Source organism: Variovorax sp. RCC_210, from assembly GCF_041355175.1.
Lineage (GTDB): Bacteria > Pseudomonadota > Gammaproteobacteria > Burkholderiales > Burkholderiaceae_C > Variovorax.
The window spans coordinates 507,819-562,922 of sequence record NZ_JBFUPJ010000003.1; the positions used below are offsets into that span (position 1 = coordinate 507,819).

Consider the following 55,104-nt stretch of genomic DNA (forward strand, 5'->3'; position numbering starts at 1 on the left):
ACACGAAGTGGCGCAGCGCCGACCAGTCGCGCGTGCGTGCCGTCTCGTCCTCGAGCAGGCTGTAGATCAGCGTGGGCGGCATGAACACGGCGCTCACGCGCTCGCGCTCCAGCTGCTCGAGCACGTCGCGCGGCTGCGTGGAGGTGGGCAGCAGCACGGTGCCGCCCCAGCCGAGCACCGGCAGCAGGAAGGTCGAGGTGCCGTGCGTGATGGAGGCCACCGCCAGGTAGCGTTCGTCGGCGTCGAGCCGCATGGCATGCGCGATCGACACGATGGTGGTGTTCCACGCGCGGTAGCTCTGCATCACGCCCTTGGGCGCGCCGGTGGTGCCGCCGGTGAACTTGATGGCCTGCGTTTCGCCCAGGTCGTGACGCACGTCGGCGGGCCGGCGGCCGCGGTAGACGGCGACCAGCGCGCTCAGCTCGCATTCGGCGTGCCGACCGGTGTGGGCGGCGTCTTGCGGCACGTAGCCGATGCGGCGTGCGCGCGTGCCTGCCACCTTGTCTTCGAGGCCTGCTTCGGTCACGACCAGCGCGGCCTCGGTGAACTCGACGATGCGACTCAATTCGGCCTGGCCGGCGCGCGGGTTCAGCGGCACCCAGATGCGGCCCGCCAGCAGCGTGGCGAACAACGCCACGACATGGGAAATGTGGTTGCCCGCGCAGATCGCGATGCGCCCGCGCGCGTCGGGCACCAGCGCCTGGAAGGCGGTGGCCAGTGCCTCGGTGCGGGCCAGCAGCTCGGCGTAGCTGATCTCGCCCTCCGGGCCGGAAATGGCGATCTTGTCGGGATGGCGCCGCGCGCTGCGCAGCAGGAAGTCGATGGGGCGCATGGGTATGTCTTGTCTTTGCCTTCTTGCTCGGCGTGCTTACTCGGCGTGCTTACTCGGCGTGCTTACTCGGCCTTCGCGCCGGACACACGAACGATCTCGGCCCACTTGTCGTATTCCTTGCGCACGAAGGCGTCGAAGGCGCTTTGGCTCATCTCGGGCGCGTCGGCGCCCAGGTCGCGGTAGCGCGCCTTCACCTTGTCGGTGCGCAGCGCTTTTTCCACCTCGGCATGCAGCCGCTGCGTGACCGCAGGGGGCACGCCGGCCGGCACGAACAGGCCCGACCAGGCCGTCGACTCGTAGCCGCGCACGCCGGCTTCGGCCATGGTGGGCACGTCGGGCAGCGAGGCCGAGCGGCGCGCGCCCGTGACTGCCAGCGCACGCAGCGAGCCCTTGGCGATGTGCGGCAGCGAGGTCGGCAGGTTGTCGAACATCAGGTCGATCTGCCCGCCGATCAGGTCGGTGAGCGCAGCGGCGCCGCCGCGGTAGGGCACATGCAGGATGCTGACCTGCGCCAGGTGCTTGTAGAGCTCGCCCGACAGGTGGATGCTGCTGCCGTTGCCCGACGAGCCCATGCTCAGCTTGCCGGGCTTGCTCTTGGCGAGGGCCGTGAGCTCTGCCACCGACTTCGCCTGCAGCTGCGGGTTCACCACCAGCACGTTGGGCACCGAGCCCACCATGACCACGGGCGTGAACGCCTTGCGCGTGTCGTAGGGCAGGTTGCCGTACAGCGTGGGGTTGATGGCGTGCGTGCCCACCGTGCCCAGCAGCATCGTGTAGCCGTCGGGCGCGGCCGAGGCCACTTCGCGCGCGCCGATGTTGCCGCCCGCGCCGGGCCGGTTGTCGACGATCACCGGCTGGCCCAGCGACTGCGCAAGCTCCGCGCCGATCAGCCGCGCGAACAGGTCGGCGGCACCGCCGGGCGGAAAGGGCACGACCAGGCGAAGGGGCTTGGCGGGCCATGCCGCGGGCGCGGGTTGCGACCAGGCAGCGGGTGCGCACAGCGCGGCCAGGGCCGCGGCTGCGGTGAATGCGAGGGTTCTTCTTTTCAAGGGGATGTCTCCGGGAATGCTGAAAGAGATCGGATGGGGCTGGGCGTGGCTGGGCGTGAATGGACGTGCCAGGCGTGCCTGCGGACGTGTCAGGAAGAGGCCGGCGGCGCCGCGCGCGCAATGCCGTGGCGCAGCCCGCCGTCCACCGCCAGCTCGGCGGCGTTGATGTAGGCGGCCTCGTCCGAGAGCAGGAAGCACACCGCGTGGGCGATGTCCCATGCCGTGCCCTGGCGGCCGAAGGGCAGCGGCCCCGCCGCACGGCCCGGGCGCGCGGCGCTGGCCGCGCGGCCCATGGGCGTGTCGATGAGGCCGGCGCGCACGAGGTTGGCGCGAATGTCTTTCTCATGCGCCTCCAGCGCCGTCGCGCGGCACAGCGCCGAGAGCCCGGCCTTCGAGCTTTCGTAGGCGGGGTTGCGGCCCGCGGGCATCTCGGCCGCGAGCGAAGACACAAAGACGATCGCGCCGCCGTGGTTCATGGCCGGCAGCGCGGCCTGCGCGCACAGCGCGTGGCCGCGCAGGTTGACGCCGAAGATCGTGTCCCAGCTCTCGGGCGTGATGTCGCGCAGCGACTTGCGGTCGCTGATGCCCGCGTTCAGCACCAGGCCGTCGATGGCGATACCGCGTTGCGCCAGCCCGTCGAACAGCGCGCGGATGTCTTCGGGGAGCGAGATGTCGGCGGTGAGGGCAAGGGCGCTGGCGAGGTCGTTCTCGCCTTGCTCGGCGAGGCCGCTCGCGGCGATGTCGGCGACCGTGCGCGCTGCCGCATCGGCCGAGCGGTCGGCGCACAGTACGCGGGCGCCACCCGCGGCCAGTTGCAGGCAGATGGCGCGGCCATTGCCAACGGGCTCGATGGTCTCGATGGGCGCGCCGGCTTCTTTCGCTTCACCGGCTGCGCTGCTGGCCTGCCCGCCGCCGATCACCAGCACCGTGCGACCCGCGAAACGCTTGTTGCCGCCCCGCGCCGATTCATTAAGATGTGGAAACGTTTTCATAACGCTGCCGAGGCTAAGAGATGCCCTGGCCGCTCGCAAGCCATGGAACGTTTTCATAAGGGAAAACAATGAGCACGGAGACTGCAAAGTCGGTGTCGCTGCGCGACGTGGCCGCCGCATCGGGCGCGTCCATCGCGAGCGTGTCGCGGGTGTTGAACAACAGCGGCTACGTCAGCGCCGACGTGCGGCGCCGGGTGGAGCGCGCCGTGGAGGCCACGGGCTACGTGCCCAACTTCAACGCCCGGCACCTGAAGACCGGGCGCAGCAAGGCGGTGGGGTTCATGGTGTCGAACATGGCCAACCCGTTTCTCTCGGCCTTCTTCGCCGCGGTGGAAATCCGCATGCAGGCGGCCGGCTTCTCGCTGCTGGTGGCGAGCACCTACGACCAGCCCGCGCGCGAGAAAGAGCTGCTCACGCTGTTCGAGAACCGGCGGCTCGAAGGCATCATCGCCTCGCCGAGCGTGGAGGGCCTGTCGCGCGAGGTCGATCCGTTCGCGCGCTGCAAGCTGCCGCTGGTCATCGTCGACCGCGAAGTCGATTGCGACGGCGACGCCGTCTACCAGGACCATCGCCAGGGCGTGGCGCAGGCGGTCGACTACCTGGTGTCGCTGGGCCACCGGCGCATCGCGCTGTTCGGCCCCAGCGTGGCCATTCGCCCCGGCCGCGAGAAGCTGCTGGGCTACCAGGACGGCCTGGCGCGCGGCGGCGTGGCCTTCGACGAGGCGCTGGTGTGCATGCTCAGCTCGGCCGTGCAGTCGTCCGAGGCGCAGATGGCGCGCATGCTCGAGCTGGCCTCGCCGCCCACGGCCGTCATCGCGCTGGGCACGCGCCTGTTGTCGGGCGCGCTGCGCAGCGTGCGCGCCGGGGGGCTGCGTATTCCGCAAGATCTGTCGGTGGTGGGCATCGGCACCGACGACGCCTTCGCGCTGATGCACCCGGCGCTGACCACGCTGCGCTTCAACATCGAAGAGGCCGCGCAGGCCGCGGCGCACTTGATGCTCGAGCGGCTGGGGGGCAAGACGGCCGGCGCGCCGCGCAAGGTGACCATCGGGCTCGACCTGGTGCTGGGCGCTTCGTGCATGCCGCCGAAGACCGCGGCGCGCGTTGAAGAAGTGCCCGCTACACCATCGCGAAGCCGCCCGAGGCCCCGATCGTCTGCCCTGTGATGAACAGCGCGCGGTCGGAGGCCAGGAACGCGATCAGGCCCGAGATGTCTTCGGGCCGCGACAGGCGCCCCACGCCCTTGGAGATGGGGTAGACGTTCAGCATCTTGCCCAGGCGCTCGTCGTTCTCTGGCGTCGCATGGATGTTGAGCGGCCCGTCCTTGATGCCCGCGTGCGACACCGCGCCCAGCGCCACCGAGTTCACCGTGATGGCGTGGCGCCCGTGCTCGCGCGCCAGCGCTTTCCCGAAGCCCGCGATGGCGGCCTTGGCACCCGAGTACACCGCCATGTTGGCCTCGCCGATGCGCCCGGCCTCCGAGATGATGTTCACGATGCGCCCGCCCTTGCGCTCGACCATGCCCGGCAGCACGCTGCGGCAGCAGTTCATGGTGCCGTACACGTTCAGGTTCACGATCTTGGCCCAGTCCACGGTGGGCATGTCGAGAAAGGGGGGCGTGCGCCCGCCTTTCTCGCGCCGCTCGGGAATGATGCCGGCGTTGTTCACCAGCACCGTCACCGGTGCGTCGAAGTGCGCCGCGCCCTTGGCGACCATGGCCTCGACTTCTTCGGCGCGCGTGATGTCCGCGGGCGCCGCGAGCGCCTGGCCGCCGGCCGCGGTGATTTCAGCGGCCACGGCCTGCGCGCGTTCGGCGAACAGGTCGTTGACGATCACGCGCGCGCCTTCGGCCGCGAGCTCGATGCAGATCTGGCGGCCCACGCCCTGGCCGCCGCCGGTCACCAGCGCAACCTTGCCTTCCAATCCGAGTTTCATGTGTGTGCTTTCTTTGTTCGTTGAGGTCGTCGTGCAGAAAGAAGAGGGCGCTCAGCGCCCGGTGAACACCGGCTTGCGCTTCTCGACGAACGCCCGCATGCCTTCCTTGCGGTCCTCGCTGTCGATGATCATGGCGGCGGCGTAGCGCTCGTATTCCAGCCCGGAGTCGAGGTCGACCTGCATGCCGCGGTTGATGGCGCGCTTGGCAAAGCGCACCGCCAGCGGCGGGTGCTCGGCAATGCGCTGCGCCAGCGCCAATGCCGCGGGCAGCAGCTCGGCCTGCGGCAGCACGCGGCTCACGATGCCGTAGCGCAGCGCGGTGTCGGCATCGACCAGGTCGGCCGTGAGGATCAGCTCCTTGGCGCGCGCCTCGCCGATCAGGCGCGGCAGCCGCTGCGTGCCGCCGGCCGCCGGAATCACGCCGAGCTTGATCTCGGGCAGCCCGAAGCGCGCGCTGTCGGCCGCGATGCGGATGTCGCAGCACAACGCAATCTCCAGCCCGCCGCCCAGCGCGACGCCGTTGATGGCCGCGACGACGGGCTTCTCGAACTCCTCGATGTTGCGAAACAGGTCGTGCGTGGCCTTCTGCGCGACGAAGTAGTCGGTGCCCGAGGCCTGGCTGCCGGCGCGCTCCTTGATGTCGGCGCCCGCGCAGAAGGCGCGCTCGCCGCTGCCGGTGACGAGCACCGCGCGCACGCGCTCGTCGGTGCGGGCGTACTCGAAGAAGGCGCGCGCCAGGTCGGGCTTCATCGAGCCGCCGAGCGTGTTCATGCGCTCGGGGCGGTTCAGCGTGACGATGGCGACGTTGCCGCGCACCTCGTACAGCAGCGTGTCGAGCGCGGGGGTGGATGCGGTCATGGGAGTGAGTTCCTTCCTGTGTGTGGTTCGCTCAGGCCTGCGCGGCGCTGAGCACATGGGCGACGGCCACCGAACCGAGGCCGATCATGTGGGCCATGCCCCAGCGCGCGTTCGGTTGCTGGCGGCCTTCGGCCTCGCCGCGGATCTGCCGCGTGATTTCCGCGATCTGCCCGATGCCGGTCGGCCCGAGCGGGTGGCCCATGCCGATCAGCCCGCCCGAGGCGTTGATGGCGCAGCGCCCGCCGATGCGCGAGTCCCCGCGCTCCAGGTAGGCCGCGCCTTCGCCGGGCGCGCACACGCCGATGGCCTCGCTGTAGAGCAGCTCTTCCACCGAGAACGCGTCATGCAGTTCGAGCAGGTCGAGCTGCGTGGGCGCGATGCCGGCCTGGTCGAGCGCGGCCTGCGCGCTGCTGCGCACCAGGTCGATGGGGCCCTGGCCGTACACCGTTTCGTCGCGCTCGCTGTTGGCGACCGACGCGCGCACGCGCACGCAACGCCGGGCGTCCAGGCCCAGGCGCTTCAGCGCGCGGCCCGACACCAGGAGCACGGCCGCCGCGCCTTCGCCGCGCGGGCAGCATTGCTGCACCGTGAGGTCGCCCGCCACCTTGGGCGAGGCGAGCACCTGCTCGAGCGTGCGCGGCTTGCGGAACTGGGCGTAGGGGTTCAGCGAGGCATTGCCGTGGTTCTTCACCGCCACCTTGGCCATGGCCTCCATGCCGGCGCCGCGCTCGCGCAGGTAGCTGCGCGCCATCAGCGCGAACTTCACGGCCGGAATGGTGGCGGTGTCGCTCAGGCGTTCGAGCCCGTCCTTGTTGGCGGCGCGGCGGCCGTCGCCGTGCTTGTCCACGCCCATGGCCAGCACCACGTCGCTGATGCCGTGCGCCACTTCCATGCAGGCCTGGCGGAACGCGAAGGAGCCGGAGGCCGAAGCGTTTTCCACCTGCGTGACGGCCAGCCCGGTGGAGCCCAGGTGGCGGAACATCACACGGCCCGCGGCCATGCCGATGGAGGTGGTGCCGACGTAGGCGCTTTGCACCTGCTTCCAGTCGATGCCCGCATCGGCCAGCGCGGCACGCACCGCGGTAAGGCCGAGGTGGGTGTAGGGCGTGTCGCTCGGAAACTGGTACGGGTGCATGCCGATGCCCACGACGTAGACGCCGTCATTGGCGTCGATCCAATTGCCGCTCATCGCACGACCTCCTCGGTCGGTACGAACGCACAGCCATAGCTGTCGCCCGAGGCCAGCGGCACCGCCACGGCCCGCAGCGCCATGCCGGGGCGCAGGGCGCTCTCGTCGGCCACGGCGACCACGCCTTCTTCCACCACCTGTTCGGCGATGCGGATGTCGCCCGCGATGCTGGGCGCGGGCATGCCCGGCACCAGCGGCACGTGCAGCGTCACGTATTCCAGCAGCGTGCCGCCGCCGGGCCGCGCCACCTGCGTGGCCGTGTCCGTGGCGTCGATCGCGTGGCCGCAGTGCATGCAGCCGGGCGCATTGGCCGGAAAGCTCAGCGCGTGGCATGCGGGGCATTGCGCGAAGAGAAAGTCGAGCGAGCGGCCGTCGGCCGCGAGCCGGTAGAGCGATGGGCGCTGCGGCATCATCGATGTGAGGTCTTGGGTCATGTGCTGGAGGGACTGAACGGGGGGAGAGGAAAGAGACAAGGCGCACTCACTCCAGCTTGGCGCCGGATTCCTGGACGACCTCGCGCCAGCGGGTCATCTCGCTCTTCACGAATTCGCCCAGCTTCGCGTCGCGCAGGTCTTTCAGCGGCACGCTGCCGAACTTCTCGGTCACCTGCTGCATCTCGGGGTCGGCGATGGCCTGCGCGATGGCGTCGCCCAGCTTCTTGACGATGTCGGGCGGCGTCTTCGCGGGCACGAACACCGCGCTCCAGGCGGTGGACTCGGCCTTGGGAAAGCCCAGTTCGCTCACGCTCGGAATCTCGGGCGCGATGGCCAGGCGGGTCTTGCCGGTGACGGCCAGGGGCTTGAGCTTGCCGGCCTTCACGAAGGGCATGACCACCACCGGGTAGTCGAACATCAGGTCGAGGTTGCCGGCCATCAGGTCGGTGAGCGCGGGGCTGCTGCCCTTGTAGGGCACGTGCGTCATCTTGGTGCCGGTGGCCACCTGGAACAGCTCGGCCGTCAGGTGCGTGCCGGTGCCCGGGCCGGCGGAGCCGAAGTTCAGCTTGCCGGGGTTGGCCTTGGCGTACGCGATGAGCTCGGGCACGGTCTTGAACGGGCGCGCGGGGTTGATCACCAGGATCAGCGGCGTCTCCGACATGGCGTGCACCGGCACGAAGTCTTTCACCGGGTCGTAGCGGATGTTCTTGTACAGCGCCAGGTTGGCCGCCTGCGTGCCCTGGGTGCCGTAGATCATGGTGTAGCCGTCGGGCGGCTGGCGCGAGGCCGCCTCCACGCCGATGGAGCCGCCCGCGCCGGGCCGGTTGTCCACCACGACCGGCTGGCCCAGCTTGTCGCCCACCAGCTTGGCGAGCACCCGCGAGGTGTTGTCGGTGATGCCGCCGGGCGTGAACGGCACGACGAAGGTGATCGGCCGGGTCGGCCATGCCACGTCCGCGGCCTGCGCAACCTGCGCGGCGCCCAGCGACGCCGCGCCCGCGACCACCGCACACAGGCCAGCCAGCGCCTTCTTCCAGAACTTGTCCATGCATGTCTCCAGTTGGTTTTTTGGTCTCGTTTGTCTACGAGTAATCGCAATATACTTCGATCAATCGTAGAAAAACAAGAGGAGATGTGCCGATGAATTTCGACACATCAAAATGGAAACTGCGACTTCAAGAATGAACTTGCCTGCAAGCTGCTCCGCTAATATTCGTGCCTGTCTACGAAATATCGGAGGAAATATGCCAACACTCGTCCCCGCCGCCGCCCGCACCATGTCGCTGCTGGAGCTGTTCGCCCGCGAAAAGCGCGAACTCTCCAACTCCGACCTCGCGCGGCTCATGGACCTGCCCGAGAGCAGCTGCTCCGACCTGCTGCACACGCTGCACGAGCTCGGCTACCTGCTGCGCACGGCGCGCAGCCGCCGCTTCTATCCGACGGCCCGGCTGCTGTCGGTGGCGAAGGAGATTTCGGCGAGCGACCCGCTGTACGCAGTGGCCTCGGAAGCGGCCGAACTGCTGCGCGACAAGACCGGCGAGACCGGCCTGTGCGGCCGGCTCGAAGGCGGCGTGGTGAAGGTGCTGGCCTTCAATGAAGGGCGGCACCCGCTGCGCTACATGCAGAACGTGGGCGACAAGCTCAGCCTGCACGTGTCGGCGCTGGGCAAGGCGGTGCTTGCGCTGGGCACGCCCGAAGAGGCCGCGCGCCAACTGCGGCTGAAGCCGCTGCGCAAGATTGCCGAGGGCACCATCGTCGACCTGGCCGTGCTCGAGGCGCAAGTCGAGCAGGCCCGCACGCAGGGCTGGATCTGGGTCGAGAACGAGGGCGGCGACGGCCTCGCGGCGCTCGCCGTGGCGGGCTACGTGGGCGGCGAGCCCATGGCCCTGTCCGTGGCCGGCCCCACCGACCGCCTGCGCCAGCAGCGCGAAGCTTTTCTCGCAGCCCTGCAGGAAGTGCAGGCGCTGGTCTTTCGTCCACGCAACGCCAGGGAGCCCGGCGCTTCGTAGCGCACGGGCGCGGCGCGCGCCCCCTTTCATCCAACCTCAGGAGACAACCCGATGAGTTTCACCCTTGACGCCGACCAGGCGCTGTTGCGCGACAGCATTCGCCGCTTCATGAAGAGCGAGGTGACGCCGCTCATCGCGAAGCACGACGTCGAGCGGAGCTTTCCCTTCGAGATCATGAAAGAGCTGGCGCAGTTCGGCTACATCGGCGGGCGGCTGCCCGAGGCCGAGGGCGGCATGGGCATGGACCAGCTCACCTGGGCCATGCTGATGGAAGAAGCGGGCTACGCGTGGCTGTCGATGCGCACCATGCTCAACATCACCAACGGGCCGATCCACAAGATCGCCGCCGAAGGCACGCCCGAGCAGAAAGAGCGTTTCCTGAAGCCGCTGCTGGCCTCCGAGCGGCGCTGCTTCACGGCCATCAGCGAGCCGGGCACGGGCTCGAACATCGCGCAGATACAGACCCGGGCCGACCTGGTGGACGACCACTACGTGCTGAACGGCCGCAAGCTGTGGATCACCAACGGCGCCTTCGCCGACTTTGGCATCGTGGTGGCGCGCACCTTCAGCGCCGACTGTCAGGGCCAGCTGTCGACCTTCCTGGTCGAGCGCGAGGTGTCGCCCTACGAGGTGCGCCGCGTCGATACCATGGTGCTGCGCAGCACCGGCACGGCCGAGCTGAACTTCGACAACGTGAAGGTGCCGCGCGCCAACCTCATCGGCGAGGAGGGCAGCGCGCTCAAGCGCATGCTGGTGGGGCTGGACAGCGCGCGCGTGAACATCGCCATGGGCGCGGTGGGCGCGGCGCAGTCGGCGCTGGACCTGTCGATCGACTACGCGCGCACGCGCACCCAGTTCGGCAAGCCCATCGGCAGCTTCCAGCTGGTGCAGAAGCTCATCGTCGACATGACGGTGCGCGTGGAAGCCGCGCGGGCGCTGGGCCTGCGCGCCGCCGCCGCGCTCGACTCCCAGGCCGATGCGCGCATGGCCTGCTCCATCGCCAAGCTGTACGCCACCGAGGCGGCGCACGAGGTGGCGAGCATGGCGCTGCAGGTGCATGGCGGCCTGGGCTACTCGACCGACTACCCGATAGAGCGCATCTTCCGCGACACCCGCGGCGGCACCATTCCCGAAGGCACGACCGAGGTGCAGACGCTGATCGTCGGGCGCGAGATCCTCGGCATGTCGGCCATTGCCTGAACCCACAAGAACAACAAAAGGAACACGCACCATGGAGACAACCAAGAACACCGCGCACGGCCCGGCCGACCTGTCGCGCCTGATCAACCCGCGTTCGATCGCGCTGGTCGGCGCGTCCGACCGCGAAGGCGGCATCGGCGAACGCACGCTCACCAACCTGCTCACGCATTCGGAGTTCGGCGGCGACGTCTACCTCGTGAACCCGACGAAGCCCGAGATTCGCGGCCACCGCTGCTGGCCCAGTGTGGCGTCGCTGCCGGCCACGCCGGACGTGGCCGTGGTGGCCGTGCCCGCGAGCGGCGTGCTCACGGTCATCGAGGAATGTGCCGCGCGCGGCGTGGCCTTCGCGGTCATCCTGAGCTCGGGCTTCGGCGAGGCGGGTGCCGAGGGCGAGCGCGAGCAGCTGCGCATGAAGGAGATCGCCGCGCGCAGCGGCCTGCGCCTGTACGGCCCCAACTGCCCGGGCCTGACCAACGTCAACGGCCGGCTCGGCCTGACCTTCTCGCCCTCGTTCCCGCACGACCTGGTGAAGGGCCCCATCGGCCTGGCCACGCAGGGCGGCGGCCTCGGGCGCAACGTGATGCAGGCGATGGAGCGCGGCATCGGCATCGGGCTGTGGGCCTCCACCGGCAACGAGGTCGACCTGCAGGTGGCCGACTTCATCCACTACATGGCGGACGCGCCCGACATCAAGGTCATCGTCACGCTGCTGGAAGGCATCAAGGACGGGCCGAAGTTCGTGGCGGCCGTGCAGCGCGCGGCGGCCAACGGCAAGCCGGTGATCGGGCTGAAGGTGGGCAAGTCGGAGTACGGGCGGCGCGCGGCGCAGTCGCACACCGCCTCGCTCACGGGCTCGGCCGAGGTGAACAGCGCCGTGTTCCGGCAGTTCGGCGTGATCGAGGTGGACGACATCGACGAACTGGTCGACACCGCCTGGCTCTTCGCGCGCGCCATGCCGGGCGCGCAGGAGGCGCTGGGCATCTATTGCTCCTCGGGCGGCACGGCGGCGCTGGCGGCCGACGCGGTCGGCTCGGCCGGCCTCACGCTCGCGGCCTTCACGCCCGAGACCACGGCGGTGCTGCGCGCCAAGCTGCCCGACTACGCGGCCATCGGCAACCCGGTGGACACCACCGCCATGGTGCTCAGCGACAAGACCGTGGTGGAAACCACGCTGGGCTGCGTGGCCAACGACGCCAACCTGGGCCTGACCATCGTGCCCATTGCGCTGGACTACGGCGAGACCACCACGCGCATGGCCGACAACATCATCAACGCGCAGAAGGGCTGCGCCGCGCCCATCGTGCCCATCTGGATGAGCGACCGCCTCGGCGAGGGCTACCAGCGGCTGGTGGCAGCGGGTTTTGCGCCGCCGCGCTCGGTGGGCAAGGCCATTTCCGCCATCGGGCGCTGGGTGGAATACGGGCGTTGGCGCCGCGCGAACGCCGACATGCGGCCCGTCGCGCTGCCACCCCTGGCCGCGCCGCTGCAGGAAGGCGCCACGCGCAGCCTCTCGGAGGCGCAGGCCAAGCAACAGCTGCGCGAAGCGGGCGTGGCGCTGCTGCCGAACGTGCTCGCCACGTCGGCCGAGGAAGCGCGCGCGCTGGCCGACCGCATGGGCTACCCGGTGGTCGCCAAGATCGCCAGCGAGCAGATCGTGCACAAGTCGGACATCGGCGGCGTGCAGGTCGGCCTGCAGGACGGGGCGCAGGTGGGCGCGGCCTGGCGCGACATCATGGCCTCGGTGGCGCGGCACAAGCCCGAGGCGAAGGTCGACGGCCTGCTCATCGAGAAGATGGCGCCGCGCGGCGGCGTCGAGCTGATGATCGGCGTGACGCGCGACCCGGTGTTCGGCCACGTCATGACCTTCGGGCTGGGCGGCATCTACGTCGAGATCTTCCGCGACGTGACGCGCCGGCTGCTGCCCATCGGCCCGCGCGACGCGGCGGCGATGGTGCGCGAGATGCGCTGCTTTCCGCTGCTCGACGGCGCGCGCGGGCGGCCCGCGGCCGACGTGGCGGCGCTGGAGGAGCTGCTGGTGCGCATCTCGGACTTCGTGGTGCGCCATGGGGAGCGCATCGAGGAGATGGACCTGAACCCGGTGTGGGTCGGCGCGAAGGGCGAGGGCGCGATGCCGCTCGACGCGGTGATCATCGAACGCACCGGGGGCGCCGCATGACCACGGCCTCGGCTGCTATTACGGCCACGGCTGCTAGCAAGAGCGCGGCACCGGTGGCGCCGCCGCTGGCCGGCATTACCGTCGTCGACTTCAGCGAGCTGCTGCCGGGCCCGTTCTTCACGCAGAGCCTGGCCGAGATGGGCGCGCGCGTCATCAAGATCGAGCGCCCGCCCGGTGGCGACAACGTGCGCCGCATGGGACCGGGCGTGTTCGATGCAGTGAACCGCGGCAAGCAGAGCCTGCTGGCCGACCTGAAGGACGAGGCGCAGCGCGCGGAGGTGCGCGCGCTGATCGCCACGGCCGACGTGGTGGTCGAGTCGTACCGCCCCGGCGTGATGGCGCGGCTGGGGCTGGACGCGGCCAGCCTGCGCGCGGCGTTTCCGCGCTTGGTGTACGTGTCGTTGAGCGGTTACGGGCAAGACGGCCCGTGGGCCGACCTGCCGGGCCACGACATCAACTACCTGGCCGCCGCGGGCGTGCTCGCGGTGTCGGGCGTGCAAGGCGGCGGACCTGCGCAAAGCTTCGGCCTGCCGGTGGCGGACCTGTGCGGCGCGATGTATGCGCTGTCGTCCACGCTCGCGGCGCTGTACCAGCGCGAGCACACGGGGCAGGGCCAGCATCTGGACGTGGCGCTCGCCGACTGCGCGCTGCACTGGATGAACCCGCGCGTCGGCGCCTGGCGCGAGGCCGGTGCCCACACGCTGGAGGCGCAGCGCGAAGCGACGCTGGTCAAGCCCGCGTACGGCGCCTTCGCCTGCCGCGACGGGCGGCACGTGTCCATCGCCGCGCTGGAAGACCACTTCTGGGTGCGCCTGTGCGAGGCGCTCGACCTGGCGCCCTACGGTGGCGAAGACTTCCGCGCGATGAAGGCACGCAAGGCCGCGGCGGGCCCCATCAACGCGCGCATTGCAGAAGCGCTGGCGCACAGCGACGCCGACGAGGTCTTCGCGCTGCTGCAGCGGCACGACGTGCCCGCGGCGCCGGTGGTGGAGCCGTCGAAGGTGGCGGCGTTGCCGCAGTTCGCCCGGCGAGGCAAGTTCGAAGACGGCGCCGTGCTGCCGGTGGCGCGTTACCCCGTGCCCCTGGCCGGTGTGCGGGCCGGCGCGCTCGGCGGCGCGCCGGCGCTCGACAGCGCGCGGAACTGACGCCGTGGCACCCGTATTTCGCACGCGCATCACCGAGCTGTTCGGCATTGCGCACCCCATCCTGGGCGGCGGGCTGATGTGGCTGTCGGACGCCCGCTATGTGGCGGCGCTGGTCAACGCCGGCTGCATGGGCTTCATCACCCCGCGCTCCTTCGACAGCGACGAAGACTTTGCCGCTGCGCTGGTGCAATGCACCGAGCTCGCCGGCGGCAGGCCCTTCGGCGTGAACCTCACGCTGTCGAGCCGGCCCGAGGCCAACGCGGCCGTGCGGCGCTGGCTCGACATGGCGCTGGCGCACGGCGTGCGCCACTTCGAAACTGCGGGCTACGCGCCCAACGAGCTGATCGGCACCCTGCACGAGGCCGGCGCCATCGTGCTGCACAAGGCGCCGAGCATCCGCCACGCGCTGTCGGCCGAGCGCGCGGGCGCCGATGCCGTGGCGCTCATCGGCATGGAAGAGGGCGGCCACCCCGGCACCAACGAACTGCCCACCATGCTGATGGGCGCGCTGGCCGCAGAGCAGTTCCGCGTGCCCGTGGTGCTGGGCGGCGGCATCGGCCACGGCCGGCAGATTGCAGCGGCGCTCGCGCAAGGGCACGAGGGCGTGATGATGGGCAGCCGCTTCCTGGTGTGCGAGGAGATCGGCGCGCACCGGGCGTACAAGGAGCACCTGCTGGGCTGCGACGAACATTCCACCGTGCGGCTGCTGCACACGCTGGGCAACACCTGGCGGGTGCTGCGCAACGACACCGCGCAGCGCATCGACGAGATCGAGCGTGCCGGCGCGGCCGACCATGCGGCATTCGGCGACCTCATCAGCGGGCGCACCGCGCGCGACCATTGCTATGCCCAGGGCGACTGGCAGCGCGGCATGCTGTCGCTGGGGCCGGCCATTGCCTTCGCGACGCGCATCGAGCCGCTCGCGGCCATCGTGGCCCGGCTGCTGGACGAGGCGCGTGCATCGCTAGGCCGGCTTTCTTCACTCGAACGGACCGCGGCATGAGCAGGCATCGACTGCCCTTTCTAGACCGCCTTGCGCTGCCGCTCATCGCGGCGCCCATGCTGCGGGTGTCCGGCATCGAGCTGGTCTCGGCGGCATGCCGCGCCGGCGTGGTCGGCGCGTTTACCACCGCCAATTGCGCATCGCTCGAAGAGTTCGACGCGTGGCTGCGGCGGCTGCGCACGGAGGCTGAACAGGCCGAAGCCGAAGCCGAGGGCGCACGCCACGCGCCGTACTGCCCCAACCTGATCATGCGGCGCGACCCCGCGAAGGTGAAGGCCGAGGTCGACCTCATCGTGCGGCATCGCGCGGAGGTGGTGATCACCAGCGTGGGCTCGCCTGCCTCGGTGGTACCCGCGTTGCACGCGGGCGGCTGCATGGTGCTGGCGGACGTGGCCTCGGTGCACCATGCGCAACGCGCCATCGAGGCGGGTGTCGACGGCCTCGTGCTGCTGACGGCGGGTGCGGGCGGGCACACCGGCTGGGCCAACCCGTTCGCCTTCGTGCGAGCGGTGCGAGCGCTGTTCGACGGGCCGCTGGTGCTGGCGGGTGGCCTGTCGGACGGGGTGGCACTGAAGGCCGCCGTGGCGCTGGGCTGCGACCTGGGCTCCATGGGCACGCGCTTCATCGCCACGCGCGAGAGCCTGGGTAGCGCGCCCTACAAGCAGATGCTCACGCAAAGCTCGCTGGACGACGTGATGACCACGCGCGCGTTCACGGGCTTGCCCGCGAACTTTCTGCGGCCTTCGGTCGTGCAGGCCGGGCTGGACCCCGAAGCGCTCGACGAGACGGTGTCGGTGCAGGAAGCACGCAGCCGTTTCGGCGGCGGTTCGGAGGGCGCCGTGGTCCAGCGGTGGGCCGACCTGTGGAGCGCCGGGCATTCGGTGTCGGGCGTGGGGTCGGTTCCTTCGGTCGCGGAACTGGTGCGGGCGCTTCGCGGCGAGTTCGACGGGCTGCGATCAGCGCGGTGACGCCGCACGCGCCGCGCGTGCGAACGTGCGCAGGATGTCCGCGACCTCCTGCGGTGCCTCCACGGGCAGCAGGTGCCCGCGGTTTGGAATCAGGTGAACCGCGGCCTGCGGGTAGCGGGCGGCGATGTGGTCGCGCACCACCGCCACCGGGTCGACGCGGTCGAGTTCGCCCGCGACGATGACCACGGGCACGTCGATGGCCGCCACCCTGTGGCTGAAGTCTTCGCGTGTGCCGGTGTCGATCCAGCCCAGGCTGGCCTGCGGGCTGAGCCGCAGGGCATCTTCGATGGCCTGTTCCCGTGCTTCGCGCGACAGCGGGCTGCCGGTGAGCACGTTGTCGAGCGTCCATTCGACCGCTTCACGGTTCGCATACGCCTTTCTCATCTGGGCGCGCTGCACGTCGTCGATCTGCATGGGCGAGGGCGGCGACGACGCGACCATGGCAATGCCGCGCAGCCCGACGGGGCGTCGGGAGGCCGCGACCTGCGCCGTCTTGCCGCCCATGGAGTGCCCGACGAGGATGTAGTCGCCGATGCCCAGTTGCTCGACGGCGGCGAGCACATCGTCGGCGAGGTCGACGGCGCTGTAGCCTGCGCCCGGTGCCTCGGAGCTGCCTTGCCCGCGGCCGTCCAGTGCCACGCAGCGAAACGTGTCCGACAACCGCGAGACGACCGGCGCCCATGTGCGCGAAGAGCCGCCCCAGTAGTGAAGGAACACGAGCGCCATGTCGCCAGCGCCTTGTTGCGAAACCTCGAGACGGACGCCGTTTGCCAGGATTTTCATGACCATGCCTTTGAGTGATGGGCGGCGGCAACCCTTGCCGCTTTCCGGTGGCCATTGTTCATTCCTGCGGCTGGATAGATAAGACGTTCAGCGAGATGTACAGTCAGTATCAAAAGTACATAGTGGGGCTTGCATGGACCGATTGCTGAGCATGGCCGTCTTCGTGACGGCGATCGATGAAGGGAGCATCGCGGCCGCGGCCCGGCGCTTCGGCATCTCCGCGGTGATGGCCGGGCGCTATCTCTCTTCGCTGGAGCAGGCGCTGCCCGCGCGCCTCGTGCAGCGCACCACGCGCCGCCTCAGCCTGACAGACGCCGGGCAGGCTTACCACGCAAAGTGCAAGCGCATCCTCGAAGACCTGGAGGAAGCGAACAACGAGGCCGTCGACAAGCACGCGAGCCCGCGGGGCACGCTGCGCGTGGCGGCACCGGTGACCTTCGCGGCGATGTACCTCGGCCCGGTGGTCGCAAGGTACATGCAGGAGTTTCCCGCGGTGCGCGTGGAAATGCAGCTGCAGGACCGCTTCGTCGACCTGGTGGAAGAGGGGCTCGACCTGGCGCTGCGGATCGGCCGCCTGCCCGATTCCGACCTGGTGGTGCGGCGGCTGGCCGGCTGCCGTCTCATGGCCTGCGCAACGCCCGCCTACCTGCGGCGTGCCGGAACACCCCGCACGCCGCAAGAGCTCGAAGCCCATGCCCGCATCGGCTATCTGGGCGATGTGTCGACGCCGCCATGGATGTTCGGCGCGCCGGGCTCGGCGCCGGTGCAGCTCTCGCGGGCGTGCCGGGTGGAAGCGAACAACACATCGATGATGCTGGAGCTCGCCCTGGCGGGCCTGGGCGTGGCCTATGCACCCGGCTTCGTGTTTGCGAACCACCTGGCGCGCGGCGAACTCTTGCAAGTGCTGCCGGGCTTCGACAGCCCCGAGTTGCCGCTGCATGCCGTGACATCCACGGCAAAGCACGTGCCCTGGAAGGCGCGGCTGCTGATCGAGCGGCTGGCCACGGCATTCGAGGGAACGCCACCTTGGGAGCAATGGCGCGGCACGGCAGGCGCAGGTAGGAAGAGGCGGGCTCCGAGCTCTTCAGCGGCCGAATAGCCGGCAACGCAGGCTTCGCCGGCTAGCGGTTTTCGCCCGCCTAAAATGCTCCCCCTTCGCACCTGGCGTCCCGGCAGGTGCGGATTCCGTTTTCCCCGGGGCCATGTAGAGGACCACCATGTACAAAAACCTCGCGGGCCGCGCCGTTCTGGCGTGGGTTGCCGCTTGCTGTTTATCTCCCGCTCTTTCTCAGACTCCACAGACATCGCAGGCACCCGCGAAGCCGCCCCTGAAGATCGGCTTCGTTTACGTCACCCCTATCACCGACGCCGGCTGGGTGCGCCAGCATGAAGAGGGCCGCAAGGCCGTCGAAGCCGCGCTGGGCGACAAGGTGAAGACCACCTTCGTCGAGAACGTGGCCGAGGGCGCCGATGCCGAGCGCGTCATCCGCGACCTTGCGCAGCAGGGCAACACGCTCATCTTCACGCCGAGCTTCGGCTACATGGAGCCGACGCTGAAGGTGGCGAAGGACTTTCCCGATGTGAAGTTCGAGTCGGTCACCGGCTACAAGACCGCGCCCAACGTGGCGACGGCCAATGCGCGCTACTACGAGGGCCGCTACCTGGCGGGTGTCGCGGCCGGGCGCATGACGAAGACGAACATGGCCGGCTACGTGGCGGGCTTTCCGATTCCGGAGGTGCTGCAGGGCATCAACGCGTTCACGCTCGGCATGCGCTCGGTGAACCCGGCCGCCAAGGTCAGCGTGGTGTGGCTCAACGAGTGGTTCGATCCGCCGAAGGAGCGCGACGCGGCCATGGCGCTGTTCAACCAGAACGCCGACGTGGTGGCCTTCCACACCGGCTCCACGGCGGTGATGGCGGCGGCGCAGGAGCGCGGCAAGATGGCCATTGCCTACCACTCCGACATGCGCAAGGTGGCACCCGACGCGCAGCTCGTCGCGGTCACGCACCAGTGGGGCGGGTACTACACGCAGCGCGCGAAGGCGGTGCTCGACGGCAGCTGGAAAAGCGGCAACCTCTGGGGCGGCGTGAAGGAAGGAATGATCCGCGTGGGCGACTTCGGCACCAAGGTGCCCAAGGCCGTGCAGGACGAGGTGCTCGCGCGGCAGAAGGACATCGCCGCGGGCAAGCTGCAGCCGTTTCGCGCGGTGGCGGCCGACGTGCGCGACAACGAAGGCCGCGTCGTGATCGCCAAGGGCGCGCAACTGAGCGACGAGCAGATCCTGAAGATGAACTGGCTGGTCGAGGGCGTGCAGGGACGCGTCACACGCTGAGCGAGCCTGGCGCCCGGATGCCGCTCAGGCCACCGCGTGCCGCCCGCCCCGCGCGGAGCCCAGCACCATCAGCACCAGCCCGGCCAGCACCGCCGGCACGCCGACCACCACGAACAGCGTCGGCAGGCCCAGGCCCATCGACAGCATCACGCCGCCGCCCATGGAGCCCAGCACCGAGCCCATGCGGCCGATGCCGTTGGCCCAGCTGACGCCGGTGGCGCGGCAGTCGGTCGGGTAGAACGCGGCCGACAGCGCATTCGCGCCGACCTGCCCGCCGGACACGCCGAAGCCCGCGAGGAACACGAGCACGCCGACGACCGCGTGCTGCTCGCCGAATGTGCCGATCATCGCGATGCACACGCCGGCGATCACATACGCGGCCATCAGCACGCGGTGCGGGTCGAGCCGGTCCATCAACCAGCCGAGCGTGAGCGTGCCGACGGTGCCGCCGACCTGGAACAGCATGGTCACCAGCGCGGCGGTCTTCAGCGTGGCGCCGGTGCTCTTGAGCACGGTGGGCAGCCAGCTGGAAAGCAGGTAGATGACCAGCATGCTGCAGAAGAAGGCCAGCCACATCAGCAGCGTGCCGTGCAGCAGGCCGGGCGCGAACAGGTGGCCGACCGGCGAGCCGGCGCGCGGCGCGGGCGGCATCGCGAGCTGCGCTTGGGCAGGCACGTGGCCGGGCGCGATGCGGCGCAGCGTGCGCAACACCTCGTCGGTGCGCTTGCCCGCCACCACCAGGTAGCGCGCCGATTCGGGCAGCAGCACGGCGAGCACCGGCAGCAGCACCAGCGGCAGCACGCCGCCCAGCACCAGCACCGAATGCCATCCGTAGGCCTCCACCAGGCCCGCCGCCGCCAGCCCGCCCAGCGCGGAGCCGATGGTGAAGCCGCAGAACATGGTCATCACCATGAGCGAGCGGCGCCGCTCGGGGCAGTACTCGGCGGTGAGCGTGATGGCGTTGGGCATGGCGCCGCCCAGGCCGACGCCGGTGAGAAAGCGCAGCGCAATCAGCATCTCTAGCGACGACGACCAGGCCGACAGCAGGCTCATGAGCCCGAAGAAGAACACGCTGGCCAGCAGCACCGTCTTGCGCCCGAAGCGGTCGGCGAAGGGGCCGATGCCGAGCGCGCCGATCATGAGCCCGATGAGTCCCGCGCCGAACAGCGGCGCCAGGTGCACCGGCGTGAGCTTCCACTGCGCGCCGATGGCCGGCGCGATGAAGCCGATGGCGGCGGTGTCGAAACCGTCGATGGCCACGATCAGGAAGCACAGCGCCACGATCATGACCTGGAAGCGCGAGACCGGCTGCCTGTCGATGAAGGACGGAACGTGAATGAGGGTTGGGGCTGACATTTGTCTCTCGCTGTTTTCTGGAGGCACGAACACGCAAAGACGTGCAAGGCGCGCAGCGCGGCGCGCCTTATGCGCCTTTTGCGCCTTTTGCGCCTTTTTCAGGCCGTGTGGTCGGGCTGCCTGCGCGGCTCCGCGGCCTGGAACGCCGGGTGCGCGATGGCATGCGTGTACACGCGCATCGCGCGTTCGTGGGCCGAGGTGTCGCAGCCCATGCGCTGCGCGTTGGCAATCTGCGGCACCAGGCAGCAGTCGGCCAGCGTGGGCGCATCGCCGAAGCACCAGTCACCGTGGCCGTGGCTTTGCAGCAGGCGTTCGACCATGGCCAGGCCGTCGTCGATCCAGTGGCGGTACCAGGCGTCTTTTTGCGCCGGCGTGACGCCCAGCACGTCTTGCAGGTAGCGCAGCACGCGCATGTTGTTGACGGGGTGGATGTCGCAGGCGATCACGCTCGACAGCTCCAGCACGCGGGCGCGCGCGGCCGCGTCTTGCGGCAGCAGCCGCGGCACGGGGTGCCTGGCGTCGAGGTAGTCGATGATCGCGAGCGACTGCCCCAGGCTGAAGTCGCCGTCCACCAGCGCGGGCACGGCGGCCGAGGGGTTCACGCGCGCCACGTAGCCCGCCTCGCGCTGCTCGCCGGCGCGGATGTTCACCGGCACGTAGTCGAAGGGCAGCCCCTTCAGCGCCAGCGCGATGCGCACGCGGTACGAGGTCGAGCTGTTGAAGAAGCTGTAGAGCTGCATCAGGCCACGCGCACCGAGAGTTCGCCCAGGCGGTCGATGCCGACCTTCATCAGGTCGCCGCGCACGACGGCGCCCACGCCTTCGGGCGTGCCGGTGTAGATGAGGTCGCCGGGCTCCAGGCGGAAGTAGGTTGACAGGTCGGCAATGGTCTCGGCCACCGACCAGATCAGGTGCGACACGTCGCTGCGCTGGCGGTCGGCGCCGTTCACGGTCAGCCAGATGGCGGCGTTGTCGAAGTGGCCCACGGTCGCGGCCTTGTGCAGCGGCGCGATGGGGGCGGAGGCGTCGAAGGCCTTGCCGATTTCCCAGGGGCGGCCCATTTCGCGCATCTTCATCTGCAGGTCGCGGCGGGTCATGTCCAGGCCGACGGCGTAGCCCCAGGCGTGCTCCAGCGCCTTGTCGCGCGGAATGTCGCTGCCGCCCAGGCCGATGGCGACCACCAGCTCGGCCTCGTAGTGGTAGTTGGCGGTCTTGGCCGGGTAGGGCAGCTCCAGCGTCTGGCCGTCGGCCACGGGAATCACGGCGTCGGCCGGCTTGCAGAAGAAGAAGGGCGGTTCGCGGTCGGGGTCGAAGCCCATTTCGCGGGCGTGCGCGGCGTAGTTGCGGCCGACGCAGTAGACGCGGCGCACCGCGAACTGCTCGTCGCTGCCGGCGACCGGAATCGCGACGGTGGGGGCGGGGTTGAAGACGAAGGCCATGTGTCGTGTTCCAGAAAAAAGGAATGAAAAAGAAGAATGAAAAAGGGAAGACTCAGCTGCGCTCTTCGCGCAGCAGGTTGAGCGCGGCCTGCACCGGGCGGTCGGAGTAGCTGAACAGCACCGCGTCGCTCACCGCGGCCAGCTGCACCGGTTGCCACGAAGGCACCACGAACACGTCGCGCGGCTGGTAGTCGAAGTGCTGCTCGCCGATGCGCACCGTGCCGCGGCCCTCGACCACGCTGAACACGGTGGCGTCGGTGCTGCGGCTGGTCTTGCCCTGGAAACCCGCGGGCAGCAGCTGCATGAAGGTGGCCATGGTGGGCATCGGCCAGCCGCCGGTGGCGGGGTTGGTGTAGCGCAGCTTCACGCCGTCCCAGGCGTCGAGTTCGCCGAAGCGGTAGAGGCTGTCGAGCGCCTCGCGGCTGCGCTCGTAGGGGTAGCTGAAGATGGGCGATGTCGGGTCGCTCACGCGGTGGCGCACCGGCATCATGTTGTGGCCGAAGCGCGCCCAGCTGTGGCCTTCGGGCCGCACCACGGCCTGCATGGCCTCGCTGTGGTTCTCGGCGAAGCCCGCGTCCAGGTGCACCAGCAGCGGAATGTCCAGCCCGTCGAGCCACACCACCGGTTCGCCGCCTTCGGCCACCGTCGGGTTGCCGTGGTCGTGCCAGTTCCACGAGGGCGTGATGATGAAGTCACCGGGGTGCATGGTCGTGCGCTCGCCGTTCACCGAGGTCCAGGCGCCCTTGCCCTCGACGATGAAGCGCAGGGCCGATTGCGTGTGGCGGTGGGCGGGCGCGATTTCGCCGGGCAGGATCAGCTGCAGGCCGGCATACAGCGTCGAGGTGATGCTCGAGGTGCCCGGCAGGCCCGGGTTCTCCAGGATGAGCACGCGGCGCACCGCCTCTTCGGCGCTGATGAGCTGGCCGGCCTGCATCACCAGCGAGCGGATGTCGGCGTACTTCCAGAGCGCAGCCACCGCCTTGGGCCTGGGCTGCTTGGGCACCAGCGCGTGCAGCGATTCCCACAGCGGAGCCATGTTCTGCTGGCCGATGCGGGCGTAGTAGGCACTGCGGCTGTCGGCTTCGTAGCCGGTGGGGGTGGGGCTAGGTGAAGTGTTCGGGGCGGTGTCGGCCATCTTTTGTCTCGCGTTCGTCCCGCCTGAAAAAGGCGGAATGCCCGGATTGTTGGTGCCTATCCATACTCCGTAAAATCATCTTTTGTTCGCATCCATATCCGGATTCGTATTGATTTAAGGGTTTACCCCATGGATTGGACCCAGCGGCTGCGCCTGCGCAACCTGCAGATGCTCCAGAGCCTGGCGCGCACCGGCAACATGAGCCGCTCAGCGCAAGAGCTGCACACCACCCAGCCCGGCCTGTCGAAATGGCTGAAGGAGCTGGAAGACGACATCGGCCTCACGCTGTTCGAGCGCCTGGCACGCGGCCTGCGGCCCACGGTGCACGGCGAGGCGCTGCTGGCGCATTCGCGGCGCATCGAGGCGCAGCTGGACATGGCGCGCGACGACATGGCCGCGATGCTCGAAGGCGGCAGCGGCCTGGTGGCGGTGGGCACCTCGGGCGCCTCGGCCTCCGACACCGTGCCGCTGGCCGTGCTGCGGCTGCTGCAGCAAATGCCGCGCTCGCACGTGCGCCTGGTCGAGAGCACCATGGACCTGCTGATGCGCCAGCTGGCCCATGCCGAGCTCGACGTGATCGTGGGGCGCACCACGGCCGCGTACGACCAGGAGCTGATTCGCACCGAGGTGCTCTACATGGAGCCGCTGCACTTCGTCGCGCGCCCGCAGCACCCGCTGTTCAAGCACGAGACCATAGACTGGGCCGACATGCTCGACTACCGCTGGCTGGTGTGGCCGCGCGGCACGCCCATTCGCGACGCGCTGGAGGCCGCGCTGGCCGCCGAAGGCCGTGCGCTGCCGCGCGACCACGTGGAGTCGAACTCGGTCACGGTCAACGTCACGCTGTTGAACAGCAGCAGCATGATCGGCCTGGCCTCGCACCGCACGGCGCAGCGCTTTGCCCGGCTGGGCGCGATGCGCATCCTGCCGATGCGGCTGTCGGGCTTCGGCTCGGTGTCGATGTACTGGAACGTGGGCAGCGCCGAACGCGCGGCGGTGGCGAAGATGCTCGACTGCCTGCGCCACGCCGAGGGCGACGCGCTGCCGGGAATGCCGGCGGAACAGACGGGATGAACGCCCGGCGGGCCCGCAGGTTCAACCGTCCGCCAGCGCCTCGCCGTTGATCATCGACTGCACCCGCGCCGCCAGCTGCGTGCGGTTGTCCACCCGCAGCTTGCGAAAGGCATTGCCCAGGTGGAAGCGCACCGTGGGCAGCCCCACGGCCATGCGCTTGGCGATGAGCTTGTCGGGGCAGCCCGACACCACCAGCGCGGCCGCCTGCGCCTCGCGCTGGCTCAGCGCCGACTTGCGCTGCAGCAGCTCGCTCACGTCTTCGTGCGCGCGCGCCGACGAGGCCGGGGTGGCCTCCCACCTGAAGCGCGCGAGCGCACCCGCGAAGGCGGGCTCCACCAGGCGCAGCGCCTCGATCTCGTTCGCGTCGAAGTTGCCGCGCTCGCGGTGGCGCCAGATGCGCATGTCGCCGGTGCATTCGCCGTCGGCGAACACATACACGTTCACGCCCCAGTGCATGCGGTCGCGCTTGAGGAAGTCGTTGAAGAACTCGGTGCGCGACAGGTCTTGCTGGCAGAGGATCTGCGTGGCCAGCGTGGGGTGGCGCCGCTCCATCATCGGAAAGGTCAGCGGGTCGACGAAGCGGTAGTACTCGTCCCAGCTGCGCAGGTTTTCCACCGACATGTTCAACGCCTTCACGCGCGCGAAGCAGTGCGCGGCGCTGTCCCAGGTGAAGGACACGTAGGTGTCGGCGTGCAGCAGGTCGAGCATGGGCAGCGCCAGGTCGCCGCGCAGGGCGTCGGGGTCGGTCGCTTCGGCCAGCAGCCGCATCACGTCGCCCAGGGCGCGCGTCTGTGTGGTGGAAAGGTGCATGGCGTGGGTCAAGCAAAGACCGTGCGAACTTCGGTCCCGGCGATGCTAGCCCCGGGCCGGCGCGCACGTATCGGGGCCGACCCGTAGGCACCCTATCAATGGTGCTAGGTGTGGGGGGCGGTGGCGGTTCCTAGCATCGGGCCATCGTTACGGGAACACACACATGAACCTCACGCAACAGGCAAAACAGGTACCGCTGTCTCAACTCGGCGTCGCGCCGCTGCGCCAGCAGCTGCGCGCCGGCACGCTGCGCAGCGTGGACCTGGCCGACGCGCTCATCGCGCGCACCGAGGCGCACGCCGCGCTGAACGGCTATGTCGCCTTCGACGCCGAGGCGCTGCGCGCCCAGGCCAGGCAAGCCGACGCGCGCATCGCGGCGGGCGAAGACCTGGCGCTGCTGGGCGTGCCGGTGGCGCTCAAGGACAACATCGACGCCGTGGGCCTGCCCAGCGCGGCGGGCACGCGGGCGCTGGCCGGCCTGCAGCCGCAGCACGACGCCGAAGTGGTGCAGCGCCTGCGCAAGGCCGGTGCGTTGATTGCCGGCAAGGCGAACATGCACGAGCTGGCGATGGGCATCACCACCAACAACAGCGTGACCGGCGCCGCGCGCAACCCGTGGGAGCCCTCGCGCATTCCGGGCGGCAGCAGCGGGGGCTCGGGCGTGGTGGTGGCCGCCGGGCTGGTGCCCGCGGCCATCGGCACCGACACCGGCGGCTCGGTGCGCGTGCCCGCCGCGCTGTGCGGCGTGGTCGGCCTGCGCCCGACGACCGGGCGCGTGCCGGGCCGGGGCATCGCGCCCATCTCGCTGACGCGCGACACGGCGGGGCCCATTGCGCGCAGCGTGGAAGACTGCGCGCTGCTCGACGGCGTGCTCAGCGGCAGCGCGCAGCCGCTGGTGCCCGTGTCTTTGCAGGGCGTGCGGCTGGGCCTTCCTGGCCCGGGCTTCTGGGAAGGGCTGGAGCCGGGCGTGCACAGCGTGGCGCAGGAGGCCATCGAGCGCCTGCGCAGCGCCGGCGCGCAGTTGGTCGAGGTGCCGCTGCCGGCGCTCGCGGGCTTCAACGAGGCGGCGGGTTTTCCGATTGCGCTGTACGAGTTCATCCGGGACATGGGCGACTACCTTCGCTACGCGCAGCGCGGCGTGAGCCTGCGGCAGCTGGTCGACGCCATCGGCAGCCCCGACGTGGCCGCCATCGTGCAGCCGCTGATGGGCGAGGGCGCGGTGCCCGAGGCCATCTACGCGCATGCGCTGCAGGCGCGGCGCGGGCTGCAGGCCGTGTACGCCGAAGCCTTCGCGGCGCATGGCGTGCGGGCGCTGCTGTTCCCCACCACGCCGCTCACGGCCGCGCCGGTGGGGCACGACGTCACAGTGCAGTTGAACGGCCAAGCGCTGCCCACCTTTTCCGCCTTCATCCGCAACACCGACCCCGGCAGCAACGCCGGCATTCCGGGCGTGACCTTGCCCGCCGGGCTCGCGGGCGGCCTTCCCGTGGGCCTGGGGCTCGACGGGCCGGCCGGCAGCGACCGCGGCCTGCTGGCGCTGGCCGCCGCGGTGGAGGCGGTGCTGCCGCCGTTGCCGTCCGCGCCCTGGCTGCGCTGAGCGCGCTGGGTGCTGCAAGTGTTCTGAGCGCGCCTGCGCTGCCTCGTTCTTTTTCATTCCAACCAGGAGTTCCCATGGACCGTCGTACCTTCCTCCACGGCCTTGCAGCCGCCGCGGCCGCCAGCGCGGCGGGCGTGCGCGCGGCGTCGCCGCTCAACGTGGCCGTGATGCTGCCCATGAGCGGGCCCGCCGGGCTCTTCGGCCCGTCGGCCAAGGCCTGCGCCGAACTGGCCGTGCAGACGATCAACGCACGCGGCGGCGTGCTGGGCCGCACCATCAACCCGCTGTTCGGCGACGCGGGCCTGCCGCCGGCAGAGGCCTCGCAGACCGCGCTCAAGCTCTGGAAGGGGCAGGGCGCGCAGGCGGTCATCGGCATGCACGACAGCGCCGTGCGCGGCGCGCTGGTGGGGCTGTTCAAGGGCCAAGTGCCGTACTTCTACACGCCCGTGTACGAAGGCGGCGAGTGCGCGCGCGGCACCTACGTGAACGGCGAAACGCCCGCGCAGCAGCTCGCGCCCGTCATTCCCTGGCTCGCGGCCGAGCGCAAGCCGAAGAAGTGGTACCTGATCGGCAACGACTACATCTGGGGCCGCAACACCAACGCCGCGGCCAAGGGCTACATCGCGCAGACCGGCGCGCAGGTGGTGGGCGACGAGTACCTGCCCTTCACCGCCGACAACTTCGACTCCAGCCTCGCGCGCATCCGCGACAGCGGGGCGGACGCGGTGCTGGTGTCGCTGGTGGGCGGTGCCTCGGTCACCTTCAACAAGGCCTTCGCGAGCTTCGGGCTGGCCGACAAGGCCATCCGCCTGGGCTCGCTGCTCGAGGAGAACACGCTCGCGGGCATCGGGCTGGCCAACGCGCGCAACCTGTACTCCAGCGCGGGCTACTTCGCCAACATCGAGACGCCCGCGGCCAAGGCCTTCTCGGAGGCGTACTTCAAGCGCTTCGGCGCGCAGGCGCCCGCGCTCAACGGGCTGGCCGAATCGGTGTACGAAGGCTTCCTGATGCTGGAGGCCATTGCCACGCGCGCCAAGTCGCTCGACGTGGCGAAGATGGAGCCGGCCAGCGAAGGCGCGAGCTACAGCGGCCCGCGCGGCGCGGTGACCATGCATGCGCGGCACGTGGACCAGGACATCTACCTGGCCGATGTCGGTGACAAGGGCTTCCGCGTGGTGAAGACCTTCGCGCACATCGCCTCCGGCCAGACCTGCAAGGTGTGACGCGGTCATGGACACCAGCTGGCTGCTGCACGCGCTGAACCTGGCCTACGCGCTGGCCACGCTGGGCCTTACCACGCTCGGGCTGGCGGTGGTGTTCGGCCTGCTCGGCGTGATGAACATGGCGCACGGCGAGTTCGTGATGCTGGGCGCCTACGCCGTGGTCACCGTGCAGTCGTGGGGCTGGCCCATCGCCACGGCCATGCCGCTGGCCATGGGGGTGTGCGGCGTGCTCGGCTACGCGGCGGAGCGCTGGCTGATTCGCCCGCTGTACGCGCGCCCGTTCGACACCCTGCTGGCCACCTGGGGCCTGGCCATGGTCATGCGCAAGACGGTGGAGGCGGTGTACGGGCGCGGCTACCGCAACATCGAAAGCACGCTGGGTGCGCCGGTGTCGCTGGGCGGCGTGCAGTACCCTGGCTACCGGCTGGCATTGATTGCGCTGGCCGTGGTGCTGATGGTGGCGCTGGCGCTGTGGTACCGGCGCAGCACCATGGGCCTGCGCGTGCGCGCCATGACGGGCAACCCCGTGCTCGCGCAGGCGCTGGGCATCGACACGCGCCGGCTCGCCTCGCAAACCTTCGTCATCGGCGTGGTGCTGGCCGGCGCGGCCGGCGTGCTGCTGGCGCCGCTGGTGCGCATAGAGCCCGGCATCGGTGTCGACTACCTGCTCGATTCCTTCTTCGTGCTGGTGGTCGGTGGCCTGGGCACGCTGGTCGGCTTCGGCGGCGGCGTGGGCGTCATCGGCGGCACGCAGTCGGTCGTCAGCAGCATCACGGGCCAGACCAGCGGCTATGCGGTGGTGCTGGTGTTGTCGATCCTCTTTCTCTGGTTGAAACCGAATGGACTCTTTGGACGCCGTTGATTCCACGCTGTCGGCGCCATCTGCGCCAACTGCACTATCTGCGCGACCCGTTCGGTCCGGCGCATCGCGCTGGCGCACGCCCGCCGCGGGCCCCTGGCTGCTCGGTTTGGTGCTGGTGGCGCTGCCCTTCGTGTCGAACGACTTCATCGCCTACCAGATCGCGCTGTTCCTCATCTACGGCATCGCGACGCAGGGCGTGGCGCTGTGCTGGGGCCGGCTGGGCTTCCTGCCGCTGGGCCATGCGCTGTTCTTCGGGCTGGGGGCCTACCTGGCCGGCGGCACGCTGAAGGCCGCGCAGCAGCAGCCGGGGTGGTACGCCGCCTTGCCGCTGGCGCTGCTGCTGCCCGCGGCGCTGGCCTACCTGACGGCGCGGCTGGTGTTCGCGCGCAGCCACCGCAGCGGGCCGTTCTTCTCGCTCATCACGCTGGCGATGACCATGCTCGGCTTTCTCGCGGCGCAGCAGTGGAGCGCGGTCACGGGCGGCTTCAACGGCATGGCTGACATTCCGGAACTGCCCGGCACCGAGCGCTACAGCAGCTTCTACTGGGTTGTGGCCGCATGCGCGCTGGGCACCACGCTGCTGCTGGGCGGCGTGCTGCGCCGCCCGCTGGGCCTGCTGTGGAGCGCGCTGGCGCAGAACGAAGAGCGGCTGCAGCTCTTCGGCTATGCCACCGACCGCATCAAGGCCGTGGCCTTCGCTTTCTCGGCGATGCTCGCGGCGCTGGCCGGCGTGCTGTTCGCGATGCACCAGGGCATCGTCACGCCGCTGACCATGGGCTTCGTGCTGTCGACGGAGTTCGTCATCTGGGCGGCGGTCGGCGGCAAGGCCAGCCCCTTGGGTGCGTTGCTGGGGGCGGTGTTCGTGGGCTATGCCTCGTCGGAGCTGCGCGATCACTTCGCCTACTGGGAGGTGGCCGTGGGCGCGATCTTCATCGTGGTGGTGCGCTTTCTGCCGGACGGGTTGGCGGGGCTGGCCGGCATGGGGCGGCGCTTCAAGCCCTTCAGCGCGCCCGACGAAGCCGCGTCGCTCCCGCGAACCCTGGCACCGCCGGTGCCCGCGCAGCCGGCCAACGTGCGCCTCGCGTTCGAGCAGGTCGCCTGCGCGCAGGGCGGCGTGCGCATCCTCGACGGCCTTGCGTTCGACCTGCAGGGCCCCGGCCTGCGCTGCGTGATCGGCCCGAACGGCGCGGGCAAGACATCGGCCTTCAACGTGATGACCGGCCGGCTGCCGCTGCGCACCGGGCGCATCCTGCTCGACGGCGTCGATATTTCGGGCGCCACCGCCTGGCGCGTGGCGCGGCAGGGCGTGGGGCGCAAGCTGCAGATTCCGTCCGTGTTCCCGGGCTTGAGCGTGAGCCAGAACCTCGACGTCGCGCTGTGGGCGGGGCGCATGCGCCCGGCCGCGTCGTTGCAGCGCGCGCCGCTCGCATGGGACAGCGCCTTGCGCGGCGAGCTGCTGGGCCTGTTCCCCTCGCTCGCCAGGCAGTTGCAGTCACCGGCGGGCAGCCTGTCGCAGGGTGAGCGCCAGGCGCTGGAGTTCGTGATGACCATGCTGCCGCAGCCGCGCCTGGTGCTGCTCGACGAACCCTGCGCGGGGCTTTCGCCGGGCGAGACGCACCACATGATCGAGGCCATCAAGACCGCGACCGGCCGCCTCGGCGCGGCCGCGCTGGTCATCGAGCACGACATCAGCGCGGTGGCCTCCATCGGCGGCGAGGTGTACGTGCTGCACCAGGGCAAGCTGCTGGCGCGCGGCCCGCTGGCGCAGATACAGGCCGACCCGGCCGTGCGCGCGGTGTACGCGGGAGCACGCAAATGAGCGAGGTGTTGCTCGACTTTGCGGACGTGGTCTGCGGCTACGGCGACACCATGGTGCTGCGCGGCCTGGCGGGTGCGGTCGGCCCGGGCCGGGTGCTCGGCGTGCTGGGCCGCAACGGTGTGGGCAAGACCACGCTGATGCGCGCGCTCACCGGCTTTCTGCCGCTGAAGCAGGGCCGCGTGACGCTCGGCGGGCGCGACCTGGCGCGCGTGCCGCCGCAGCAGCGCCTGGCCGCCGGCATGGCCTACGCGCCGCAGGAAGACGTGGTTTTCGGCGACCTCAGCGTGGCCGAGAACCTGTGGCTGCACCTGCGCGGTCGCGACGCCACGCGCTATGCCGACGGGCTGGCCGCGTTCCCGCGGCTGGCCGAGCGCATGGGCCAGCGCGCCGGCTCGCTCAGCGGCGGCGAGCGGAAGCTGCTGTCGTTCACGCGCACCCTGGGGTTGCGCGCGCCGCTCTCCATCCTCGACGAGCCGACCGAGGGCGTGCAGCCCGAGAACATCGAGCGCATGGCCACGCTGGTGCGCGCGCGCAAGGCGCAGGGCGCCGCCTTTGTCATCGTCGAGCAGAACCTGGAGTTCCTGCTGGCGGTGGCCGACGACATTTTGGCCATCGACCATGGCGAATGCTCGCTCGCGGGCGCCGCGGCCGACCTGCCGCGCGAGACGCTGGAGCGGCACCTGGTGGTCTGACCCCCGCGCGAGCCCGTGCGGTCTGTGGCACATTCCAGCCTCCGCCAAGACCCATGAGCCACCTCGACCTCAACCTCGTTCGCGTGTTCGTCGCGATCCATGAAACGCGCAGCGTCACGCAGGCCGCCGAACGGCTGGACGTGACGCAGCCGACCATCAGCTACGGCTTGGCGAAGCTGCGCAAGGTGTATGCAGACCGGCTCTTCACGCGCGGCACCGGCGGCCTGGTGCCGACCACGCTGGCCGACCAGCTGTTCCAGCGCTACCGCGAGGCGCTGACCTCGGTGGAGGGCACGCTGGAACTGCACACCGCCTTCGACCCCAAGCGCTCGACACGGCGCTTTCGCCTGGCCATGTCGGACATCGGCGTGCTGTATTTCGTGCCGCCCTTGCTGCGCAAGTTCCAGGAGTCGGCACCGCGCATCGAGATCGACATCGTGCAGATGGCCGACGCGCTGGGCGAAGACCTGTCGGCCGGGCGGCTGGACATGGCCATCGGCAACATCCCGGCGCTGGCCTCGCACATGCGCAGCGCGCTGCTGTTTCGCGAGCACTACGTGTGCCTGATGTCGGCCAACCACCCGACCATCGGCGAGCGCATGAGCCTGCAGGAGTTTTCTTCGGCGCGGCACGTGATGGTGTCGTCGCCGCGCTCGGGCCACTTCCTGATCGAGGAGGCGCTGGCCGAGCGCGGCATCAACCGCAACATCGTGGCGCGCGTGCCCCAGTTCACCGTGCTGCCGCAGCTGCTGTCGCAAAGCGATCTGCTGGTGCTGCTGCCCTCGCGGGTGGCGGAGCTGTACGTGAGGCAGGGCGGGCTGAAGGCGCTGGCGCTGCCCGTGCCGCTGCCCGACTTTCAGGTGCAGGCGCACTGGCATGCGCGGCACGAATACAGCGCCGCGCACCGTTGGCTGGTGGAAGAGATCGTGCAGACGCTCGGCAAGCTCTGAGGGAGCGGGCTGCTGACGGGCTTGCTAGAAAGCCGACATCTTGCCCAGCGTTCGGGCCGAGCGCGCGAGCCCTTCGAAGATCGGGCCCGACACCGCGGCCGGAAACTGCGCCGGCAGGCGCGCGCCGACCCGCTCGATGACACCTGGCGTTGCCGCGAGCACGCGCTGGATGAGGTCTTCGGCGTCGGGCCCGTAGTGGCACTTCTGCGCCATGGCGTTGAAGTGCCGCCGCTGGATGGCCTTGAACTGGTAGTGCTTGCTCTTGCCGACCAACGCCATGGCCAGCTTGGCCTCGTGCTTGGAAAACTGGTTGTGGCCCTTGCCTTCCACCGGCCAGATCGACATCACGTCGTACACCGGCGTCAGCCGGTAGCGGCCCATCGGCAGCCACGCGATGCTGAAGTTCTTCGCGTGCCCGTCGGGCGCGCCCAGCATCCAGAAAAGCAGTTGCACGGTAATGAGCGTGCCCAGGTCTTGCTGGGCGTCGAGCGAGCTTCGCAGCACGCCCGCCAGGTCGATCATGCCGGGGCCGCCGTCGGCCTCGTACTTCAGGTGCGACGGCTTGCCCAGGGCCTGGCAGAAGTCTTCCTGCGGCAGGCGCAGCCACCAGTTGCCGGACGAATGCAGCCGGCGGTCGAAGCGCTCGACGGCCAGCACCTTCTGCGCGCCGAAGCGCAGGATGGCGGTGCGGGGAACGGGAACGCCGTACTCCTGCAGGATGTTCAGGCAGAGCCATTCGTTTTCCACCGAGGTGGTGAAGTCGGCCTTGCGATGGCCGACCAGGCCCAGCGGCAGCTTCAGGATGTGCGTGGTGGGCGTGGAGCCATGCGGGCGCACCCACTGGCTTTGGTGCCACAGCAGCGCCGTCTTTTCCTGGGCGCCGGCCAGGGAGATGCGCAGCTCGTCCTCGGGCGCCGTTTGCGCCGCGAACCTGCCCGGGTCGACGGTTTGCTGCAGCAGCTTTTCGACATCGGCCTCGCTCATCGGGTCGCCCTCGATGCGGTCGACGCTCGCCGGGCCGTCGTCTTCGCCCAGCAGCTGGATGGCGCCCACGCAATCGCGGCCGATGGCCTGCAGCAGGTCGAAGGGCTGGGTCGTGCGCGTTCGGAAGCGGCTGGCGATGCGCTCGCGAATCGGCTGGCTGTCGGGCAGCAGGTTGTCGAAGTAGTTCTGGACGACCGGGCCCTTGTGGGTGAAGCCGCCCACCAGCGGAAGCGACAGCGAGAGCGGGCGCCCCGTGGCCGAGCCGACCCAGGCGTCGTCGTAGCTCAGCTCGTCGGCGCCCCGCGCGGGAATGCGCCAGGTGCCGACGCGCTCGCCGTTGGCCCAGATGGAAAGCGCCGGCATGTTCGGTGTGCGCGCCATGCTCACCATTCCGACGCGGGCGGCTCGTTGGCGACATGCCGTGGGCCGGCCGGGTCGGCGCCTGTCGCGTAGGTCGAGAGCCTGCCCGGGTTCTTCGAACCGACCAGCATTTCGAGGCCCAGCACGCCGAACAGGGCCAGCAGCTGCTCCAGGCTCACCGAACCGGGGTTGAGCTCCATGTGGGACATGCGGCTCTGGCTGATGCCGAGGCGTTCGGCCAGCTTCACCTGGGAGATGCCCGCCTCCTTGCGGGCGGCCTTGAGCAGCACGCCGAGCTGCGAGGGGACCGATAGAACTTGCTGCATGGTGGTTACCGATGAAGTGGGTAACCATCAGCTTATCGATGTGATGGGTATTTGTCAAAATACCCATGGAATGGGTATTCAAATAAATACCCGTCAAGTGGGTAAATCGATGACTAGACGAGGTACTGGCGAATCGCTTCCTCGTTCCACCCGATGCCCGTTCCCGGCTCGGCCGGCGCGGTTGCCGTGCCGTTCTCGAACGCCAGCGGCCGCGCCAGCACAGGCGCCGCCAGGTCCATGCGCTCCAGCAGGTGGCGCGTGGGCGTCACGGCCAGCAGGTGCACGCTGACCTCCTGGAAGATGTGGCTCGACATCGGCACCCCATGCGCCTGCGCCAAAGCCGCCGCGCGCAGCCAGCCCGTGACGCCGCCGATCTTCATGGCATCGGGCATCGCCAGGTCGCAGGCACCGGCCTGCAGCGCCTTGGCCATTTCGTCGGGGCCGCACCAGTTCTCGCCCATCTGGATGGGCAGGCGCACCTTCTCCCGGATGCGCGCATGGCCCGCGTAGTCTTCCTGCAGCGTGGGCTCCTCGATCCAGCCGATGCCTTCGTCTTCCAGCGCGCGAATGCGGCGCACCGCCTCCGGCGCCGAGAGCCCCTGGTTGTAGTCGACCAGCAGTTGCGTGTCGTTGCCGACCACGCCGCGCAGCGCGCGAACGATGGCCAGGTCTTCCGCCAGCGTGGCGTAGCCGATCTTCGTCTTGATGGCCCGAAAGCCCTGCCGCATGGCGCCTTCGGCGCGCGCCATGCCCAGCTCGCGCCCGTCCATGCTGTGGCTGTCGTAGGCCTCGATGGCGCGGCGGCTGCCGCCCAGCAGTTCGACCAGCGGCACGCCGCGGGCCTTGGCCAATGCGTCCCACGCGGCCATGTCCAGCCCCGCGCCGGCCATGAGCGCAATGCCTGTGCGCCCCAGCAGCCGCAGGCGCTGCGCCAGCAACTGGTCGAGATCCACGGGCGCCAGCGGCTGGCCCTTCAGCACGCCGCCCAGCGTCAGCAGCATGCGCCGCGTGGCCCGCAGCGCCAGCGGCGTGTAGGTGAACACATAGGCGTGGCCGACCACGCCCTGGTTGGTGTACAGGTCGATCAGCACCAGCGGCGCCGTCGCCACCACGCCGACGCTGGTGCGCACCGGGTGCTCCAGCGGCACGTTGACCGCGCGCGCCTGCACATCGGTGACGAGCAGGCTGCTGTCTAGAGAAATGTTCATGGCTTGAATGTCACAGTCCCAGGTAGGCGGCCTTCACGCGCTCGTCGCGCAGCAACTGCGCAGCGGGGCCACCGAGCGCGATGGCGCCGGTTTCCAGCACGTAGCCGACGTCCGCGACAGACAGCGCGGCGTGCGCGTTCTGCTCCACCAGCAAGATCGGGATGCCGCGCGCCTTCAGCCTGGCGATCACGCCGAAGATCTCCTTCACCAGCAGCGGCGCCAGCCCCATCGACGGCTCGTCGAGCAGCAGCACCTTGGGCTCGCTCATCAGTGCGCGTGCAATGGCCAGCATCTGCTGCTGGCCGCCCGAGAGCGTGCCGGCGGCGAGCAGGCGCTTTTCTTCGAGCACCGGGAACAGCGCGTACATCTCGGCCAGGCGCTGCGGCCGGCCGTCGGGGCGGGTGTAGCCGCCGAGCAGCAGGTTGTCTTGCACAGACATCGGCCCGAACACCTGCCGCCCCTCGAGCACCTGCGACAGGCCCGCCCGCACGCGCGCGTCCGCGCTGTCGCGCCCGATCTCGCGGCCGAACAGCGTCACGCTGCCGGCACTGGCCTTGATGAGCCCCGACACCGCGCGCAGCAGCGTCGTCTTGCCCGCGCCGTTGGCGCCCACCAGCGCCACCAGTTCGCCTTGCCCCACGCGCAGGTCGATGCCGTGCAGCGCCTCGATGCGGCCATAGCCCGCGAAGAGCCCGCGTACCTCCAGTGCCGTATCGCTCATGCGGCCTCCGCTTCTGTGCCCAGGTAGGCGGCGATCACCTGCGGGTTGGCGCGCACCTCGGCGGCCGTGCCTTCAGCCAGCTTGCGGCCGTAGTCGAGCACCAGCAGGTGGTCGGAGATGTTCATGACCAGCTTCATGTCGTGTTCCACCAGCAGCACCGTCACGCCCGAGGCGGCGATGCTTCGGATGAGCTCGGTGATCTCGTGCGTCTCGGTGTCGTTCAGGCCGGCGGCGGGTTCGTCGAGCAGCAGGATGCGCGGCTTGCTGGCCAGCGCGCGCGCAATTTCCAGGCGCTTCAGCAGGCCGAAAGACAGCTGCGTGGCATGTGCGTGGGCATGGTGGCCCACGCCCACGTAGTCGATGAGGCGCAATGCCTCTTCGCGCAGCGCGGCGTCGGCGCGGCGCGTGGCGCCCGTCATGCCGCCCAGCAGCGAGCTGCGCGTGTGCAGGTGGGCACCGAGCATCACGTTTTCGCAGGCCGTCATGTTCATGCAGATCTGCAGGTTCTGAAAGGTGCGGCTCATGCCGCGGCGCGCCAGCTGGTCGGGCGCCAGGCCCGCCACGTTCTCGCCGTTCAGCAAAATCTCGCCGCGCGTGGGCTCGTACACGCCGCTGATCAGGTTGAACAGCGTGGTCTTCCCCGCGCCGTTGGGCCCGATCACCGAATGCACCGAGCCGCCGCGCACGCTGAAGCTCACGTCCTGCATGGCGTGCACGCCGCCGAAGGACTTGCTGAGGTTCTTCACTTCGAGCATGTCAGGCCTTCCTGCGCAGCCGCTGCGCAATGGAGGGCACCAGCCCCTTGGGCAGGAACATCATGGTGAGCATCAGCACCAGGCCGAAGAACACCATTTCGTAGCCGTGCAGGCCGCCCAGCAACTGCGGCAGCGCCGTGAGCAGCGCGGCGCCCAGCACCGCGCCGAAGGTGGAGGCCATGCCGCCCAGCACCACCATGGTCGCGAGTTCGACCGAATGGGTGAAGGCCGCGAGAGAAGGGCTGATGAAGCCCAGGTAGTGCGCCGTGAGGCTGCCCGACACCGCCGCGAACACGGCCGAGACCACGAAGGCGCGCACCTTGAATCGCGCCACGTCCACCCCCATCACGCGCGCCGCCACTTCCGAGCCGTTGAGCCCGCGCAGCGCCCGGCCCGCGGGCGACTCGTACAGGTTGAGCGACAGCAGCACCGACAGCCACAGCAGCACCGCGGCCAGCGCGTACCAGTGCATCACCTTCGCGAACGCGAAGCCGGCCACCACCAGCGGCGGCACCGGCATGCCGTCGGGCCCGCCGGTCCAGTCGACCTCGTTGATGAGCACGATGTTGACGATCACGCCCAGCCCCAGCGTGGCCATGGTGAGCGAATGGCCCTTGAGCCGCAGGATCGGCTTGGCGATCAGCCAGGCCACCACGGCCGCTCCGACCGCCGCACCGCCGATGGCCGCGAGCGGCGGCCAGCCGAAGCGCACCGTGACGATGCCGCTGCCGTAGGCGCCGATGGCCACGAAGGCCGCGTGGCCGATGCTGATCTGCCCGGCAAAGCCCATCAGCAGGTTCAGCCCGATGGCCGCGATGGCCGCCAGCGCGATGCGCACGGCAACGTCGGCCACGTAGTTGTTCGGCATGGCCAGCGGCAGCAGCGCCAGCACCAGGGCCAGCACCAGAAGCGAGGGACGCAGGAAAGCGCTCTTCGACATGTTCATACGCGGTCCGAAGTCTTGGCGCCGAACAGCCCGTGCGGCATCACCAGCAGGATGAAGACGATCATCACGAACGGCACCGCGTCCTTGTAGGCCGACGACACGTAGCCGGCCATCAGCGCCTCCAGCAGCCCGACGATGAGCCCGCCCACCACCGCGCCGCCCGCGCTGCCCAGGCCGCCCAGCGTGGCCGCGACGAAGCCCTTCATGCCCAGCATCAGGCCGATGTCGTACACCGTGGTGGTGATGGGCGCGGCCACCACGCCGGCCACGGCGCCCAGCAGCGCCGACAGGCCGAACGACAGCTGCAGGATGCGCGAGGTCGGAATGCCCACCGCGCGCGCCGCCAGCGCGTTGGCCGCCACCGCCAGCATCGCCTTGCCGACCATCGTGAAGCGGAAGAAGGCGAAGCACAGCGCCACCAGCACGGCCGCCGTGCCCAGCACCCACAGGCTCTGCGGCAGCACGTAGGCGCCGAGGATGGACAGCGAGGCATCGCCGCTGAACGCCGGCAGCGTCTGCTGGTTCTTGCCGAGCACGATCTGCACCACGCCCTGGATGAAGATCGACGCGCCGATGGTGATGATGATGAGCGACACCACGCTGGCCTCGCCCGCCGGCTTGATGGCCAGGCGGTACAGCAGCAGGCCCGCCACCACCGTGGCCAGCACCCCGCCCACCATGGCCACGCCGTAGGGCAGGTGCGCGCCCAGCAGGGCGGCGGTGACCATGGCGCCCAGCATCAGGAAATCGCCCTGCGCGAAGTTGATGACGCCGCTGGCGTTGTAGATCAGCGAGAAGCCCAGCGCGGCCAGCGCGTAGATCGCGCCGGTGGTGAGCCCCGAGAAAACGAATTGCATGAAGTCAGCCATGGGTGTCTCCGGCTTGAAAGGCTTGGGGGTCTCGTGCGTTGGCGAGCAGGTGCTCCGGCGAGATGTCGGCCACGCGGTCGGCGCCGATCAGGATCATGGTGCGGGCGATTTCGTCGGACAGCGCCGCCAGCACGCCGCGCGCGCCGGCTTCTGCGCCCGTGGCCATGCCCCACACCGCGGGGCGGCCGACGAAGGCCGCGGTGGCGCCGGTGGCAAGCGCCTTCACCACGTCGCTGCCGCGCCGGAAGCCGCTGTCGACGAACACCGGAATGCGCCGGGCCACGGCGTCCACCATGCGCGGCAGCACCGAGATGGTGGAGGGCGCCGCGTCCAGCTGCCGCCCGCCGTGGTTGGACACCACGATGGCGTCGGCCCCGTGCGACACGGCACGCCGTGCGTCGTCGGGGTGCAGCAGGCCCTTGATGACCAGCGGCCCGTCCCACAGGCGGCGCAGCCAGGCCAGGTGCTCCCACACCAGCGTGCGGTCCATGGTGCGGGAGAGCAGGGCGGCCTGCACCTGCGGCGAGGTGGCCCCGTCGTTCGACTCGCTCAGGTTCACGAACGAAGGCGAGCGCCCCTGCATCGCCATGCCGAGGGACCATGCCGGGTGCAGCGCCAGGTCGAGCAGCGTCGAGGGCGTGAAGCGAAACGGCAGCTTGAAGCCGTTGCGCACATCGCGCTCGCGCAGGCCGCTCACGGGCGCGTCCACCGTGAGCACCAGCGCGCCGTAGCCGGCATGGCGCGCGCGGCGCACCAACTGCTCTGCGATGGCGCGGTCGCCCATCACGTACAGCTGCATCCACTGCACGGCCTCGGGGTTGCGTGCCAGCGCGGCCTCGCGCACGGCCTCGAGCCGGTCGTTCGACGGTGTCGACAGCACGTGCGGCACGCCGGCCGATGCGGCGGCGCAGGCCAGCAGCGTGTCGCCGTGCGGCCGCACCAGGCCCGAGAAGCCGACCGGCGCCACGCCCGCGGGCACCGACCAGCGCCGCCCGAACACCGTGATGCCGGTGTCGGCATGGCGGGTGTCGCGCAGGGCGGTGGGCAGCAGGTGCAGGCCGGCCAGGTCGGCGGTGTTGCGGCGAAGGCAGTCTTCGTTGTCCGCGCCGCCGTCGACATAGTCGAAGACGAAGCGGGGCAGCCGCCGGCGTGCGTGCCGGCGGTGGTCGTTCGCATTGAGCTTCATGCGCGTCTTTCGCGGCGCGCGGGCCTCAGCGCACTTCCTTGAACACGCCTTCCTTCACCTCGACCATGCGGAAGGCCGACACGTCCAGCCCCATGTGGTCGGTGGCCGACATCTTGTAGATGCCGCTCACGCCGACGAAGCCGCTGGTGGCCTCGATGGCGTCGCGCACCTTCTGCTTGTCGGTGCCGCCGGCGCGCTTGATGGCGTCGACCAGCAGGAACAGCGCGTCGTGCGCGTAGCCGCCGAAGGTCGACACGTCCATCTTCGCCTGCGACTCGTAGTCCTTCGCGTAGCTCACGCTGACCTTCTTCTGCGTGTCGCTGTCGGGCAGCGCCTGCGCGATGAGCAGCGCAGGCGAGGGCATGCGGATGCCTTCGGACGACTTGCCCGCGATGCGGATGAACTCGGTCGAGGCCTGGCCGTGCGTGGTGTACAGCGGCTGCTTCATGGCCAGCTGCTGGTAGTTGCGCGCGATGATGGCCGGCGCCTGCCCCGTGCCGAACACCAGGATGGCCTGCGCCGGCGACGACTTGATGCGCGTGAGCTGCGGCGTGATGTCGGTGTCTTTCTCGCCGTAGGTCTGGTCTTCGGCCACCTTCAGGCCCAGCGTGCCGGCGAGCTTGAGCGTCTCGGTGCGGCCCGACTTGCCGAAGCCGCCCGTGTCCGACAACAGCGCGAACTGCGTGAAGCCGCGCTGCTTCATTTCGCCCAGCACCTTCTCCGCGGCCATGCGGTCGGAGTGCGGCATCTTGAACACCCAGAGCTTCACCGGCTCGACGATGACCGAGGCGGCCGCCAGCGAAATCATCGGCACCTTTGCCGCCTCGGCCTGCGGCACCATCGCCATGGTGGAGCCGGTGGTGGAAGCGCCCAGAATCACGTCGACCTCGTCCTGCATGATGAGCCGGCGCGTGAAGGCGTTGGCCTTGTTGGCGTCGCTGGCGTCGTCGTACAGCACCAGCTCCAGCTTGCGGCCGAGCACGCCGCCGGCCGCGTTGATCTTCTGCACGTACATCTCCAGCGTCTTCTGCTGCGGGTCTCCCAGGAAGGAGGCGGGGCCGGTGGCGGACACCACGGCACCGATCTTGATGGCGTCGGCCGCGTGCACCACCGAGGCCAGCGGCAGCAGCGCCGCGGCCGCGAGCAGGGTGTTGACGGCGCGGCGGCCGAAGCGCGGGGAGGAGGGTCGGGCGTGGGGCTTGTCTGTCTTCATTTGTTGTCTCCGGATGGTTCTTGGTTTCTTGGCTTCTTGGCTGGGGAATCTTGTTGTTCTTCAGCGCGCGGGCTTTCTCCGCACGATGTGTATCGGGTGGCTGCGCACCTGCGGGGGCGGCAGGCCGAGCGCGCGTGCCAGCGTGCGGCCTTCGGGGTCGGCCAGCGCGGCCTCGCGGGCGGCGCGCACACGCGCGGCGGCCGCGTCGAGCGAGGCGCTGTCGTGGGTGTTAACGCCTAGCAGGCCGTGCATGTCGTCGAGCACGGCGCCCAGGTTGCGGTGGCCGCGCTCGCTGGTTTCGCCGTAGCCCTTCACCAGGTTGCCGCACAGCGCCAGCTCGAAGGCCAGCCGCGGGCTGAGCGCGAGCGTGCGGCGCACGGCGTCGAGCCAGCGTTCGATCATGGCCTGCTCGAAGGCATAGCGCGACGTGCGCCGCCGCAGCGGCCGCAGCGAGCGCAGCGCGCACAGCATGGCAAAGCCGCGCACGGTGTCCGTGCGCATGTGCAGCCCCACGCTCAGCTTGTGGGCCTTGTGCGCGAGGCGCTTGCGCAGCCAGTCGGCCGCGCGCGTGGGCAGCAGCGAGCAGACCTCGTCGAGGCCGGGCTTGAGGTATTCGGTCAGGCGCAGCGGCTCGCCCTGGCGCGCGCCGACCTCGTCGCGCACGCGCTGCAACCGGTCGCCGCGCGTCTTCAGGTCGGCCACGCGAATCACGTCTTCGTAGCTCATCCACAGCGCGAGGTAGCGCGCGGTTTCGCGCGCCACCGGAAAGTCGCCGGCCCAGGCCTGCTCGGCCTTGCAGACGGCGTCGACGCGGTCCATGTAGAGGTCGGCGTAGCGCGTGTCCTGGTAGTCGGCCACCTGTTGCAGGCCGTGGTTGGCCAGTTCGCGCAGCGGCTCGGGCAAGGCCCTTGCGCGCGCATGCAGGGGCAGTGTGGGCGCGGCGGGCGCCTCGGAGATTGCGGCGGCGGCACCCGTCGTGTGGTGGGTCACATGGTCGTACCCCGCAGCGAAGCCCTTCAGGCTGGCCTCCACCGCCTTGCCCGACGCGCGAATGGCCTGCTCGCAGGCCTCGCGCGAAAAAGGAATGGCGCCGCTGCCCGCCATGGCGCCGAACATCACCGTGTTGATGACGGTGCCGTTGCGCCATGCCAGCGCGCGCATGTCGAAGAGAAAGGTGCGTTGCGCCAGGCGCTCGGCCGCTTCCGTCACGCGCTGGCCGTCGTAGCGGCCGTCGCCCATGGCGGACTTTTCGGACACCGCGTACTCGCGGTGCAGCGAGGCCACGAGCGTGGTGCGCCGCGGGTGCACGAAGCCGCCCTGCAGCACGCGCCCGGCCTCGACCAGTTCGGAGGCCGCGACGATGTCGACGTCGCCCGGGTTCGGCGTGAGCGAGAACACCGGCCGCGCGCCGTTCAGCTGCGCGCTGGGCACGGGGTAGATCTCGATGTAGTAGTTGGTCGCGCCCGTGCGCTGCGCCACGCCGGGCACCGAGGTGCTCTGCACCGGAAAGTCGTGCGCCTCGGCGGCGGAGATGAGCCAGTCGGCCAGCACGCCGCCGCCTTCGCCGCCCATGGCGGCCACCAGCACCGTGACGATGCGTGGCGTGGATGCAGACGCAGATGCCGATGCCGATGCAGACGCAGACGCAGACGCAGACGCAGACGCAGACGGCGCGGCAAATGTCTTCAGGTCGTTCATGCCGCAACCGCCTTCGCCGTGCCGAGCGAACCCATCGGCGTGCGCGCCTTTCCGGCCATCAGCCCGATCACCCCGCCGCGCAGGCGGTGCAGCAGCCGCTCCCAGGTGCCGGCGTTCTGCACGATCTCGGCCTTGTAGAACGACGGGCACAAAATGGCCGCATGCGCGTTCTCCCCGCACAGGCCGCAGCCCACGCAGCCCTGGTTCACGGTGGCCACCGGGTCGGTGCGCAGCGCGCTCGGATTGGGCTTGACCGTGAGCGACGGGCAGCCCGACAGCCGAATGCACGAGTGGTCGCCGGTGCACACGTCGTCGTCGATGCCGAAGCGCGTGCGCACCACGCGTTCGCCGCGCTTCAGCTTGGCCGCGTTCACCGGCTTGATGCGGCGCTGCCGCTCCAGCTGGCATTCCCCGTCCGCAATGATCACCTTCAGCCCGCCTTGCTCGGTGGTCATGGCCTCCTGCAGCGTGTCGCGCATTTCCGCGACGTTGTAGCTGGTCACCTTGCGCACCCACGCCACGCCCACGCCCTTCAGCGCCGCCTCGATGTCCAGCGTGAGCGGCCGGGCCGACGGCTGCGTGGGCGACGACGGAATGGCCTGCGTGCCCGTGGCCGAGGTGTAGCCGTTCTTCAGGATGACGAGCACCGAGTCCTGCCCGTTGTAGACCGCGTTCACCACGCCGCTGGTGAAGCCGTTGTGCCAGAAACCGCCGTCGCCCATGATGCTGACGACCCGGTTGCCCATGAGCGGGCCGATGCCCGACGAGCTTGCCAGCCCCAGCCCGTAGCCCAGCACCGTGCTGCCCGTGTTGAAGGGCGGCAGCGTGCCGAAGGTGTGGCAGCCGATGTCCGCGCTCACGTGCACCGCGCCCAGCTCCTTCTGCATCAGCTTGATGGCGGCGAACACCGGGCGCTCGGGGCAGCCGATGCAGAAGCCCGGCGGCCGGTTGGGCACCGGCACGCCCAGGGCGGCCACGGCCTGCGGCTTGAGCGTGGCCAGCGGCGCGGCGGCGTCGGCCACCTGCAGCGCGCCGTCGCCGCCCAGCGCCTGCGGCTGCGCCTGGCGGATGAAGTCTGAAATGCAGCGCACCAGCACCTCGCCGGTGTACTCGCCGGCCATCGGGAAGATGTCCTTGCCGTGCAGGCGCGTGTCGCAGCCGGCCTTGCGCAGGATGGCGTGCAGCGCGTCTTCCATGTAGTTGGGCTGGCCCTCTTCCACCATCAGCACCGCGCGCTTGCCGGCGCAGAAGTCGACCAGCTCGTCGGGAACCATGGGGTAGACCACGTTGAGCACCTGCAGCGGAATGCGGCTGTGGCCGAAGGCGTCGGCAAGGCCGAGCTGCTGCAGCGCGCGAATGGTGCCGTTGTACAGGCCGCCGGGCACGATGAGGCCGATGTCGGTGCAGTCGCCGTCGAAGCGTTCGTTGAGCTTTTCCCGGCGAATGAAGTCCAGCGCGGCGGGCCAGCGCGAATCGATCTTCATGCGCTCCTGCGCGTAGATCGAAGGCGGCAGGTTGATGTTGGCGAAGTCGAACTGCGGCGTGTCGATCAGCTCGCGCGTGGAGATCGCGGGCGCGCGGTTGTCCTTGCACACGAAGCTGCCGTGCACATGGCAGGCGCGAATGCGCAGCTGCAGCATCACCGGCGTCTGGCTGGCCTCCGACAGCTCGAAGCTGCGCTCCACCGCATCGACGATGGACGCGAGGTTGGGGCGCGGGTCCATCAGCCACATCTGCGACTTCATCGCGAAAGCATGCGTGCGCTCCTGGATGATGCTGGAGCCCTCGCCGTAGTCTTCGCCCAGGATGACCAGCGCGCCGCCCTTCACGCCGGCGGAGGCGAGGTTGGAGAGCGCGTCCGAGGCCACGTTGGTGCCCACGGTCGACTTCCACGTCACCGCGCCGCGCACCGGGTAGTTGATGGAGGCGCCGAGCATCGCGGCCGCGCCGGCTTCCGAGGCGCTGTTCTCGAAGTAGATGCCCAGCTCGTCGAGCAGGCCGCGCGCGTCGCCCAGCACGTCGATCAGGTGGGACACCGGCGCGCCCTGGTAGCCGCCGATGTAGCTCACGCCCGACTGCAGCAGCGCCTTGGTGACGGCGAGGATGCCCTCGCCATGGAATACCTCGTCGGCGCCCAGCGAAAGGCGTTTGACTTCTTCGGCGAAAGATCGCTCCATGCTGCTTGTCTCCGGCTGGCGCCCCGTGCGGCGCTGGCTTTGTTCTGTATGTGGGGAAATACGGGGAATGCGGGTCTGGGGCGAACTTTAGGAGCGGGCGTTCAACTGTCCTATCGATGCAACTTGCGTTACATATAGGCAGCATCGATGGAGGGCGCGCGCTGTGGCACGGGCTTTGCTGCGGTTGTTGCGTCGAGCGGTGTGCGCTTTTCGAAGGAAGCAAGGTCAGCCTCCCGCAAGCTCGCCCGCCTATCTTCCCGTGGGAGCGCTGAACAGGGAAACTTCGGGTCGTTGCACCCCGGCGTAGAGGTTATCGAGGGTAGGAAAAAAGATGCGACAGCCGCGGCGTTGCGACACTGGACTGCATGTTTCGCAATGAATAATTTCAGCGTTTTTCACTTGGTGGTGCTGTACCTGCTCGGTGTCGTCACGGGCGTCCTGCTCATGGCCATGCTGGCTGCCTTCAGGCACGACCGGGAGCGGGGCAACCTCGAGGACGACTAGACGGCCTGCCGCCGCAGCGGTCGAATCCTGCTCAAATCCGCGGTGGCACGCCACCCGCGCGCGCCTTGCCCAGGAAGGCCCAGATGAAGCTGTTCACCCACCGCGACGCGCTGCTCGTGCACGAGATCCTCGCGGACGTCGCGCGCGCCGAAGTCATGCCGCGCTTCAACGGAACCATCGCCAACGAGGCGCGCGAGAAGACATCGGCCTTCGACATCGTCACCGACGCCGACGAGGCCGCCGAGCGCGAAATCTCGGCGCGGCTGCGCAAGGCGTTTCCGGGCGCCGCCCTCGTCGGCGAAGAAGCAGCAGGGCGCGACCCGGACCTGATGGGGCAGATTGCGAGCGCCGACCTGGCCTTCGTCATTGACCCCATCGACGGCACCAAGAATTTCTCCAGCGGCGTTCCGCTCTTCGGAATGATGGTTGCGGCCACGGTGCGGGGCGAGGTGGTGTTCGGCGCCATTCACGACCCCGTGTGCCAGGACACCTCGTTGGCCATTCGCGGCGAGGGCGCCTGGCGGCAGGGCGCGGGCCGGCCCACCACGGACCTGAAGGTGGCCCCGGCCGTTCCGGTGCGCGACATGCAGGGCGTGGCCGGAACCAACTTTCTTCCGCAGCCCCTGCGCGCCACGGTGACGCAGAACCTCTCGCGCATCGCGCTCAACTTCTGGCTGCGTTGCGCCGCCCACGAGTACCGGATGGTGGCGGCCGGCCACTGCCACCTGCTGCTCTATTACAGGTTGATGCCGTGGGACCACGCCGCGGGCTGGTTGCTGCACCAGGAGGCGGGCGGCTACAGCGCGCATTTCGATGCGAGCGCGTACAGGCCCGCGCACACCTCGGGCGGCCTGCTCTGCGCGCCCGATCGCGCCTCGTGGGAAGAGATTCGAGAGGCGCTGCTCGGCCCACCGATCTGACCGAAAGGGGCGGAACCGGATTAAAAAGGGGGCCATGACGACGCCACTCGCTTCCTCCCTCCTCGGTCTCGCACTCGGTCTGAAGCTCGACGCTTCGGACGGCGCCGCCGGCGCCACCGGCAATCGCTGCGCGGTCGAAGGCGTCAGCTGTACGCCGGGTGACAACGGCGCCATCGAGTTGCGGGTCCGCAAGCTCGAGGCCGCGGCGCTTCGGCTTGCCATGGGCTCGCTGGTGCTGGAGCTCGGCGGCGTCGTCGTGCACGAGCTGGTCGCGCAACTGCGCACCGAAGCGGGTGTGCCGCAGATTGCGTCGGTGGACGCGGCCAGGGTGGAGCTCATCGCCGTGAAGCTGCAAGGCCCGGTGACCGCGCCGTCTTCGGCAGCCGCCGCCGCAGCCCCGCCGACGGCCGACGCCTGGCGCCTCGACCCGCTCGGCACCGCCGCCGGAACCGTCCGCGCGAAGATCACCGACGCGATGCTGCTGTTCGACGCCGACGTGACGGTGCCCGTTCGGCACGGGCAAATCGACTTCAACGACGCGACCGTCGAGCACGTGGGTCCCGACTCGCGCATGGGCGTGAGCCGGCTGGGCCTGTATGTCGATGCGCCGGACGGGCGCAGCTACCTGTACCAGTTCGCGTCGGCGCCGCTCGCGGGTGTGGAGTTCGAGCAGCGCGGGGCCTTGCTGAGCCCGTGGGTGTCCGAGCGCGGCAAGCTGCAGCTGCAGGCCTTCGCCGAATCGATGCTGCGCCAGGGTGTGGCCGCGCAGGGCCAGGGGCTCACGGAGCAGGCGCGCGTGCTGCTGGGCCGCACGGCGCTGTCGGGCGAGGTGCGACTCGGCGATGGGCTGCTGGCGGCGCCGGGGTTGCAGGCGGAGCTGCAGGGCTGGGCCGAGGGCCGCAATGCCATCGCCCTGCGCGCCAAGGCCGTGGGCCAGGGCGCGACGGCGGAGGTGGCGTCGCTGTCGGCCCGCAACGTCGTCGCGAAATTTGCAAGCGGGCAACTGCGGTGCGATCAGCTCGCCGCAAGCCTCAAGCTGCAGCTGGTGTCCGACGGCAAGCAGCTGCGTTTCGCGCTCGACATGGCCAGCGCCACGCTCACGGCGCCGCGCGTCGAACCGCAGCCGCCCGGCGAGCCCGTTCAAGCATCAGGCGGCGGGTGACGGGCCCGCGGCCAGCGCGTCGTTGCGCACCGTGGCCGCGTCCAGGTTGTTGCCGTCGACGCGGCCCGCGCGTTCCTCGGTGTGCAGGCGGTGCAGCGGCAGGTACTGCGGGTACTCGCGCTGCATGAACGCGAGCAGCTCCTCGCGCACCAGGCAGCGCAGGTCGAAGGCCTGGCCCGACGAGGCGGCCGTGCACAGCACGCGCACCTGCATCGTGCGCTCTGTGGTGTCGGTGACCTGCAGGTTGAAAAAGCGCTGGTCCCACTGCGGCGCCGCGCGCACGATGCGTTCCACTTCCGCGCGCAGCGGCGCGATGGGCATGCCGAAATCGACATAGAAAAACACCGAGCCCAGCAGTTGCGCGCTGCTGCGCGTCCAGTTCTGGAACGGCTTCTCGATGAAGTAAGACAACGGAATGATCAGCCTCCGGTCGTCCCAGATGCGCAGCACCACATAGCTGCCGGTAATTTCTTCCACCCGGCCCCATTCGCCTTCGACGATGAGCACGTCGTCGATGCGAATCGGCTGCGCCAGCGCAATCTGCAGCCCCGAGATGAAATTGCTGAACACCGGCTTCGCCGCCAGGCCGCCCACGATGCCGATCAGCCCGGCCGAGGCCAGCAGGCTGGCACCGAGCTGCTTGGCGCCCGGAAAGGTCAGCAGCATCATCGCCGCGCCGATGACGACCAGCACCGTCATGGCGCTGCGCGAGATGACGCGCGTCTGCGTCAGGATGCGGCGCGCGTTGGCGTTGTCTTCCACATCCACCGGATGCGAGGCGATGAGCCCGTTGGCAAAGCCCTGCACCACGCGCACCAGCACCCAGGTGATGGCGGCGATGAGCAGCAGGCCGTTCAGGTGGCGCACCTTGTCGATGTAGCGCAGGTCGTCCGGCGCGCCCTGCCACACGGCCTGCAGCGCCATGAGCGGCAGCGCGATGCCGGCCGGCGTGCGCACGGCCTGTATCACGGCCTGCACGGTGATCGACGAACGCGTGGCGCGCATGAGCACCATCTGCGCGGCACGGTGAATGAGGGTGGTCACCAGCACTGCGATCAGCGCGGCGACCCAGGTCTGGAACCAGGGGTGGGAGACGACGTAGTTCAAGGCGTGTTGCTTTCTCTGGAGGTCGTTGAAAGAACGTTCCTTTCTGACGCCTCCAGGCGCGCCCCGGTGTAGGGAGCGAACGCAAATGGCCGTGGTGCGAGGTCGGCGCGTGTCCGCGAGTGGCGGCGCTCGTCAGCGCGTCAGCGCGTCAATGGACGGCGCGGGCGACCCAACTGCTGACGACACCCGCCACGTCGAGGTTGTTCTTCTCGAGCATCACCATGTGGCCGTTGCCGTGGATGCCGATGTCGGCGAGTCGCGTGAACTCGACGGTGGCGCCGGCCTGGCGCAGCCAGCGCACCGTGCAGTGGTCGAAGGGCGCGTGGTAGCTGGCCTCGGTGGAAATGACGGTGATCGGCATCGTCTTCAGGCTGGGCAACTGCCGCGCGGGTTCCTTCTGCACCCAGCACGCCTGCAACTGGGGGCCGTCGGGCGCGGCTTGCTGCTCGACCTGCAGGTCGGCGGGCCGCGCCGCGGCGGGCGTGTAGGCCAGCGCGATGTCGGCCACGCCCCAGGCTGCGGTGTTGCGACTGCCCGAGCGAATGGGCGGGCCTTGCGGCTCGATGGCCACGATGCCCTTCACCTGCCGCGGCCGCGCATCCGCGATCAGCCAGCCGAAAGGGCCGGCCTGCGAATGCGTGACCAGCACCGCGGGGCCGATGCGGTCGAGCAGCGCGGCGCCGGCTGCCTGCATGGCGGTCTGCGTGTCGACGTTGGAGCCCAGGTAGGCGACCTGGCTGGCGTAGAACTGGTCGAACACCGGGTCGCCTTTTCTTCCAGTGCCGGGCCACTGGGTGTGCAGCCTGGCCTGCGGCCAATCGCCGTCGGAGCGGGTGAACAGCGCCTCGGCCGTGGCGACCGAGAAGCTGCGCAGCTCGCCGTCGACGCCGGGGTTCCAGGCGGAGCGGCCGCGCGCGGGCTGGTCGACCATGTACACCTCGTAGCCCTGCTCGACGAAGTACTGCGCCCAGCCCTTGCGCCCGTCGGGCGTGGTCATCCAGTTGACCGCCGTCTGCGCCGTGCCGGAGATGAGCACCAGCGGGTATTTGCGAGTGGGCCGTGAAGGGCGCAGGTGCTCGACATACATCGCGCCGCGCATCACCTGGTGGGCGCCTTCGCCGACGTAGGTGCCGCCCACGAAGAACACCTCGCGAGAATCCGGCGCGCCCGTCAGCGCTGTAGAGGCGCAGCCGCAAAGCACCGCGCCCAGTGTGGCCAGTGCGGCACCGGCCGCCGCCAGCAGTGTCTTCGGCATCGCGCCCTCAATCGATCGTTGCGCCCGAGTCGGCGACGGCCTTGGCCCAGCGGCCGATCTCGGCTTCGAGAAAGGTCCTGAACTCGGCGCTGCCGCCGCCCGCGGGCTCGCCGCCTTGCGCCCGCATCTGCGCGGCGAACGCCGGGTCGCGCAGCGCCTGGTTGACGAGCGCGTTCAGCCTGGCCACCACCGGTGCCGGCGTGCCGGCGGGCACGAACAGGCCCGACCACACCACGGCGCGGAAGGCCGGCACGCCTTGCTCGGTCAGGGTCGGCATGTCGGGCGTGAGCGGCGAACGCGCATCGGAAGCCACGCCGATCAGCCGCACCTTGCCGTTGCGGATCTGCGGAAGGATCGACGCGCCCGCGTCGAAGGCCAGCTGGATCTGCCCGCCGATCAAGTCCTGCAGCACCGCGGGCGAGCCCTTGTAGGGCACGTGGAGGATGTCCAGCCCCATCGACTTCTTCAGCGTTTCCATGGCCAGGTGTTGCGTGGTGCCGCTGCCGCCGGAGCCGTAGCTCATCTTGCCGGGGCGCGCCTTGGCGTAGGCCACCAGCTCCTTCAGGTTCTTCACCGGCAGTTCGTTGTTCACGACCAGGTACAGCGGCCCGGTCGACAGCGGCACCACGGGCTCGAAGGACTTCAGCGGCGCGTAGGGCAGCTTCTTGTAGAGCGACGGGTTGATGGCCATCGGCCCGCCCGTCGACAGCAGCAGCGTGTAGCCGTCGGGCGCGGCGTTCTTTGCCGACTCGGCCGCAATGATGCCGTGCGCGCCCGGCTTGTTGTCCACGAAGAAGGGCTGGCCGGTCTGGCGCGCGAGCTGGGTGGCGAGCGAGCGCGCATTGGCATCGGCCGAGTCGCCCGGCGGTGTGCCGATGATGATGCGGACCGACTTGGCGGGGTAGTCCGCCTGGGCGTGCGCCGGTGGGGCGGCGCTGATTGCGGCGAGCAGGGCGAGGCCTGTTGCGAGGCCGGTCGCAAAGCTGGTCCCGAGGCTGGTCGCGAGGCCAACGAAGCGTCTGGGTTGATGGGTCATGTGCATGTCTCCTGTCTTGTGCAGTGGGTGTGTTCGGGTGCATCGGGTGAGGGGCGACGCGGCCGCATCGCCCCTCGCCGGGCGCTTTCGCGCAGCCGGATGGAAGCGGAGTATCAGTGAAGCACCTGTGTTGTGCAAGTGGTATACCAAGTGGACGCAACAGGAATTTGTTTCTATACTCCGGCCCATGAACGCGAAACCTTTCCTTGCCGAACCGGATGTCGATTCGGCGCCAGACGCGGCCCTCGAGCCCTCGCTGGCACTGTCCGAGGTGGCCCACAAGGCCATGATGGGCATGCTGCTGAGCGGCGAGCTGGCCCCCAACGAAGTGGTGACCGAGCGCCAGATCGCGCTGCAGCTTGGCATCTCGCGCACCCCGTTGCGCGAGGCCGTGCGTCGCCTGGAAGGCGAGCGCCTGCTGGAGCGCCAGCGCAACGGCGCGCTGGTGGTGCGGGCGCTGCCCATCGAGGAATACATGCACATCCTCAACGTGCGCCGCTTGGTCGAGGGCGAGGCCGCGCGGCTGGCCGCCGGCCGTGTCGCAGTGGCTGAACTCGAGCTGCTGAAAAGCCGCATCGGCGAGGCGCTGCAGCTGCCCGAAGACGTCGTCACGCCCGAATTCGCCGCCAGCGATCGCGACCTGCATGCGCTCATTGCCGCGGCTTGCGGCAACCCGGTGCTGCAGCAGGTCATCGGCGACCTGCGCATGCGCACCGCCATGTTCAGGTTCGGCCGGCTGCCGCAGCGCCGCAAGACCGTGTGCGAGGAGCACCTGGAAATCATCGACGCGCTGATGGTCGGCGACGCGGAGCGCGCGCAGAAGGCCATGCACCACCACGTCGACCAGGTGCGGCTGATGATCCTGGCGCGTCTCGGCGGGCAGTAAGCACGCGGTCCGCGCGGGACTTTCTTCTTTTTCTTTTCCGTCACGACGAGGTGCTGCCAGGTGCCTCGTCGGCTTGGCCCTGCGCCAGACATTTCGTCGTTCGACATCGTTGCAAGGAGACATTCATGGCAGACGCAGACAGCTATTTCTTCCCGACGGGCACAGGCATGGGCAACGTGCCGCACGCAACCGGGGTCGCCCCATGACCGGGCTGCCAGACCCTTCCGAGCGCCTGAAGGACACCGTCAACGTGCTGGTCCCCACCGGCGCATTGGGCGCCGGCGTGCGCGAGTCCGATGTAGAGGCCGGGCTCGCGGCCGGCGCGCATGCCATCGCCTGCGATGCGGGCTCCACCGACAGCGGCCCGGCCTACCTGGCCACGGGCAGGTCGAAGTACTCGCGCGACGCCGTCAAGTCCGACCTGGCGATATTGATGCGTGCGCAGGCGCGCTCGGGCCTGCCGCTGCTCATCGGCTCCTGCGGCACCTCGGGCTGCGACACGGCGCTCGACTGGATGCGCGACATCGCGCTGGACATCGCCCGCGAGCACGGCCTGCGCCCGCGCATCGCGCTGCTGTATTCGGAGCAGCAGCCCGCGCTGCTGAAGACCAGGGCCGGCGCGGGCCAGGTCACGCCGCTGGCGCCGATGACGGGCGACGGCGCCGCGCTGTTCGACGCCTGCGAGCACATCGTCGCGCTGATGGGGCCCGAGCCGTACATGGCCGCGCTGGAGGCGGGCGCCGACATCGTGCTGGGCGGGCGCACGACCGACACCGCCGTGCTGGCCGCCTTGCCGCTGCTGCGCGGCGCCGGCGCCGGCCCCGCCTGGCATGCGGGAAAGATCGCCGAGTGCGGTGGCCTGTGCACCGTCAACTCGCGCGACGGCGGCGTGATGATCCGCGTGGGGCGCGACGCCTTCGAGGTCGAGCCGCTGAACGCGAGCAACCTCTGCACGCCGCGCACCGTGTCCGCCCACATGCTCTACGAGAACAGCGACCCCTTCCTGCTGCACGAGCCGGGCGGCGTGCTCGACGTGACCGACGCAAGGTACGAGGCCGTCAACGACCGCGTGGTGCGCGTGAGCGGCTCGCGCTTCCTGCCCCGGCCCTACACCATGAAGCTAGAAGGTGCTTCCACCGGCGCCTTCCAGACGCTGATGCTGGTCGGCATCCAGGACCGCGCGGTGCTCGCGCACATCGAGCGCTTCATCGCGCAGATGCACCAGGTGCTGTGCCAGCGCGTGAACGACACCATGGGCGCGCGTGCCGGTGTGTTCGACATTTCGCTTCGGCCCTACGGCTGGAATGCCGTGTCGGGCCTGCCGGTGGAGGCGGGCGCCGCGCCGCCGCGCGAAATCGGCCTGCTCTTCGTCGCGACCGCCGCCACGCAGGAGCTTGCCACGCAGATCGCCAAGACCTGCAACCCCATGTTCTTCCACATGCCGCTCGAACGCGACATGCCCCTGCCCAGCTACGCCTTTCCGTTCTCGCCCGCCGAGATCGAGCGGGGCGCGGTGTACGAGTTCATGCTCAACCACGTGGTCCACGTGGGCCACGGCCTCGAGCTGGTACGCACCGAGTTCGTCGACACCACGGAGTTGCAACATGCCCAAGGTCAGTGAAGTCTGCCGCCACGTGCGCTCGAAAAACGCGGGACCGTTCTGGATCACCGTCGACCTGTCGTTCCCCGACCGCGAGAGCTTCGAGCGCTACGCCGGCGCGCAGGCCTTGCAGCCCGCCGCCATCGGCACGCTGTTCGATGTCGATGGCTCGCAGGTCAAGTGCTTCCAGATCGCCGATCTGTCGGTCGTGAAAATCTCGTACCCGCGCCGACGCCCGCAAGGCGGCGCGCTGGAGCGCGACATGCACGGCGGCCAGCAGTACATTCGCCTGCTGGACGTGGAGCTGGACTAGCCAGTCCCATCACGTCCACAGCGTCCACCGCGCCCACCCGCCGGAGCCATACCCATGCCCTTCGATCTTGAACGTTTCGTTACCGCGCAGCAGCCGGTGTACGCCACGGTGTGCGAAGAGCTCGCGGCGGGCCGCAAGGCGAGCCACTGGATGTGGTTCGTTTTTCCGCAACTGCGCGCGCTGGGGCGCAGTTCGACCGCGAAGTTCTTCGGCATCGAAGGATTGGACGAAGCGGTTGCCTACTGGGCGCACCCCGCGCTGCGGGAGCGCCTGCGCCATTGCACGCAACTGGTGCTTGGCGTGCAGGACCGCACCATCCACCAGATCTTCGGCTCGCCCGACGACCTGAAGCTCTGTTCGTGCATGACCCTGTTCGAAGTTGCCGCGCCCGATGAGCCGGGCATCGGCCTGCTGCTGCAGCAAGGCTTTGGCGGCGAGCGCGACAGCGACACGCTGGCGCTGCTGTCGTCGTCGCCCAAAGGCTGAAGGCTGAAGGCGCTCCCGGTGCGCGGCCGCGAGCGCCTGGCCAGCATCAGGCCACGACAGTCATTTCCGCCATCAGTTCTTCCTTGCGCTGTGCGAGCTGCTCGCGCATGCCGACCAGGTCGAGCCCGTGCGCCGCGCGCGCTTTCGGAAACAGCTCGTTGCGCTCTTCCTTCACGTGGTGGTCGATGTATTCGCCCAGCACCTTCACCTTGGCGTCGAACTTCTCGTCGATGTCCGTGGCGTCCTGCAGCTGGGCAATCAGGTCCTTGGCGCTCGCATGCTCGACCTCCGCCTCGTCCAGCAGGTCGGTGTCCTTGATGGCTTCGCGCACGGCGGGGTAGAAGATTTCTTCCTCGATCTGCGTGTGCACGGTCAGCTCCGCGCAGATCTGCTGGGCCAGCTCGCGCTTCTTGTCCGGCGCGCTCGCGGCCTTGGAGTGTGCGAGTTCTTCATAGGCCGTGAACATCTTCTTCACGTTCTTGTGGTCGGTGTCGAGCAGGGAGCATGCGTCGGGCGTGGCGCGCTTGGTGGTGGTCATGGAGAACTCCTGGAATTTGGAAAGTGGGGAAGGCGAAGATTGCGAGCCAGCCCTGGCGCGTTCGTAGGACCGCTTCGCCTCCCGTTGACGGTGCCGGCGTTCGCACCGGCGCGAGTGCTTGTCCGACTCGCACTCGCGAGCGCATCCCGCGCGCCACTGCGCGCGAAACGCAAAACCTCGAACCCATCGAGGACGAATCCGCCGCGTTCTCCAGCACGTTCCCCAACACGTTCAAACCACTCGAAGGAGTACTGAAATGAGCAACCCGACAGTCGCCGGTTCCGGCGACGGCAGCCGCCCCACCACCAGCGGGGGCGTGGACAACATTGGCGGCGGCGAGAAGTTCTCGTCCACCAAGAACGCGGCCGGCGAAGACGTCTCGGGCCCCGCGCCGCAGGAGCGCATGCAGGCCAAGCGCAAGAGTGCGCAGTCGAGCAAGCGAGACGACTCGGCCGCGCTCGGCCTCACGGAAGACCTGACGCCGGTGCCCAACCGCGAGCCTGCGGAACAAGTGCAGCCGCAAGCACAAAGCGAAGAGCCCCAAGGCGAAGACCCGCAGTCGCGCGAAGAAGCCATCCGCCGCGCCGCCTACGAGGCCTACGAGCGCAGGGGCGGGCAGGGCGGGGACGAGCGGCAGGACTGGCTGGACGCCGAAGCCGAGGTCGACCGGCAGCGCGCCAACAAGACCTGACAGTCCCTGAAACATCGGCCCGAGCACAACGCCTCGGGCCTTTTTCATTCAGGGTGCGGCGCCGTCAGTGCCGCTTGAAGTACTGCACTTCGCGCTCATGCTGCTCGGCCTTCTCGCGCGAATCGAAGGTGCCGAGGTTGCGGCGCTTGCCGGTCTTGGGGTCGGTCTTGCGCGAGTAGAGGCGGTATTCGCCGGACGCCAGCTTGCGGATCATGGTGGGCTCCTGGTTCGTGAACGTTGGAGCAGGCCATGTTCGCGACACCATTCGCACACGGTGTCGGACGATTTCCATTCGGCTTGA

At 69.6% G+C, this 55,104-nt stretch carries 54 protein-coding genes (1 of these 54 cut by a window edge); 24 read left to right on the plus strand and 30 right to left on the minus strand.

The annotated features are described in order from the left end of the window. The 3 genes from AB6807_RS14360 to AB6807_RS14370 form a co-directional block, all read right to left on the minus strand. Positions 1-832, minus strand: partial view of a class I adenylate-forming enzyme family protein gene (locus AB6807_RS14360; RefSeq protein WP_371085100.1) — the 5' portion only. It extends 716 nt beyond the left edge of the window; the window shows 832 of its 1,548 coding nt (coding positions 1-832); its start codon is at positions 830-832; its stop codon lies beyond the left edge, outside the window. A gap of 62 nt (positions 833-894) precedes the next feature. Continuing rightward, on the minus strand, positions 895-1,881 hold the full coding sequence (locus AB6807_RS14365; RefSeq protein ID WP_286515127.1) for a tripartite tricarboxylate transporter substrate binding protein: 987 nt from the start codon (positions 1,879-1,881) through the stop codon (positions 895-897). A gap of 89 nt (positions 1,882-1,970) precedes the next feature. Then, positions 1,971-2,873 carry an SDR family NAD(P)-dependent oxidoreductase gene (locus tag AB6807_RS14370; RefSeq protein WP_371085101.1) on the minus strand — a complete coding sequence of 301 codons (903 nt, stop codon included), beginning with the start codon at positions 2,871-2,873 and terminating at the stop codon, positions 1,971-1,973. Positions 2,874-2,941: 68 nt separating this feature from the next. Between AB6807_RS14370 and AB6807_RS14375 the strand changes: the two genes are divergently transcribed. Continuing rightward, positions 2,942-4,039, plus strand: coding sequence for a substrate-binding domain-containing protein (locus AB6807_RS14375; RefSeq protein WP_371085102.1), 1,098 nt, complete (start codon positions 2,942-2,944; stop codon positions 4,037-4,039). Here the strand turns inward: AB6807_RS14375 and AB6807_RS14380 are convergent. Genes AB6807_RS14380 through AB6807_RS14400 form a run of 5 tightly spaced genes read right to left on the minus strand, consistent with a single transcriptional unit; the run spans position 3,993 to position 8,337 of the window. Next, a complete protein-coding gene (locus AB6807_RS14380; RefSeq protein WP_286515132.1) occupies positions 3,993-4,808 on the minus strand; it encodes an SDR family NAD(P)-dependent oxidoreductase in 816 nt (271 codons plus the stop codon). The genes AB6807_RS14375 and AB6807_RS14380 overlap by 47 nt on opposite strands. A 51-nt stretch (positions 4,809-4,859) precedes the next feature. Then, positions 4,860-5,666, minus strand: coding sequence for an enoyl-CoA hydratase/isomerase family protein (locus AB6807_RS14385; RefSeq protein ID WP_286515133.1), 807 nt, complete (start codon positions 5,664-5,666; stop codon positions 4,860-4,862). Between the two features lie 31 nt (positions 5,667-5,697). Continuing rightward, the gene (locus tag AB6807_RS14390; RefSeq protein WP_371085103.1) at positions 5,698-6,855 is read right to left on the minus strand and encodes a thiolase family protein; all 1,158 of its coding nucleotides are present in this window, start codon (positions 6,853-6,855) and stop codon (positions 5,698-5,700) included. Beyond that, positions 6,852-7,289 carry an OB-fold domain-containing protein gene (locus tag AB6807_RS14395; protein ID WP_371085104.1) on the minus strand — a complete coding sequence of 146 codons (438 nt, stop codon included), beginning with the start codon at positions 7,287-7,289 and terminating at the stop codon, positions 6,852-6,854. Before AB6807_RS14395 ends, AB6807_RS14390 begins: the two co-directional genes overlap by 4 nt. 46 nt (positions 7,290-7,335) lie before the next feature. Next, a complete protein-coding gene (locus tag AB6807_RS14400) occupies positions 7,336-8,337 on the minus strand; it encodes a tripartite tricarboxylate transporter substrate binding protein (protein ID WP_286515138.1) in 1,002 nt (333 codons plus the stop codon). A gap of 196 nt (positions 8,338-8,533) precedes the next feature. Between AB6807_RS14400 and AB6807_RS14405 the strand changes: the two genes are divergently transcribed. From AB6807_RS14405 to AB6807_RS14430, 6 genes are read left to right on the plus strand one after another with little or no spacing between them, the layout of a single operon-like run. After that, positions 8,534-9,298: an IclR family transcriptional regulator gene (locus tag AB6807_RS14405; protein WP_371085105.1), complete on the plus strand. Its 765-nt coding sequence runs from the start codon at positions 8,534-8,536 to the stop codon at positions 9,296-9,298. Between the two features lie 51 nt (positions 9,299-9,349). Continuing rightward, positions 9,350-10,498: an acyl-CoA dehydrogenase family protein gene (locus tag AB6807_RS14410; protein WP_116911291.1), complete on the plus strand. Its 1,149-nt coding sequence runs from the start codon at positions 9,350-9,352 to the stop codon at positions 10,496-10,498. A gap of 31 nt (positions 10,499-10,529) precedes the next feature. Continuing rightward, on the plus strand, positions 10,530-12,674 hold the full coding sequence (locus AB6807_RS14415) for an acetate--CoA ligase family protein (RefSeq protein ID WP_371085106.1): 2,145 nt from the start codon (positions 10,530-10,532) through the stop codon (positions 12,672-12,674). After that, positions 12,671-13,819, plus strand: coding sequence for a CaiB/BaiF CoA transferase family protein (locus AB6807_RS14420; RefSeq protein WP_371085107.1), 1,149 nt, complete (start codon positions 12,671-12,673; stop codon positions 13,817-13,819). Before AB6807_RS14415 ends, AB6807_RS14420 begins: the two co-directional genes overlap by 4 nt. Before the next feature lie 4 nt (positions 13,820-13,823). Next, positions 13,824-14,822, plus strand: a complete 999-nt coding sequence (locus AB6807_RS14425) for an NAD(P)H-dependent flavin oxidoreductase (protein ID WP_371085108.1) — start codon at positions 13,824-13,826, stop codon at positions 14,820-14,822. Further along, positions 14,819-15,790 (plus strand): NAD(P)H-dependent flavin oxidoreductase, encoded by a 972-nt coding sequence (locus tag AB6807_RS14430; protein ID WP_371085109.1) that lies wholly within the window; start codon positions 14,819-14,821, stop codon positions 15,788-15,790. The genes AB6807_RS14425 and AB6807_RS14430 overlap by 4 nt, the downstream gene beginning before the upstream one ends. Here the strand turns inward: AB6807_RS14430 and AB6807_RS14435 are convergent. Further along, positions 15,779-16,573, minus strand: coding sequence for an alpha/beta fold hydrolase (locus tag AB6807_RS14435; protein ID WP_371085110.1), 795 nt, complete (start codon positions 16,571-16,573; stop codon positions 15,779-15,781). The two genes, AB6807_RS14430 and AB6807_RS14435, sit on opposite strands and share 12 nt — an antisense overlap. 133 nt (positions 16,574-16,706) lie before the next feature. Between AB6807_RS14435 and AB6807_RS14440 the strand changes: the two genes are divergently transcribed. Beyond that, positions 16,707-17,672 (plus strand): LysR family transcriptional regulator, encoded by a 966-nt coding sequence (locus tag AB6807_RS14440; RefSeq protein WP_371085111.1) that lies wholly within the window; start codon positions 16,707-16,709, stop codon positions 17,670-17,672. Between the two features lie 118 nt (positions 17,673-17,790). After that, a complete protein-coding gene (locus AB6807_RS14445) occupies positions 17,791-18,906 on the plus strand; it encodes a BMP family ABC transporter substrate-binding protein (RefSeq protein ID WP_371085112.1) in 1,116 nt (371 codons plus the stop codon). A 24-nt stretch (positions 18,907-18,930) separates the two neighbouring features. Here the strand turns inward: AB6807_RS14445 and AB6807_RS14450 are convergent, their stop codons facing one another. The 4 genes from AB6807_RS14450 to gtdA all read right to left on the minus strand — a co-directional run bounded on the left by AB6807_RS14450 (position 18,931) and on the right by gtdA (position 22,835). Then, positions 18,931-20,262, minus strand: coding sequence for an MFS transporter (locus AB6807_RS14450; protein WP_371085113.1), 1,332 nt, complete (start codon positions 20,260-20,262; stop codon positions 18,931-18,933). 98 nt (positions 20,263-20,360) lie between these two features. After that, positions 20,361-21,002 (minus strand): maleylacetoacetate isomerase, encoded by a 642-nt coding sequence (maiA, locus tag AB6807_RS14455; protein WP_286515154.1) that lies wholly within the window; start codon positions 21,000-21,002, stop codon positions 20,361-20,363. Then, positions 21,002-21,700 carry a fumarylacetoacetate hydrolase family protein gene (locus AB6807_RS14460; protein ID WP_371085114.1) on the minus strand — a complete coding sequence of 233 codons (699 nt, stop codon included), beginning with the start codon at positions 21,698-21,700 and terminating at the stop codon, positions 21,002-21,004. The genes maiA and AB6807_RS14460 overlap by 1 nt, the downstream gene beginning before the upstream one ends. 52 nt (positions 21,701-21,752) lie before the next feature. Then, positions 21,753-22,835 carry a gentisate 1,2-dioxygenase gene (gene gtdA / locus AB6807_RS14465; protein ID WP_371085115.1) on the minus strand — a complete coding sequence of 361 codons (1,083 nt, stop codon included), beginning with the start codon at positions 22,833-22,835 and terminating at the stop codon, positions 21,753-21,755. Between the two features lie 129 nt (positions 22,836-22,964). Between gtdA and AB6807_RS14470 the strand changes: the two genes are divergently transcribed. Beyond that, on the plus strand, positions 22,965-23,909 hold the full coding sequence (locus tag AB6807_RS14470; RefSeq protein ID WP_371085116.1) for a LysR family transcriptional regulator: 945 nt from the start codon (positions 22,965-22,967) through the stop codon (positions 23,907-23,909). 21 nt (positions 23,910-23,930) lie between these two features. Here the strand turns inward: AB6807_RS14470 and AB6807_RS14475 are convergent, their stop codons facing one another. Further along, positions 23,931-24,719 carry a helix-turn-helix transcriptional regulator gene (locus AB6807_RS14475; RefSeq protein ID WP_116911279.1) on the minus strand — a complete coding sequence of 263 codons (789 nt, stop codon included), beginning with the start codon at positions 24,717-24,719 and terminating at the stop codon, positions 23,931-23,933. Between the two features lie 163 nt (positions 24,720-24,882). Here AB6807_RS14475 and iaaH point away from each other — a divergent pair, with 163 nt between their 5' ends. From iaaH to AB6807_RS14505, 6 genes are all read left to right on the plus strand, one after another. After that, the gene (gene iaaH / locus AB6807_RS14480; RefSeq protein WP_371085117.1) at positions 24,883-26,316 is read left to right on the plus strand and encodes an indoleacetamide hydrolase; all 1,434 of its coding nucleotides are present in this window, start codon (positions 24,883-24,885) and stop codon (positions 26,314-26,316) included. 74 nt (positions 26,317-26,390) lie between these two features. Further along, entirely contained in the window at positions 26,391-27,539 is a 1,149-nt protein-coding gene (locus AB6807_RS14485; protein ID WP_371085118.1) for a substrate-binding domain-containing protein, read from the plus strand. A gap of 7 nt (positions 27,540-27,546) precedes the next feature. After that, positions 27,547-28,401 carry a branched-chain amino acid ABC transporter permease gene (locus AB6807_RS14490; protein ID WP_371085119.1) on the plus strand — a complete coding sequence of 285 codons (855 nt, stop codon included), beginning with the start codon at positions 27,547-27,549 and terminating at the stop codon, positions 28,399-28,401. Beyond that, positions 28,379-30,220 (plus strand): ATP-binding cassette domain-containing protein, encoded by a 1,842-nt coding sequence (locus tag AB6807_RS14495; RefSeq protein ID WP_371085120.1) that lies wholly within the window; start codon positions 28,379-28,381, stop codon positions 30,218-30,220. The genes AB6807_RS14490 and AB6807_RS14495 overlap by 23 nt, the downstream gene beginning before the upstream one ends. Beyond that, complete coding sequence (locus AB6807_RS14500; protein WP_116911274.1) at positions 30,217-30,912, plus strand: ATP-binding cassette domain-containing protein; 696 nt, start codon at positions 30,217-30,219, stop codon at positions 30,910-30,912. The genes AB6807_RS14495 and AB6807_RS14500 overlap by 4 nt, the downstream gene beginning before the upstream one ends. Positions 30,913-30,965: 53 nt before the next feature. Next, positions 30,966-31,862, plus strand: coding sequence for a LysR family transcriptional regulator (locus AB6807_RS14505; RefSeq protein WP_165840401.1), 897 nt, complete (start codon positions 30,966-30,968; stop codon positions 31,860-31,862). 24 nt (positions 31,863-31,886) lie between these two features. Here AB6807_RS14505 and AB6807_RS14510 read toward each other — a convergent pair whose 3' ends face one another. The 11 genes from AB6807_RS14510 to AB6807_RS14560 all read right to left on the minus strand — a co-directional run bounded on the left by AB6807_RS14510 (position 31,887) and on the right by AB6807_RS14560 (position 44,305). After that, a complete protein-coding gene (locus AB6807_RS14510) occupies positions 31,887-33,227 on the minus strand; it encodes a type II toxin-antitoxin system HipA family toxin (RefSeq protein ID WP_371085121.1) in 1,341 nt (446 codons plus the stop codon). A 2-nt stretch (positions 33,228-33,229) separates the two neighbouring features. Next, a complete protein-coding gene (locus AB6807_RS14515; protein ID WP_371085122.1) occupies positions 33,230-33,532 on the minus strand; it encodes a helix-turn-helix domain-containing protein in 303 nt (100 codons plus the stop codon). Positions 33,533-33,645: 113 nt separating this feature from the next. Continuing rightward, positions 33,646-34,740 (minus strand): enolase C-terminal domain-like protein, encoded by a 1,095-nt coding sequence (locus tag AB6807_RS14520; protein WP_371085123.1) that lies wholly within the window; start codon positions 34,738-34,740, stop codon positions 33,646-33,648. Positions 34,741-34,750: 10 nt separating this feature from the next. Further along, positions 34,751-35,461 carry an ABC transporter ATP-binding protein gene (locus tag AB6807_RS14525; RefSeq protein ID WP_371085124.1) on the minus strand — a complete coding sequence of 237 codons (711 nt, stop codon included), beginning with the start codon at positions 35,459-35,461 and terminating at the stop codon, positions 34,751-34,753. Continuing rightward, complete coding sequence (locus tag AB6807_RS14530; protein ID WP_286515171.1) at positions 35,458-36,216, minus strand: ABC transporter ATP-binding protein; 759 nt, start codon at positions 36,214-36,216, stop codon at positions 35,458-35,460. The genes AB6807_RS14525 and AB6807_RS14530 overlap by 4 nt, the downstream gene beginning before the upstream one ends. A 1-nt stretch (position 36,217) precedes the next feature. Then, positions 36,218-37,162, minus strand: coding sequence for a branched-chain amino acid ABC transporter permease (locus AB6807_RS14535; protein WP_371085125.1), 945 nt, complete (start codon positions 37,160-37,162; stop codon positions 36,218-36,220). Beyond that, complete coding sequence (locus tag AB6807_RS14540) at positions 37,159-38,031, minus strand: branched-chain amino acid ABC transporter permease (protein ID WP_116911268.1); 873 nt, start codon at positions 38,029-38,031, stop codon at positions 37,159-37,161. Before AB6807_RS14540 ends, AB6807_RS14535 begins: the two co-directional genes overlap by 4 nt. Then, complete coding sequence (locus AB6807_RS14545) at positions 38,024-39,217, minus strand: alpha-hydroxy acid oxidase (protein WP_371085126.1); 1,194 nt, start codon at positions 39,215-39,217, stop codon at positions 38,024-38,026. The genes AB6807_RS14540 and AB6807_RS14545 overlap by 8 nt, the downstream gene beginning before the upstream one ends. A 25-nt stretch (positions 39,218-39,242) precedes the next feature. Then, positions 39,243-40,430 carry an ABC transporter substrate-binding protein gene (locus tag AB6807_RS14550; RefSeq protein ID WP_371085127.1) on the minus strand — a complete coding sequence of 396 codons (1,188 nt, stop codon included), beginning with the start codon at positions 40,428-40,430 and terminating at the stop codon, positions 39,243-39,245. A 60-nt stretch (positions 40,431-40,490) separates the two neighbouring features. Beyond that, positions 40,491-42,128 (minus strand): indolepyruvate oxidoreductase subunit beta family protein, encoded by a 1,638-nt coding sequence (locus AB6807_RS14555; protein ID WP_371085128.1) that lies wholly within the window; start codon positions 42,126-42,128, stop codon positions 40,491-40,493. Beyond that, a complete protein-coding gene (locus AB6807_RS14560; protein WP_116911264.1) occupies positions 42,125-44,305 on the minus strand; it encodes an indolepyruvate ferredoxin oxidoreductase subunit alpha in 2,181 nt (726 codons plus the stop codon). Before AB6807_RS14560 ends, AB6807_RS14555 begins: the two co-directional genes overlap by 4 nt. A gap of 375 nt (positions 44,306-44,680) precedes the next feature. On the opposite strand from AB6807_RS14560, the gene AB6807_RS14565 reads away from it, so the two are divergent. From AB6807_RS14565 to AB6807_RS14575, 3 genes are all read left to right on the plus strand, one after another. After that, the gene (locus tag AB6807_RS14565; protein ID WP_286515180.1) at positions 44,681-44,809 is read left to right on the plus strand and encodes a hypothetical protein; all 129 of its coding nucleotides are present in this window, start codon (positions 44,681-44,683) and stop codon (positions 44,807-44,809) included. Positions 44,810-44,892: 83 nt separating this feature from the next. Next, positions 44,893-45,729, plus strand: coding sequence for an inositol monophosphatase (locus AB6807_RS14570; RefSeq protein ID WP_371085129.1), 837 nt, complete (start codon positions 44,893-44,895; stop codon positions 45,727-45,729). A 34-nt stretch (positions 45,730-45,763) separates the two neighbouring features. Further along, a complete protein-coding gene (locus AB6807_RS14575) occupies positions 45,764-46,891 on the plus strand; it encodes a hypothetical protein (RefSeq protein ID WP_371085130.1) in 1,128 nt (375 codons plus the stop codon). On the opposite strand, the gene AB6807_RS14580 is transcribed toward AB6807_RS14575, so the two are convergent. The 3 genes from AB6807_RS14580 to AB6807_RS14590 form a co-directional block, all read right to left on the minus strand. Beyond that, on the minus strand, positions 46,877-47,998 hold the full coding sequence (locus AB6807_RS14580) for a mechanosensitive ion channel family protein (protein WP_371085131.1): 1,122 nt from the start codon (positions 47,996-47,998) through the stop codon (positions 46,877-46,879). The two genes, AB6807_RS14575 and AB6807_RS14580, sit on opposite strands and share 15 nt — an antisense overlap. Positions 47,999-48,146: 148 nt before the next feature. Further along, a complete protein-coding gene (locus AB6807_RS14585; RefSeq protein WP_371085132.1) occupies positions 48,147-49,253 on the minus strand; it encodes an alpha/beta hydrolase in 1,107 nt (368 codons plus the stop codon). Positions 49,254-49,260: 7 nt separating this feature from the next. Further along, entirely contained in the window at positions 49,261-50,289 is a 1,029-nt protein-coding gene (locus AB6807_RS14590) for a Bug family tripartite tricarboxylate transporter substrate binding protein (RefSeq protein WP_371085133.1), read from the minus strand. 187 nt (positions 50,290-50,476) lie between these two features. Between AB6807_RS14590 and AB6807_RS14595 the strand changes: the two genes are divergently transcribed. The 4 genes from AB6807_RS14595 to AB6807_RS14610 all read left to right on the plus strand — a co-directional run bounded on the left by AB6807_RS14595 (position 50,477) and on the right by AB6807_RS14610 (position 53,574). Next, the gene (locus tag AB6807_RS14595; RefSeq protein WP_371085134.1) at positions 50,477-51,175 is read left to right on the plus strand and encodes a GntR family transcriptional regulator; all 699 of its coding nucleotides are present in this window, start codon (positions 50,477-50,479) and stop codon (positions 51,173-51,175) included. A gap of 202 nt (positions 51,176-51,377) precedes the next feature. Then, positions 51,378-52,796 (plus strand): acyclic terpene utilization AtuA family protein, encoded by a 1,419-nt coding sequence (locus AB6807_RS14600; protein ID WP_371085135.1) that lies wholly within the window; start codon positions 51,378-51,380, stop codon positions 52,794-52,796. Further along, on the plus strand, positions 52,780-53,088 hold the full coding sequence (locus tag AB6807_RS14605) for a DUF4387 domain-containing protein (protein ID WP_371085136.1): 309 nt from the start codon (positions 52,780-52,782) through the stop codon (positions 53,086-53,088). Before AB6807_RS14600 ends, AB6807_RS14605 begins: the two co-directional genes overlap by 17 nt. 54 nt (positions 53,089-53,142) lie before the next feature. Beyond that, positions 53,143-53,574, plus strand: coding sequence for a DUF1810 domain-containing protein (locus AB6807_RS14610; RefSeq protein WP_371085137.1), 432 nt, complete (start codon positions 53,143-53,145; stop codon positions 53,572-53,574). A 46-nt stretch (positions 53,575-53,620) separates the two neighbouring features. Here AB6807_RS14610 and AB6807_RS14615 read toward each other — a convergent pair whose 3' ends face one another. After that, positions 53,621-54,112 (minus strand): hemerythrin domain-containing protein, encoded by a 492-nt coding sequence (locus AB6807_RS14615; protein WP_116911258.1) that lies wholly within the window; start codon positions 54,110-54,112, stop codon positions 53,621-53,623. A 256-nt stretch (positions 54,113-54,368) separates the two neighbouring features. Between AB6807_RS14615 and AB6807_RS14620 the strand changes: the two genes are divergently transcribed. Beyond that, positions 54,369-54,803 (plus strand): DUF2934 domain-containing protein, encoded by a 435-nt coding sequence (locus tag AB6807_RS14620; protein WP_116911257.1) that lies wholly within the window; start codon positions 54,369-54,371, stop codon positions 54,801-54,803. A 64-nt stretch (positions 54,804-54,867) separates the two neighbouring features. Here AB6807_RS14620 and AB6807_RS14625 read toward each other — a convergent pair whose 3' ends face one another. Further along, a complete protein-coding gene (locus AB6807_RS14625) occupies positions 54,868-55,017 on the minus strand; it encodes a hypothetical protein (protein ID WP_116911391.1) in 150 nt (49 codons plus the stop codon). Positions 55,018-55,104: the final 87 nt, after the last annotated feature.

Coding starts and splice junctions, on each gene's coding strand:
- AB6807_RS14370 (WP_371085101.1), bottom strand. CDS start 2,873: ATGAAAACGTTTCCACATCTTAATGAATCGGCGCGGGGCGGCAACAAG.
- AB6807_RS14375 (WP_371085102.1), top strand. CDS start 2,942: ATGAGCACGGAGACTGCAAAGTCGGTGTCGCTGCGCGACGTGGCCGCC.
- AB6807_RS14380 (WP_286515132.1), bottom strand. CDS start 4,808: ATGAAACTCGGATTGGAAGGCAAGGTTGCGCTGGTGACCGGCGGCGGC.
- AB6807_RS14385 (WP_286515133.1), bottom strand. CDS start 5,666: ATGACCGCATCCACCCCCGCGCTCGACACGCTGCTGTACGAGGTGCGC.
- AB6807_RS14390 (WP_371085103.1), bottom strand. CDS start 6,855: ATGAGCGGCAATTGGATCGACGCCAATGACGGCGTCTACGTCGTGGGC.
- AB6807_RS14395 (WP_371085104.1), bottom strand. CDS start 7,289: ATGACCCAAGACCTCACATCGATGATGCCGCAGCGCCCATCGCTCTAC.
- AB6807_RS14400 (WP_286515138.1), bottom strand. CDS start 8,337: ATGGACAAGTTCTGGAAGAAGGCGCTGGCTGGCCTGTGTGCGGTGGTC.
- AB6807_RS14405 (WP_371085105.1), top strand. CDS start 8,534: ATGCCAACACTCGTCCCCGCCGCCGCCCGCACCATGTCGCTGCTGGAG.
- AB6807_RS14410 (WP_116911291.1), top strand. CDS start 9,350: ATGAGTTTCACCCTTGACGCCGACCAGGCGCTGTTGCGCGACAGCATT.
- AB6807_RS14415 (WP_371085106.1), top strand. CDS start 10,530: ATGGAGACAACCAAGAACACCGCGCACGGCCCGGCCGACCTGTCGCGC.
- AB6807_RS14420 (WP_371085107.1), top strand. CDS start 12,671: ATGACCACGGCCTCGGCTGCTATTACGGCCACGGCTGCTAGCAAGAGC.
- AB6807_RS14430 (WP_371085109.1), top strand. CDS start 14,819: ATGAGCAGGCATCGACTGCCCTTTCTAGACCGCCTTGCGCTGCCGCTC.
- AB6807_RS14435 (WP_371085110.1), bottom strand. CDS start 16,573: ATGAAAATCCTGGCAAACGGCGTCCGTCTCGAGGTTTCGCAACAAGGC.
- AB6807_RS14440 (WP_371085111.1), top strand. CDS start 16,707: ATGGACCGATTGCTGAGCATGGCCGTCTTCGTGACGGCGATCGATGAA.
- AB6807_RS14445 (WP_371085112.1), top strand. CDS start 17,791: ATGTACAAAAACCTCGCGGGCCGCGCCGTTCTGGCGTGGGTTGCCGCT.
- AB6807_RS14450 (WP_371085113.1), bottom strand. CDS start 20,262: ATGTCAGCCCCAACCCTCATTCACGTTCCGTCCTTCATCGACAGGCAG.
- maiA (WP_286515154.1), bottom strand. CDS start 21,002: ATGCAGCTCTACAGCTTCTTCAACAGCTCGACCTCGTACCGCGTGCGC.
- AB6807_RS14460 (WP_371085114.1), bottom strand. CDS start 21,700: ATGGCCTTCGTCTTCAACCCCGCCCCCACCGTCGCGATTCCGGTCGCC.
- gtdA (WP_371085115.1), bottom strand. CDS start 22,835: ATGGCCGACACCGCCCCGAACACTTCACCTAGCCCCACCCCCACCGGC.
- AB6807_RS14470 (WP_371085116.1), top strand. CDS start 22,965: ATGGATTGGACCCAGCGGCTGCGCCTGCGCAACCTGCAGATGCTCCAG.
- AB6807_RS14475 (WP_116911279.1), bottom strand. CDS start 24,719: ATGCACCTTTCCACCACACAGACGCGCGCCCTGGGCGACGTGATGCGG.
- iaaH (WP_371085117.1), top strand. CDS start 24,883: ATGAACCTCACGCAACAGGCAAAACAGGTACCGCTGTCTCAACTCGGC.
- AB6807_RS14485 (WP_371085118.1), top strand. CDS start 26,391: ATGGACCGTCGTACCTTCCTCCACGGCCTTGCAGCCGCCGCGGCCGCC.
- AB6807_RS14490 (WP_371085119.1), top strand. CDS start 27,547: ATGGACACCAGCTGGCTGCTGCACGCGCTGAACCTGGCCTACGCGCTG.
- AB6807_RS14495 (WP_371085120.1), top strand. CDS start 28,379: ATGGACTCTTTGGACGCCGTTGATTCCACGCTGTCGGCGCCATCTGCG.
- AB6807_RS14500 (WP_116911274.1), top strand. CDS start 30,217: ATGAGCGAGGTGTTGCTCGACTTTGCGGACGTGGTCTGCGGCTACGGC.
- AB6807_RS14505 (WP_165840401.1), top strand. CDS start 30,966: ATGAGCCACCTCGACCTCAACCTCGTTCGCGTGTTCGTCGCGATCCAT.
- AB6807_RS14510 (WP_371085121.1), bottom strand. CDS start 33,227: ATGGCGCGCACACCGAACATGCCGGCGCTTTCCATCTGGGCCAACGGC.
- AB6807_RS14515 (WP_371085122.1), bottom strand. CDS start 33,532: ATGCAGCAAGTTCTATCGGTCCCCTCGCAGCTCGGCGTGCTGCTCAAG.
- AB6807_RS14520 (WP_371085123.1), bottom strand. CDS start 34,740: ATGAACATTTCTCTAGACAGCAGCCTGCTCGTCACCGATGTGCAGGCG.
- AB6807_RS14525 (WP_371085124.1), bottom strand. CDS start 35,461: ATGAGCGATACGGCACTGGAGGTACGCGGGCTCTTCGCGGGCTATGGC.
- AB6807_RS14530 (WP_286515171.1), bottom strand. CDS start 36,216: ATGCTCGAAGTGAAGAACCTCAGCAAGTCCTTCGGCGGCGTGCACGCC.
- AB6807_RS14535 (WP_371085125.1), bottom strand. CDS start 37,162: ATGAACATGTCGAAGAGCGCTTTCCTGCGTCCCTCGCTTCTGGTGCTG.
- AB6807_RS14540 (WP_116911268.1), bottom strand. CDS start 38,031: ATGGCTGACTTCATGCAATTCGTTTTCTCGGGGCTCACCACCGGCGCG.
- AB6807_RS14545 (WP_371085126.1), bottom strand. CDS start 39,217: ATGAAGCTCAATGCGAACGACCACCGCCGGCACGCACGCCGGCGGCTG.
- AB6807_RS14550 (WP_371085127.1), bottom strand. CDS start 40,430: ATGAAGACAGACAAGCCCCACGCCCGACCCTCCTCCCCGCGCTTCGGC.
- AB6807_RS14555 (WP_371085128.1), bottom strand. CDS start 42,128: ATGAACGACCTGAAGACATTTGCCGCGCCGTCTGCGTCTGCGTCTGCG.
- AB6807_RS14560 (WP_116911264.1), bottom strand. CDS start 44,305: ATGGAGCGATCTTTCGCCGAAGAAGTCAAACGCCTTTCGCTGGGCGCC.
- AB6807_RS14565 (WP_286515180.1), top strand. CDS start 44,681: ATGAATAATTTCAGCGTTTTTCACTTGGTGGTGCTGTACCTGCTCGGT.
- AB6807_RS14570 (WP_371085129.1), top strand. CDS start 44,893: ATGAAGCTGTTCACCCACCGCGACGCGCTGCTCGTGCACGAGATCCTC.
- AB6807_RS14575 (WP_371085130.1), top strand. CDS start 45,764: ATGACGACGCCACTCGCTTCCTCCCTCCTCGGTCTCGCACTCGGTCTG.
- AB6807_RS14585 (WP_371085132.1), bottom strand. CDS start 49,253: ATGCCGAAGACACTGCTGGCGGCGGCCGGTGCCGCACTGGCCACACTG.
- AB6807_RS14590 (WP_371085133.1), bottom strand. CDS start 50,289: ATGACCCATCAACCCAGACGCTTCGTTGGCCTCGCGACCAGCCTCGGG.
- AB6807_RS14595 (WP_371085134.1), top strand. CDS start 50,477: ATGAACGCGAAACCTTTCCTTGCCGAACCGGATGTCGATTCGGCGCCA.
- AB6807_RS14600 (WP_371085135.1), top strand. CDS start 51,378: ATGACCGGGCTGCCAGACCCTTCCGAGCGCCTGAAGGACACCGTCAAC.
- AB6807_RS14605 (WP_371085136.1), top strand. CDS start 52,780: ATGCCCAAGGTCAGTGAAGTCTGCCGCCACGTGCGCTCGAAAAACGCG.
- AB6807_RS14610 (WP_371085137.1), top strand. CDS start 53,143: ATGCCCTTCGATCTTGAACGTTTCGTTACCGCGCAGCAGCCGGTGTAC.
- AB6807_RS14615 (WP_116911258.1), bottom strand. CDS start 54,112: ATGACCACCACCAAGCGCGCCACGCCCGACGCATGCTCCCTGCTCGAC.
- AB6807_RS14620 (WP_116911257.1), top strand. CDS start 54,369: ATGAGCAACCCGACAGTCGCCGGTTCCGGCGACGGCAGCCGCCCCACC.
- AB6807_RS14625 (WP_116911391.1), bottom strand. CDS start 55,017: ATGATCCGCAAGCTGGCGTCCGGCGAATACCGCCTCTACTCGCGCAAG.